Annotated in this window: 43 protein-coding genes and 2 pseudogenes (2 of these 45 running past the window's edge); 28 read left to right on the forward strand and 17 right to left on the reverse strand. The window is 56.6% G+C overall.

The features are described from left to right. Both tssK and tssJ read right to left on the reverse strand, forming a co-directional pair. Nucleotides 1–1,172, reverse strand: partial view of a type VI secretion system baseplate subunit TssK gene (tssK, locus tag GEV01_RS07230; protein ID WP_152802964.1) — the 5' portion only. It extends 172 nt beyond the left edge of the window; 1,172 of the gene's 1,344 nt are visible here — the first part of the coding sequence; its start codon is at nt 1,170–1,172; the stop codon falls past the left edge of the window. A 13-nt stretch (nt 1,173–1,185) separates the two neighbouring features. Next, nucleotides 1,186–1,761, reverse strand: coding sequence for a type VI secretion system lipoprotein TssJ (gene tssJ, locus GEV01_RS07235; protein WP_152802966.1), 576 nt, complete (start codon nt 1,759–1,761; stop codon nt 1,186–1,188). A gap of 208 nt (nt 1,762–1,969) precedes the next feature. Here tssJ and GEV01_RS07240 point away from each other — a divergent pair, with 208 nt between their 5' ends. The 9 genes from GEV01_RS07240 (at nt 1,970) to GEV01_RS07280 (ending at nt 11,662) form a co-directional block, all read left to right on the forward strand. Beyond that, the gene (locus GEV01_RS07240; RefSeq protein ID WP_235914273.1) at nt 1,970–2,533 is read left to right on the forward strand and encodes a hypothetical protein; all 564 of its coding nucleotides are present in this window, start codon (nt 1,970–1,972) and stop codon (nt 2,531–2,533) included. A gap of 38 nt (nt 2,534–2,571) precedes the next feature. Continuing rightward, entirely contained in the window at nt 2,572–3,072 is a 501-nt protein-coding gene (tssB, locus tag GEV01_RS07245) for a type VI secretion system contractile sheath small subunit (RefSeq protein WP_152802975.1), read from the forward strand. Between the two features lies 1 nt (nt 3,073). Next, nucleotides 3,074–4,561, forward strand: coding sequence for a type VI secretion system contractile sheath large subunit (tssC, locus tag GEV01_RS07250; RefSeq protein WP_152802983.1), 1,488 nt, complete (start codon nt 3,074–3,076; stop codon nt 4,559–4,561). 31 nt (nt 4,562–4,592) lie between these two features. Next, nucleotides 4,593–5,084: an Hcp family type VI secretion system effector gene (locus GEV01_RS07255; RefSeq protein WP_008450553.1), complete on the forward strand. Its 492-nt coding sequence runs from the start codon at nt 4,593–4,595 to the stop codon at nt 5,082–5,084. A gap of 99 nt (nt 5,085–5,183) precedes the next feature. Beyond that, nucleotides 5,184–5,657 (forward strand): type VI secretion system baseplate subunit TssE, encoded by a 474-nt coding sequence (tssE, locus tag GEV01_RS07260; RefSeq protein ID WP_152802992.1) that lies wholly within the window; start codon nt 5,184–5,186, stop codon nt 5,655–5,657. 2 nt (nt 5,658–5,659) lie between these two features. Further along, nucleotides 5,660–8,260 carry a type VI secretion system ATPase TssH gene (tssH, locus tag GEV01_RS07265; RefSeq protein ID WP_152803004.1) on the forward strand — a complete coding sequence of 867 codons (2,601 nt, stop codon included), beginning with the start codon at nt 5,660–5,662 and terminating at the stop codon, nt 8,258–8,260. A gap of 13 nt (nt 8,261–8,273) precedes the next feature. Continuing rightward, nucleotides 8,274–9,152: a type VI secretion system protein TssA gene (tssA, locus tag GEV01_RS07270; RefSeq protein ID WP_152803012.1), complete on the forward strand. Its 879-nt coding sequence runs from the start codon at nt 8,274–8,276 to the stop codon at nt 9,150–9,152. A 104-nt stretch (nt 9,153–9,256) separates the two neighbouring features. Next, on the forward strand, nt 9,257–10,966 hold the full coding sequence (locus GEV01_RS07275; protein ID WP_152803014.1) for a methyl-accepting chemotaxis protein: 1,710 nt from the start codon (nt 9,257–9,259) through the stop codon (nt 10,964–10,966). Between the two features lie 33 nt (nt 10,967–10,999). Beyond that, the gene (locus tag GEV01_RS07280) at nt 11,000–11,662 is read left to right on the forward strand and encodes a tRNA-uridine aminocarboxypropyltransferase (RefSeq protein WP_152803016.1); all 663 of its coding nucleotides are present in this window, start codon (nt 11,000–11,002) and stop codon (nt 11,660–11,662) included. Here GEV01_RS07280 and GEV01_RS07285 read toward each other — a convergent pair. Genes GEV01_RS07285 through GEV01_RS07295 form a run of 3 tightly spaced genes read right to left on the reverse strand, consistent with a single transcriptional unit; the run spans nt 11,645 to nt 16,984 of the window. Further along, the gene (locus tag GEV01_RS07285) at nt 11,645–14,533 is read right to left on the reverse strand and encodes an Hsp70 family protein (protein WP_152803018.1); all 2,889 of its coding nucleotides are present in this window, start codon (nt 14,531–14,533) and stop codon (nt 11,645–11,647) included. The genes GEV01_RS07280 and GEV01_RS07285 overlap by 18 nt on opposite strands. A gap of 16 nt (nt 14,534–14,549) precedes the next feature. Continuing rightward, on the reverse strand, nt 14,550–16,400 hold the full coding sequence (locus tag GEV01_RS07290; protein ID WP_152803020.1) for an Hsp70 family protein: 1,851 nt from the start codon (nt 16,398–16,400) through the stop codon (nt 14,550–14,552). After that, nucleotides 16,397–16,984: a DUF2760 domain-containing protein gene (locus GEV01_RS07295; RefSeq protein ID WP_152803023.1), complete on the reverse strand. Its 588-nt coding sequence runs from the start codon at nt 16,982–16,984 to the stop codon at nt 16,397–16,399. The genes GEV01_RS07290 and GEV01_RS07295 overlap by 4 nt, the downstream gene beginning before the upstream one ends. Before the next feature lie 228 nt (nt 16,985–17,212). Here GEV01_RS07295 and GEV01_RS07300 point away from each other — a divergent pair. The 6 genes and pseudogenes from GEV01_RS07300 to GEV01_RS07325 form a co-directional block, all read left to right on the forward strand. Further along, nucleotides 17,213–17,473: pseudogene (locus GEV01_RS07300) on the forward strand (PA0069 family radical SAM protein); the annotation flags it as partial. A gap of 245 nt (nt 17,474–17,718) precedes the next feature. Then, nucleotides 17,719–19,143: a gamma-mobile-trio recombinase GmtY gene (gene gmtY / locus GEV01_RS07305; RefSeq protein WP_152803025.1), complete on the forward strand. Its 1,425-nt coding sequence runs from the start codon at nt 17,719–17,721 to the stop codon at nt 19,141–19,143. Continuing rightward, entirely contained in the window at nt 19,143–22,289 is a 3,147-nt protein-coding gene (gmtZ, locus tag GEV01_RS07310) for a gamma-mobile-trio integrase GmtZ (RefSeq protein WP_152803027.1), read from the forward strand. The genes gmtY and gmtZ overlap by 1 nt, the downstream gene beginning before the upstream one ends. Further along, nucleotides 22,276–22,959 (forward strand): gamma-mobile-trio protein GmtX, encoded by a 684-nt coding sequence (gene gmtX, locus GEV01_RS07315; RefSeq protein ID WP_152803029.1) that lies wholly within the window; start codon nt 22,276–22,278, stop codon nt 22,957–22,959. Before gmtZ ends, gmtX begins: the two co-directional genes overlap by 14 nt. A 24-nt stretch (nt 22,960–22,983) precedes the next feature. Beyond that, complete coding sequence (locus GEV01_RS07320) at nt 22,984–23,739, forward strand: hypothetical protein (RefSeq protein ID WP_152803031.1); 756 nt, start codon at nt 22,984–22,986, stop codon at nt 23,737–23,739. Between the two features lie 100 nt (nt 23,740–23,839). Continuing rightward, complete coding sequence (locus tag GEV01_RS07325) at nt 23,840–27,826, forward strand: PIN domain-containing protein (protein ID WP_152803033.1); 3,987 nt, start codon at nt 23,840–23,842, stop codon at nt 27,824–27,826. A 144-nt stretch (nt 27,827–27,970) separates the two neighbouring features. On the opposite strand, the gene GEV01_RS07330 is transcribed toward GEV01_RS07325, so the two are convergent. Continuing rightward, nucleotides 27,971–28,210, reverse strand: a complete 240-nt coding sequence (locus GEV01_RS07330) for a helix-turn-helix domain-containing protein (RefSeq protein WP_152803035.1) — start codon at nt 28,208–28,210, stop codon at nt 27,971–27,973. 237 nt (nt 28,211–28,447) lie between these two features. On the opposite strand from GEV01_RS07330, the gene GEV01_RS07335 reads away from it, so the two are divergent. Both GEV01_RS07335 and GEV01_RS07340 read left to right on the forward strand, forming a co-directional pair. Continuing rightward, nucleotides 28,448–28,900, forward strand: a complete 453-nt coding sequence (locus GEV01_RS07335) for a hypothetical protein (protein ID WP_152803037.1) — start codon at nt 28,448–28,450, stop codon at nt 28,898–28,900. Next, nucleotides 28,897–29,106, forward strand: a complete 210-nt coding sequence (locus tag GEV01_RS07340; RefSeq protein ID WP_152803039.1) for a hypothetical protein — start codon at nt 28,897–28,899, stop codon at nt 29,104–29,106. The genes GEV01_RS07335 and GEV01_RS07340 overlap by 4 nt, the downstream gene beginning before the upstream one ends. A gap of 483 nt (nt 29,107–29,589) precedes the next feature. Here the strand turns inward: GEV01_RS07340 and GEV01_RS07345 are convergent, their stop codons facing one another. The 4 genes from GEV01_RS07345 to GEV01_RS07360 all read right to left on the reverse strand — a co-directional run bounded on the left by GEV01_RS07345 (nt 29,590) and on the right by GEV01_RS07360 (nt 33,851). Then, complete coding sequence (locus GEV01_RS07345) at nt 29,590–30,117, reverse strand: penicillin-insensitive murein endopeptidase (RefSeq protein WP_152803041.1); 528 nt, start codon at nt 30,115–30,117, stop codon at nt 29,590–29,592. An 11-nt stretch (nt 30,118–30,128) separates the two neighbouring features. Further along, nucleotides 30,129–30,620: an Hcp family type VI secretion system effector gene (locus tag GEV01_RS07350; protein ID WP_152803043.1), complete on the reverse strand. Its 492-nt coding sequence runs from the start codon at nt 30,618–30,620 to the stop codon at nt 30,129–30,131. 441 nt (nt 30,621–31,061) lie between these two features. Further along, nucleotides 31,062–32,141 (reverse strand): hypothetical protein, encoded by a 1,080-nt coding sequence (locus GEV01_RS07355; protein WP_152803996.1) that lies wholly within the window; start codon nt 32,139–32,141, stop codon nt 31,062–31,064. A gap of 279 nt (nt 32,142–32,420) precedes the next feature. Then, entirely contained in the window at nt 32,421–33,851 is a 1,431-nt protein-coding gene (locus tag GEV01_RS07360) for an amidohydrolase family protein (RefSeq protein WP_175022973.1), read from the reverse strand. Between the two features lie 333 nt (nt 33,852–34,184). On the opposite strand from GEV01_RS07360, the gene GEV01_RS07365 reads away from it, so the two are divergent. The 5 genes from GEV01_RS07365 to GEV01_RS07385 all read left to right on the forward strand — a co-directional run bounded on the left by GEV01_RS07365 (nt 34,185) and on the right by GEV01_RS07385 (nt 43,357). Further along, nucleotides 34,185–35,246: a hypothetical protein gene (locus GEV01_RS07365; RefSeq protein ID WP_152803048.1), complete on the forward strand. Its 1,062-nt coding sequence runs from the start codon at nt 34,185–34,187 to the stop codon at nt 35,244–35,246. Between the two features lie 503 nt (nt 35,247–35,749). Further along, nucleotides 35,750–36,574: a hypothetical protein gene (locus GEV01_RS07370; RefSeq protein WP_217428368.1), complete on the forward strand. Its 825-nt coding sequence runs from the start codon at nt 35,750–35,752 to the stop codon at nt 36,572–36,574. A 111-nt stretch (nt 36,575–36,685) separates the two neighbouring features. Further along, on the forward strand, nt 36,686–40,471 hold the full coding sequence (locus tag GEV01_RS07375) for a zinc chelation protein SecC (protein WP_152803052.1): 3,786 nt from the start codon (nt 36,686–36,688) through the stop codon (nt 40,469–40,471). Nucleotides 40,472–40,849: 378 nt separating this feature from the next. After that, nucleotides 40,850–42,208, forward strand: coding sequence for an AlbA family DNA-binding domain-containing protein (locus GEV01_RS07380; RefSeq protein ID WP_152803053.1), 1,359 nt, complete (start codon nt 40,850–40,852; stop codon nt 42,206–42,208). A 120-nt stretch (nt 42,209–42,328) separates the two neighbouring features. Then, complete coding sequence (locus GEV01_RS07385; protein WP_217428369.1) at nt 42,329–43,357, forward strand: AlbA family DNA-binding domain-containing protein; 1,029 nt, start codon at nt 42,329–42,331, stop codon at nt 43,355–43,357. Between the two features lie 253 nt (nt 43,358–43,610). Here the strand turns inward: GEV01_RS07385 and GEV01_RS07390 are convergent, their stop codons facing one another. From GEV01_RS07390 to GEV01_RS07400, 3 genes are all read right to left on the reverse strand, one after another. Continuing rightward, nucleotides 43,611–44,156 (reverse strand): hypothetical protein, encoded by a 546-nt coding sequence (locus tag GEV01_RS07390; protein ID WP_217428371.1) that lies wholly within the window; start codon nt 44,154–44,156, stop codon nt 43,611–43,613. Between the two features lie 509 nt (nt 44,157–44,665). Continuing rightward, complete coding sequence (locus GEV01_RS07395; RefSeq protein WP_152803057.1) at nt 44,666–47,080, reverse strand: hypothetical protein; 2,415 nt, start codon at nt 47,078–47,080, stop codon at nt 44,666–44,668. Beyond that, nucleotides 47,077–48,006, reverse strand: a complete 930-nt coding sequence (locus GEV01_RS07400; RefSeq protein ID WP_175022974.1) for a PIN domain-containing protein — start codon at nt 48,004–48,006, stop codon at nt 47,077–47,079. The genes GEV01_RS07395 and GEV01_RS07400 overlap by 4 nt, the downstream gene beginning before the upstream one ends. A gap of 179 nt (nt 48,007–48,185) precedes the next feature. Here GEV01_RS07400 and GEV01_RS07405 point away from each other — a divergent pair, with 179 nt between their 5' ends. Then, nucleotides 48,186–49,271, forward strand: a complete 1,086-nt coding sequence (locus tag GEV01_RS07405) for a PA0069 family radical SAM protein (RefSeq protein ID WP_152803059.1) — start codon at nt 48,186–48,188, stop codon at nt 49,269–49,271. A gap of 245 nt (nt 49,272–49,516) precedes the next feature. Next, a pseudogene (locus GEV01_RS07410) lies at nt 49,517–50,413 on the forward strand (PA0069 family radical SAM protein); the annotation flags it as partial. On the opposite strand, the gene GEV01_RS07415 reads toward GEV01_RS07410, so the two are convergent. Next, nucleotides 50,405–51,088 (reverse strand): O-methyltransferase, encoded by a 684-nt coding sequence (locus GEV01_RS07415; protein WP_152803061.1) that lies wholly within the window; start codon nt 51,086–51,088, stop codon nt 50,405–50,407. The pseudogene GEV01_RS07410 and the gene GEV01_RS07415 sit on opposite strands and share 9 nt — an antisense overlap. A gap of 79 nt (nt 51,089–51,167) precedes the next feature. Here GEV01_RS07415 and GEV01_RS07420 point away from each other — a divergent pair, with 79 nt between their 5' ends. Beyond that, nucleotides 51,168–51,794, forward strand: a complete 627-nt coding sequence (locus tag GEV01_RS07420; protein ID WP_152804002.1) for a TetR family transcriptional regulator — start codon at nt 51,168–51,170, stop codon at nt 51,792–51,794. 44 nt (nt 51,795–51,838) lie between these two features. On the opposite strand, the gene GEV01_RS07425 is transcribed toward GEV01_RS07420, so the two are convergent. The 3 genes from GEV01_RS07425 to GEV01_RS07435 form a co-directional block, all read right to left on the reverse strand. After that, nucleotides 51,839–54,061, reverse strand: coding sequence for an alpha-galactosidase (locus GEV01_RS07425; protein ID WP_152803063.1), 2,223 nt, complete (start codon nt 54,059–54,061; stop codon nt 51,839–51,841). 94 nt (nt 54,062–54,155) lie between these two features. Further along, nucleotides 54,156–54,722: a gamma-glutamylcyclotransferase gene (locus GEV01_RS07430; RefSeq protein WP_152803065.1), complete on the reverse strand. Its 567-nt coding sequence runs from the start codon at nt 54,720–54,722 to the stop codon at nt 54,156–54,158. An 18-nt stretch (nt 54,723–54,740) separates the two neighbouring features. After that, nucleotides 54,741–55,655 (reverse strand): LysR family transcriptional regulator, encoded by a 915-nt coding sequence (locus GEV01_RS07435; protein WP_152803067.1) that lies wholly within the window; start codon nt 55,653–55,655, stop codon nt 54,741–54,743. Between the two features lie 89 nt (nt 55,656–55,744). On the opposite strand from GEV01_RS07435, the gene GEV01_RS07440 reads away from it, so the two are divergent. The 3 genes in view from GEV01_RS07440 to GEV01_RS07450 are tightly spaced (at most 27 nt apart) and all read left to right on the forward strand, a layout consistent with a single transcriptional unit that may run on beyond the window. After that, nucleotides 55,745–56,281 (forward strand): VOC family protein, encoded by a 537-nt coding sequence (locus GEV01_RS07440; RefSeq protein ID WP_070268715.1) that lies wholly within the window; start codon nt 55,745–55,747, stop codon nt 56,279–56,281. Next, the gene (locus GEV01_RS07445; protein ID WP_152803069.1) at nt 56,278–57,300 is read left to right on the forward strand and encodes a fumarylacetoacetate hydrolase family protein; all 1,023 of its coding nucleotides are present in this window, start codon (nt 56,278–56,280) and stop codon (nt 57,298–57,300) included. Before GEV01_RS07440 ends, GEV01_RS07445 begins: the two co-directional genes overlap by 4 nt. A 27-nt stretch (nt 57,301–57,327) precedes the next feature. Continuing rightward, nucleotides 57,328–57,671, forward strand: the 5' end (the start) of a protein-coding gene (locus GEV01_RS07450) for an MFS transporter (protein WP_152803070.1). Its footprint extends 994 nt past the window's final position; 344 of the gene's 1,338 nt are visible here — the first part of the coding sequence; the start codon lies at nt 57,328–57,330; its stop codon lies off the right edge, out of view.

The following is a 57,671-nucleotide window of genomic DNA, read 5'->3' on the forward strand; positions in this document are numbered from 1 at the left end:
GTGATCTTCACGCCGGGCATGGCGGAGAGCACGCATTTTTCCACGTCGTCCGGTGCGCCGACCTTGACGCGCAGCGGCACGATGTCCACCAGCTCCAGCGCGGATAGTGACGCGCTGACTGCCAGATACAGCGTGGTCCGTTGATCGATCTTGCCGGAATCGAGCTTGCCCAGGTGGTAGCTGGGCTTCTCTTCGGACAGGGCGATTGAAAAGTACTTGGTCGAGATGACGGTATCGAGCAGATCGCGGATGATGTGGTCCAGGCTGGAGAAACAGTGTGCCAGGTCGTCGTGCTGGTAGCTGGGCAAGTGCATCAGCGAGTACTGTTTTGAGTAGGTCATCATTGCGCCGGCCAGCGTAAGCAGTGCTTCGAACAGCCGCTCCGGATGCAGCGCGGGATTGCGAACGTAGTGCATCAGCGCCGCAGCGGAGGTGCTGACCGTGTGCAGCAACCAGAAGGACGACACGTCGCCGGAGCGGAACTCGATCACGTTGCGGCTAGGCTCGCGCATATGCCCTTGCAGCGACTGCACTTTGGCCTGCAAGGCGTCCATCAGCCGGTCCAGCACTGCTTTCAAACCGGGGACGCTGGCGATCGATAGGCCCGGAGGAATGAACTCCGGGTCAGGTTCGAAGCCGCCTGTCACCACGCGCCGCAGCCGTATCACTGGTATGCAGTCGAACGCTCCCAATGGTTCCTGGTCCGATATCAGCCGCGCAGATTTTTTCAGGTAGCTCACTTCGGTGTCGGCTGCCTGCGTGTACAGGTCCGCCGTCTCGTGCGTGGATTCGCGGTAGCGCGCACCGGTCGCGTGCTCCGCCGTCGCCGCATTGCCGCCTGCCGGTGAAAGTGTGGGCAGCGCAGCGTAGAAAGTCAGTTCCTGCAAGGTCGGCGGCAGCGTGGACAGATCGATGGCGGTGGGCAGTGGGTCGCTGGCCGGCGCGTCGACGATTTCCCCGTCATGGAACATCACCGACAGCGATTGCAGACGCAGGCGGTCGGTCTTCAACGCATCCAGGTCCCACTCGATTTTGCGCACGCCCCACAGGTAGGGATGCAGCGCCTGGGCTGTCTGCTTTAGCCGCGCCTCGTGATATTGGTCCTGCTGCTGGAAGTGCTGCGGCCGCAGAAACAAACCCTCACCCCAAAGAACCTTGGACGGAATACTCATGCTGTCTCCAATACTATTGACAATGGACGGTGGTCAGCGGCTTGTCGGTGTCTCCGTATGCCGGCGAGCCGGCTCCTACGCTCATCGCGCAGGCGTACAGGCCGATGGTGATGCCGGATTTTTCCGCATCGCCGGCGGCGAACGCCAGCCGCCAGCGCTGTTCTGCGGGGGAGCGGAACAGCGCCACCACGCCGATGAAGTAGGCTTCGCGCCCGACCTTCTCGACGACTTCATAGCGCTGGCCGGGAATTAGCATCACTTCCTTGACCTCCAGCAGATCGTTACCTAGCAATTCGCGCTCCCCGTGCGCACTGAGGAAACCGTCGAAGGGCATCTGCTGGAACGCAGCCGTCTGCCGAAGTTTGTAGATACGCGTCGCGAGCGCGAGAGGCTGGGAACCCTTTCCGGCATTGAGGTTCTGGCTCGCGTGCAGGCGGATCTCTACATCGCGCGGTGGCTTCTGCGCATCCGGTAGCTCGGGCGGCTTTCGGATGCCGGCGATTTCCATTGCCGCACCAGCGATGGAGCCTGCCGCGCAGCCCTGTAACGCCAGCAGTGCCGCGATCACGATAGTCTTCTGCGCGTTCATATTTTCTCCAAGCGATTCAGCCATTAGAACGAAAGCCGCGCAGCAGAAATTTGAGGCGGCGCAAGCAAATCGGAAACGCAACAGCGGTTGAGTAAGCGCAATGGCGGGCTTGGGCATTCATGAATAATGAGTCCCTTCTTGTCCGCATATGCAAAAGGAGAAATTGATGATCACGCCAAGAACATGGTTGCCCTGTATGGCGGGCTTGATGCTGCTGTCAGGCTGCGCAACGGATGGCGACTCGGTCCGCGTCGACAAACTGCAAGCATCGACGCTGGAGAACGCGCTGGCGGAAGCCGATACCGCACTGGCCTCCGGCCACGCCGACAAGGCACAAAGTATTCTCAAGAATGCGGCGACCAGCTACCCGGCCGACAAGACGCCCTGGCTGCATATGGCGCAGATCAAGTTCGACCGCGCCAGCTACGGGGAGGCGATCCTCAATGCGCAAGAGGCGCTGCTGCGCGATCCCAACGACAAACTCGGTAACAGCATCGTCGCCGTCAGCGGCTTGCGGCTGTCGACCAAGGCGCTGGCGGACCTGAGCCAGCAAAATAATCTGAACGGATCGCTGCGTTCGGAAGCGCAAGACCTGGCCAAGCTGTTGCGCAGCAGCCTTGGTGAAGATGTACTGGTACCTACATCGAACACCACCGGGCGCAAGGCGGCGCCTCCCGCCGCCAGCAAGAAGACTGCCGCCGTCCCTGCTGCGACGCAACCGAAGGCCGGCACACAGTCCAACGGCAGCGATCCTTTTGGCGGATTGAAGTAATTCCGCAGTCCGCATTTTTCCCTTTTGATGGAGTGTGTATGGCTAACGGAGACAGTGTTCAAAAGCGCCTGACCAAAGTGCGGCCGCCGCGAGTGCAGATGACGTATGACGTGGAAATCGGCGACGCGATGGAGAACAAGGAGCTGCCGTTCGTCGTCGGCGTGATCGGCGATTTTGGCGGCAATTCGGACGTGGAGAAGAAGCGCCTCAAGGACCGCAAGTTCGTCAACATCGACAGCGGAAATTTTGATGAAGTGCTTGGTGGCGTGGAACCGGTGGCGCGTTTCCAGGTGCCCAATCAGCTCAGCGGCGACGACACCAGCTTCAATGTGGAGTTGCGTTTCAAGGCGATGTCGGATTTTCGTCCCGAGTCTATCGTGCAGCAGGTCGAGCCGCTCAGCAAGCTGCTGGAAGCTCGCAGCAAACTCGCCGACCTGCGCAACAAGCTGGCGGGTAACGACAAGCTCGAAGACATCCTGAGCGATGTACTGAGCAACACCGACAAGCTGGCCAGCTTGAAGTCCGCCAAGGGAGGCTGAGATGTCCGCACAAGCAAACCTGATACAGGAAGCCGCGCCTGCAGCGGAGGGCCTTAACCTGCTGGACCAGATCGTCGAGCAAAGCAAGGTCGCCAAGTCCAGCGTGGAGCACGAGCGCGCCAAGGACATCATCTCCGAGTTGGTCAGCCAGGTGCTGGAAGGGACGGTGGTGATGTCGAATAACCTGTCCGCCACGCTGGATGCGCGGGTGGCAGAACTGGACCGGCTGATTTCCAGTCAACTGAGCGCCATCATGCACGCTCCGGCTTTCCAGAAGCTGGAGCAAAGCTGGACCGGCCTGCATTACCTGGTCCGGAATTCCGCCACCGGCCAGGGCCTGAAGATCCGGATGCTCAACGCCACCAAGCGCGAACTGGTGAAGGACTTCCAGTCCGCGCTGGAGTTCGACCAGAGTTCGATGTTCAAGAAAGTCTACGAAGAGGAATTCGGCACCTTCGGTGGCGCTCCCTACGCGGCGCTGCTGGGCGACTTTGAAATCTCGCGCCAGCCGGAAGACATGTACTTCATCGAGCAGATGTCGCACGTCGCCGCCGCTTCGCATGCGCCGTTCATCGCGTCGGCCGCGCCGGAGCTGTTTGGCCTGGATAGCTACGGCGATCTGGCTAAGCCCCGCGACCTGTCCAAGGTGTTCGATACGGTGGAATACGCCAAGTGGAAGGCCTTCCGCGAATCCGAGGACTCGCGCTACGTCGGCCTGGCACTGCCGCGCTTTCTGGGCCGCCTGCCTTTCAATCCGGTCGATGGCACCACGGTCGAAGGCTTCAACTTCGTCGAGGAGGTGGATGGCACCGATCATCAGAAGTACCTGTGGTGTAACGCCGCCTATGCCTTCGGCGCCAAGCTGACCAAGGCCTTCGACGATTTCGGCTGGTGCGCTGCGATTCGCGGCGTTGAAGGCGGCGGCTTGGTGGACGATCTGCCCACCCACACCTTCAAGACCGATGAGGGCGAGGTCGCGCTCAAATGCCCGACCGAGGTCGCGATCACCGACCGCCGCGAGAAGGAGCTGAGCGATCTCGGTTTCATCTCACTGGTCCACTGCAAGAACACTGCCTACGCCGCCTTCTTCGGCGCGCAGTCGGCGCAAAAGGCCAAGAAGTACAGCTCGGAGGCGGCCAACGCCAACGCCGTGTTGTCGTCGCAGCTGCAATACATCTTCGCCGTCTCGCGCGTCGCGCACTACATGAAGGCCATGATGCGCGACAAAATCGGCAGCTTCGCGGCGGCGTCCAATGTCGAGGACTTCCTCAACCGCTGGCTGATGAAATACGTTCTGCTAGACGACAACGCCAGCCAGGAACAGAAGGCGCAGTTCCCGCTGCGCGAGGCATCGGTGCAGGTGCATGAGGTGGCGGGGCGGCCGGGCGTGTACCGCGCCGTGTCCTTCCTGCGGCCGCACTTCCAGCTGGACGAACTGTCCGTTTCCCTCCGACTGGTCGCGGAGCTGCCGCAATCGACCAACTACTGATGTTCACCATAACCTGAGACAGGAGCATGCAATGGCAATCGACGTTTATCTGTACATTGATGGTATCAAGGGCGAGTCCAACGACGATCGTCACAAGGACTGGATCGAGTGCAAATCGGTCAGCTTCGGCGTGGAGCAGCCGAAATCGGCGACCGCTTCCACCGGCGGCGGCCACACGGCGGAACGCTGCGAGCATCGCGACATCGTGATCTCCAAGCTGGCCGACCTGTCCACTCCGATCCTGTTGCAAACCTGCTCGGCGGGCCGCACCATCCCCAAGGCCAAGTTCGAGTTTATGCGTGCCGATGCGCAGGGCGAGCGCGTGAAGTACTTCGAGATCGAAGTCGAGAACGTCCTGATCGGCGCCGTATCCCCGGCCGTTGAGGAAGGCGACATCCTCACTGAAGACGTGGCGCTGAAATTCTCGAAGATCAAATGGAAGTACACCCAACAGAAAATCAGTGGCGGCGCCGGTGGTAACACCTCCGGCGGCTGGGACCTGGCCAGCAACCGCATCGTCTGAAACTGCTTCCCTTGCGCCCGTTGCGGACTGTGCGGCGATTCGTCTCGGTGCGTTTCTGGCCAGGCCGGTCTGGCCTGGCCTTCTTTTTGAAAGCATGCGATGAATGGCTTTACGCGCGGCCTGTTCGACCGCTTGCTGGACCCTCATGGCGACCATGTCCGCGCTACGCATGGCTTGTCGACGGAGCAGTGGAAAGACGCAGTGGCACGCGATCTTGAAGATCTGCTCAACACCCGCTGCGCGCTGTCCGAGGAAGCGCTGCAAGCCTTTCCCGAATGCGCCAGCTCCATCGTCAACTACGGATTGATCGATTTCGCCGGCATGTGCTTGAGCAGCAGCGAGGACCGGAGCCGCATCTGCGCCTGCCTGAAGGCCGCCATCGAACGCCACGAACCGCGCCTGCGCAATGTGCAGGCCCGCCTGGAGCGTGAGATCGGATCGATCAACCGGGTTAGCTTCGCCATCAGCGCCACGCTGGCCGGACTGCCGGTGCGCGAGGCGGTCAGCTTTGACGCCGTTCTGCAGCCTTCGTCGCTGCACTATTCGATCAACCGCAGTATCCGCGGAGCGTGAGCATGAACCTCAATCTGAAAACCTTGATCGGCAAACTGAATGACACCACCCGCCTGGCCGCCACGCGCGCCGCCAGCATCTGCGTGGCGTTGGGGCAGTACGAAGTGGAAGTGGAGCATCTGTTCCTCGCCTTGCTGGAGCAGGAGCGCTGTGACGTGGTGCTGATTGCCCTGCAGTGCGGCGTCAGTCCCGAGATGCTGGAGGCCGATCTGCACCACGAGGTTGGCCAGTTCAAGACCGGCAGCACACGCACGCCGGTCTTCTCGCGCCATCTTCCGCTGCTGCTGGAGCATGCGTGGTTGATTGCTTCGCTGGCGACGCCGCAGCCGGACCGCATCCGCAGCGCGCACCTGCTGGTCGCCTTGTTGACGGCGCCGGACCTGGCGCAATTGGCGCAGCGCGCCTCGCCGCTGTTCGGGCAGATTCCCATCGATGAGGTCAAGCACAAGCTGGAGAAATATACCCATGGCTCGCAGGAAGAAACGCCCGCAACCGACGCAGGCTCCGCCACCCCGCTTGCCGACATGGCGCCGCAAAGCGGCCCGCGCACGCCGGCGCTGGACCAGTACACCACCAGCCTGACGCAGTTGGCCCGCGACGGCAAGCTCGATCCCGTCATCGGCCGCGAGGCGGAGATACGTCAGGCGATCGACATCCTGATGCGCCGCCGCCAGAACAATCCCATCCTGACCGGCGAGGCAGGCGTCGGCAAGACCGCCGTGGTGGAAGGCCTGGCGTTGCGCATCGCGCAGGGGGATGTGCCGGACGTACTGAAAGGCGTAGAAATCCGCACGCTGGACATGGGCCTGTTGCAGGCCGGCGCCAGCGTCAAGGGCGAGTTCGAGAATCGGCTGAAGAACGTGATCGACGAAGTCAAACAAAGCCCGCACGCCATCATCCTGTTCATCGACGAGGCCCACACGATGATAGGCGCAGGCGGCCAGGCGGGCCAGAACGACGCCGCCAACCTGCTCAAGCCTGCGCTGGCGCGCGGCGAACTGCGCACCATTGCCGCCACCACCTGGAGCGAATACAAAAAGTACTTCGAGAAGGACGCAGCGTTGGCGCGGCGCTTCCAGGTCGTCAAGGTCGAGGAACCGAGCGAGGAAATCGCCAGCGCCATGCTGCGCGCCATGACGCCGCTGATGGAGCGCCACTTCGGCATCCACATCCGCGATGAAGCCGTGACCGAGGCGGTGCGGCTGTCGCACCGCTACATCAGCGGCCGGCAACTGCCGGACAAGGCGGTCAGCGTGCTTGATACAGCCTGCGCCCGCGTCGCGCTGGCGCAGAGCGGAACCCCGGCCCTGCTGGAGAATGCGGCCAAGGCCATGGAGCGCATGTGCGTTGAAATCGCTGCCCTGAAGCGCGAGGACGGCGGACGCGCCCACGCGCAACGGCTGGCGCACCTACAGGATGCACGCGGACTGCTGCATGCGGAGTATGCGCAGCACAATGAACGCTGGCAGCGCGAGCAATCCATTGTCGCCGCAATCGCGCGCCTGCGGACCTCGACGGACGGTGCTGCGGAGATCCGCGCGCTGCGCGAGGAACTGGCAGCGCTGCAGGGCGAAACGCCGCTGGTGCCGGTGGACGTGGACGCCGCCGCCGTCGCCGCCATCGTCTCCGGCTGGACCGGCATCCCGCTGGGGAAGATGGTCAAGGACGAGATCCGCACCGTGCTCAAACTGCAGGAGGCGCTGCAAGCGCGCATCCTCGGCCAGGACCTCGCCATCGCCGCCGTCGCCCAGCGCGTGCGCACCGCGCGTGCCAACCTGGATGACCCCAACAAACCGAAGGGCGTATTCCTGTTCGCCGGTCCATCCGGCGTCGGCAAGACCGAAACCGCGCTGGCCCTGGCGGACCTGCTGTACGGTGGCGAACGAAAACTCATCACCATCAACATGAGCGAGTATCAGGAAGCGCACAGCGTCTCAGGTTTGAAAGGTTCGCCGCCGGGTTACGTGGGTTACGGGCAGGGCGGCGTGCTGACCGAGGCGGTGCGCCGCAATCCGTACAGCGTGGTGCTGCTGGATGAAATCGAGAAGGCCCACCCTGATGTGGCCGAGCTGTTTTTCCAGGTTTTCGACAAGGGTGTGATGGACGACGCCGAGGGCCGCGAGATCGACTTCCGCAACACCATCATCATCGCCACCTCCAACGCCGGCTCGGCCGCCATCATGCAGGCTTGCCTGAACCGGGAGGCGCCGCCGGCCGGGGGCGACCTGGAAGCGCTGCTGCGGCCACATTTGTTCAAGCATTTCAAGCCGGCCTTCCTCGGCCGCCTGAAAGTGGTGCCGTACTATCCGATTCCCGACGTGGTGCTGGCGCAGATCGTCGCGCTCAAACTGGACCGCATCGGCCAGCGCATCCGCGATCACCACCATGCGGAGTTCAGCTACGACCAGGCCCTGATTGACGCCGTGCTGGCGCGCTGCACCGAAGTCGATTCCGGCGCTCGCAACGTCGACCATATCCTCAACGGCAGCCTGCTGCCGGAGATCGCCGAGGCGGTGCTGCAGCGGATGTCGGAAGGCGTGGCCATCACCCGCATCAAGGTCGGCGCCAGCAAGCAGGGTCAGTTCAAATACACCATCAAATAGTGCGGAGGCCTTCATGTTCAGCGTCGCCCAATTGCTGGAACCGATCAGCGCAGCGCATCCCTGCGGCGAGGATGTCGCCTTCAGTGCGGAGGTGGACCAGATCGCGCAAGCGCGCCAGTACGACGATCCCTCGCTCGACCAGGGCGAATGGGTGTCAGCCTTGAAGGAAGCCGACTGGGAGTTCGTCGGCGCGCGCTGCGCCGACATGATCGCCCATCGCAGCAAGGACATGCGGCTGGCCGTCTGGCTGGCCGAAGCCCACGCCAAAACGCGCGGCCTGCGCGGCCTGGGGGACGGCTACGCGGTGCTGGCCGAATTGTGCGACCGCTATTGGGACGGCATGTACCCGCAAGCCGACGACGGCGACTACGATCAGCGCATCGGCAATCTGTTCTGGCTCCTGGCCCGCACGCCGGCGCTGGTCAAGGATATGCCGTTGACGGAGGGATCAGCGCTGCTGCCGGACGCCGAATACTGCCTCGCCATGTTGGCCCGCCTGGAACGCATCGTCGACCAGCGGCTGGGTGCGGACGGCCCGGGCTTCAGCGTCGCCAGGGACGCGGTGCAGGCAGTCATCCGCAGCATCGGGCCCGTCGGCAGCATGGCGCCGCTGGCGGCCGGGCAGGGCGCCGCAAACGCAGCCGCAAACGGCACGCTGCCCACCCTGGCCGGTGGCCCGCCGCAGGACCGCCTCCAGGCGCTGGCGCAGCTGCGCGCCGTCGCCGAATTCTTCCGTCGCACGGAGCCGCACAGCCCCGTGGCCTACCTGGCCGACCGGGCCGCCAGCTGGGGCGACATGCCGCTGCACGTCTGGCTGCGCGCCGTCATCAAGGATCCAGCCGCCATCTCGGGCGTGGAGGAGCTGCTGGGCACTCCAACCCGGAACGAATAACGCCGTATTGCTATAAAAAAATATTTCCTTTAGAGCTATAGTTTCGCCTCAAATGGTGCTAGGATGGATTAGAGAGTTTCTTCACATCCGCTTTGAGGACAGCTATGAACAATCTGAAAATCGGCACACGCCTCGGTTTCGGTTTCTCACTCATCCTGCTGCTGCTGACCGCGATGACGATTATCGGCATCCTGCGGCTAAGCAGCGCGAGCTCGATGACCGACCACATGATCAACGTGAAGATCCGCGACGAGCGGCTGATTGCGGAGTGGGGCAAGATCATCGAAGTGAACGCCGCCCGCACCACCGGCGCATGGATGGTCGCCGATCCCGCCGACCAGAAGACGCTCGAAAGCATGATGGCCGAATCCTCCGGCCGCGCCACCAAGATCCAGGACCAGATCGGCGCCGACATCGAAGACGAGGAACTCAAGCCCCTGTTCCAGAAAGTGTTGGAGACCCGCAAGGCCTACACCGAGATCCGCAAGTCCGTCTTCGTAGCCAAGAACGCCGGCGATCTGGAAAAGGGCAAGAAGCTCTACGAGACCGACATGGCCCAGAGCCGCACCCTCTACCTCGACGCACTGAAAAAATTCGCCGACCGCCAGGGCGCCTTGCTCGATCAGGCGGCAGTCGATATCCAGCACCAGTACACCAGCGGCCGCACGCTGCTCATGCTGCTGGGCGTGGCCGCGATTATCCTTGGTATTACCGCCGCATGGTGGATCACGCGCACCATCACGCAGCCGATCAACGAAGCGGTGAAGGTGGCGGAGACGGTATCGTCGGGTGACCTGACCAGCGACATCCCGGTCGGCAGCAGCGATGAAACCGGCCAGCTGATGACCGCCCTGAAGAACATGAACACGAACCTGGTTAATATCGTAGGTCAAGTTCGCAGCGGGACGGATCTGATGGCCCACGCGTCCTCCGAGATCGCCGCCGGCAACCACGACCTGTCCTCGCGCACCGAGGAGCAAGCCAGTTCGCTGCAGGAGACCGCGTCCTCGATGGAGCAGCTGACGTCCACCGTGCGCTTCAACGCCGAGAATGCGCGCGAGGCCAACAAGCTGGCCGTCAACGCTTCGGAGATTGCCAGCCGTGGCGGCGCAGTGGTGGGCGAGGTGGTCCACACCATGGGTTCGATCAACGATTCCTCGCGCAAGATCGTCGACATCATCTCGGTCATCGACGGCATCGCCTTCCAGACCAACATCCTGGCACTGAATGCGGCGGTGGAAGCTGCGCGGGCGGGCGAGCAGGGACGGGGCTTTGCGGTGGTGGCATCCGAAGTGCGAAACCTGGCGCAGCGCTCGGCCGCCGCCGCCAAGGACATCAAAGGCTTGATCGACGATTCGGTGCAGAAGGTGGCGCTGGGTTCGGACTTGGTCGACAAGGCCGGTCAGACCATGAGCGAGATCGTCGACAGCATCGGCCGCGTGACGCAGATCATGAACCAGATCAGCAACGCCAGCGAAGAACAGAGCATCGGCATCGCCCAGGTGAACGACGCGATCACCCAGATGGACCAAGTGACGCAGCAGAACGCGGCGCTGGTCGAGCAAGCCGCAGCGGCGGCCGAATCGATGCAGGAGCAGTCGGCAAAGTTGGCCGACGTGGTCAGCGTGTTCAAGCTGGATGCTACGCAGATGGCGATGAAGGCGCCTGCCTTGTCGCCTGCGCGGCCACGCGCCGCGGCGCCTAAGACGCGTCCCGCGCCGACGGTGACAGCACCGGCCAGGAAAGCGTTGGCGGCTGCGCCCAAGCGCGCAACGGTCGCTTCCAACGAATCGGACGGCTGGGAAGAGTTCTAAGCGCAACGCAAGCCTTCGGTACAATGGCGGTCTATGATGACCGCCGCTTCATCCACTCCACCCATTCCACGTTCCACGCGCGCGCATTGCGCCGCGTGCCTGCGTCCACAGCAGACCTGCATCTGCCGCTGGGTCGCGGCGCTGCCGAACCAGGTGGAGGTGCTGATCCTTCAACACCCGATGGAAGTCAACAACGCCAAGGGCAGCGCGCGCCTGCTGCATCTGAGCCTGGCCCGCAGCCGATTGGAAGTAGGGGAGGCGTTCGCGCCGGAGCGTCTGCAGGAGCTGCTGTCGCCGGAGCGCCGCAGCGTGTTGTTGTATCCCGATACGGTTGAGGACAAGTCGCTGGGCCTGGCCGCAGCGCAGCCCTTCGATGCGGAGTGGCTGCAGGCGCCGCAGGATCTGCGGCTGGTGGTGCTGGATGGAACCTGGCGCAAAAGCCGCAAGATGCTGTATCTGAATCCGGCGCTGCAAAGCCTTCCGCGCCTGCCCTTGCGCGATACGCCGCCATCGCACTACCTGATCCGCAAGGCGCATCTGCCGGACCAGTTGTCCACGCTGGAGGCCACCGTCTACGCGCTGGCCCAGCTGGAAAACGATATAAATAAATTCAATCCACTGATCGATGCCTTCGACGGCTTCGTCGCGCAGCAGGCTGGCTACGTAGCGCGCCCGCCGTCAGGCGATCAGCTTTAGACCCGGCGGCAGGGCTTCGCCCAGCATGCGCTTCTCGTCGGCCTGATCGAGCTGCACCACCTCGCGCACCATTGCGCTCCAGTTGGCGGGGGCGCCAATGGCGGCAAGGCGGCGCAGGATGTCAGCCCGCAGCGCTTCGCCGATATCGCGCGAACGGTCGCCAGTCATGCGCGCCAGATGGGCGGCGGCGAAACCGGCCGGTTCCACCTTCTTCCAATCCAGCGACAGGATGACGTCCAGCCATTGCTCGACGACGGCCGTCTCCACCACGTCATGCGCACTACCGTGGAAAGGCTGGCGCGCGCCGACCCGGCTCAGGCCCCACAGGAAGCGTGCTTGCGCCGCTTCGGCCTTGCCTGCGGCATCGGCGCCGCTGCGTGTTTTGTTGACGGCGGCTTTGGCTGCGGCCTTGGTCGCGGCCTGCAACTGGCCCAGCATCCACGCGCCGATTTCGGCCTTGTAGTTGCCGGGGATGCGTTCCAGCGAAGCGCCCAGGCGCAGCATGTCTTCCTCGCTGCCGTTGACCAGCGTGTGCGGACGGCGTCCACGTTCCTGGTCGTCGGCCTGCACGTTGAAGGCGAAATCGTCCAGCACGCGCAGCTGCGCTTCCACACTCAGGCCGCCGGCAACGCGGCGCCACAGCGTCCACCATTCTGCGCAGACCTGGCTGTCCTTGTGGTGCTGGGCGCCGGTATCGAACAGCGCCCACAACTGCTCGATGCGCCACTCGTCCAGCGTATAGCCGAAGCCTGGGCGCAGGCAGTAGCCGCTCAGGTTCAACCACGCGCGCTCATGTTCGGACGAGCGGCGGCGGCCTTTGGCGCGCTGAATCAACGCGTCGAACAAGCGGCGCAGCAACGGCGTTGCCCAGCTTTCGCGGCTGCCCAGCAGATGTTCAAGTTGCGTGCGTAACTGCTTCACTTCCTTCACATCGACCTGCTGCGCGCGGCTGCCGAAGATGCGGTCTATTTTTCCGATGGCGGCGTCGAAGCCGGCGGGCATCGGCGCTTCCTGTGGCGCTGCGGTGTCGGTGTCGCCGTCGATGGCGGCGGCATCACCGCGCAGCTGGAACTCCAGCAGCCAGCGCTGCGCGCCTTCGATGGCGACGCAATGCACATCCAGCGTGCCGACTTCGCTTAGCGTGGCGGCCAGTTGTACAGGGATCTCCTTGCGCGCATCGGTGGCGCTGCTGTCGCGCAGGACGGTGGCGATAGGCGGTAGCTGGACGTATTCGTCGGGTTGCAGCTCGACCAGCTCGCCGGCTTGCGGCGCTGCCGCTTCGGCGATCGAGGAGGCCAGGTGGAAGCGCACCGGCCGTCCGACGCGCAGCGCGAAGGTGCGGTCGGCCAGCAGGATTTCGCGGTTCTCCACGCTGCCTCGCGGCAGGATGCAGATGGCGCGGCGCGGCTTGTCAGGGCGTGCTTCGTCGTCGAGCAGCAGGAAGTAGCTGCGCGGCGAGCCGCCGCCGATCACCGGCGCTTGCCCCGCCTGGCCCAGTGCGTAGGCGACGCCGCCGCGCGCTACCGCTACATCGGGATTGTCGTTATGCAGAACGTTCAGGGCTTGTCCGCGCCAGTTGGCCAGCGAGGCCTCAAGCCGGCTGGCCAGAGCGACCGCGCGGAACACGCCGCCGTTGAGCAGCAGCGTGTCGGGAATGGGGATAGTGGTGCTGTCGTCGGCCGTCATGCCCAGCGCCTCGCGTGCCGCTGCCGCGTGCTGGCGCAGGAAGCTGGCAAGGTGGCGCGTGATCGCCGCATCGCTGGCGTAGGGCAGGCCGAACTCCACAATCGCGCCACGGCCGCGTCGTGCGGCTTCCTGCGTTTCATTCAAGGGGAAGAAGCCGTCCACCACCAGCTCCGCGACTTCATCACGCGTCAGGTCGGCGGAGCGCGAGCCGCCGATCAGGCGCGAGCCGGATCCGAGCAGCGTGACGGTGGTGCGATCCGGCGCGTCGGCCGCCAGCAGCAGTTCCTTGGCGGCCCGGCAGCGCTCCGCCAGTTGCGACAAGCGGCTGGCCGACAAGCGCGTCGGCGCCGCGCTATCTCCGGCCGTCGACGCCATACGCGCCTCGACCAGATGGGCCAACGCCAGGTCCATATTGTCGCCGCCCAGTATCAGGTGGTTGCCCACGCCGATGCGGCTGATCTGCGGCTGGCCATCGGCCATGTCAACTTTGATTAAACTGAAATCGGTAGTCCCGCCGCCGACATCGCAGATGAGCACCAGGCGCGTATCCGTCAGGTCGGCGGCCAGCGTTGCGCGCTGGCGGTACAGCCAATCGTAGAAGGCCGCCTGCGGTTCCTCCAGCAAGCGCAGGCTGGCCAGGCCGGCCATGCGCGCCGCCTCCAGCGTCAGCGCACGCGCACCTTCGTCAAATGAAGCAGGTATCGTCAGCACCAGCTGCTGGTGCTCCAATGGATGCGCAGGGAAGCGCGCGTTCCACGCGGCGCGCACATGCGCCAGATATGAAGCGCTGGCCGCCACCGGCGACACCTTGGCCACATCGGCCTCCGCGCCCCACGGCAGTATCGGCGCGGTGCGGTCCACATGCGGATGCGACAGCCAGCTCTTGGCGCTGGAAACCAGGCGCCCCGGCACCTGCGCTCCCAGCTTGCGCGCCAAACTGCCGACAACCTCCTGCGACAGGCCCGCCACATCCGCAGCAGGCCAAGGCAGTTGCAGATCGCCGTCCGCCAGTTCGCCCTGCGCGGGGTGATAGCGCAGGGACGGCAGCAGAGCGCCCGCAGCTACTTCGCCGGGCGCCACCAGCTGCTCGATCTCGAACAGCCGTATCTGCGCGCTGCCCGGCTCCGCGTAAGCCAGCACCGTATTGGTGGTGCCAAGGTCGATGCTGACGACGTATTGACTCATGCTCAGGCAGCGATGCTTACGCTGCGCCGGTGCGCACGTCGAACTCCACCTTCCAGCGCTGGCCGTCGTTGGCCACTGCCAGCAGTTCCAGCGTGCCCGATTCGGTCGCCATCGCATGCAGGCGGACCTGCGCCACGTCACCGGCCAAGCGGCCTTCCGGCGACAGGGTCGCCTGGATCTCGTTCATCTCGATCAGCTCATCGGGACCCCAGAAATCCAGCAGGTCGCCGATCTGGTCCTGACGGCGCACTGACGAACCGAAGAAGCGGAACTGCACAGGCTCGCCGACCACCAGGCCGAATTCCTGATTCGGCAATTCGATCTCGCTGCCTTCTTCCATGCCGAACGGCGCCACGCACAGCGCCTGGATAGGCGGCTCCATGCCTGGAATCGCCGGCATCGACGATTCGATCGCCACGTAGTAGGCACGCGCCGTGCCGCCGCGAATGCGTACGCCGCTGCCGCGACGCACGTACGAGTAGTAAGCCGCGCCGCGCGCCACGGCCAGGTCCAGGTCCGCGCCGCCGAGCATGCGCGCAGGCTCGGAGCCTTCCATGTACAGCCAGTCGTTGAGGGCGCCCATGACGCGCTGCGCCAGCAGCTCCGACTTGAACACGCCACCGTTGAACAGCACCGCCGTCGGATGCAGGAAGGTGGCGTCGGCATTTTGCTTGCCGGCGTAGCCTTCCAGTTCGCTGGTCGCGCCGACCTGGCGTGCCAGGAAGGCCGCCAGATGGCGCGTGATGCCCGCGTCCTGCGCATACGGCAGGCCAAGCTGCGTAAGGCCTGCGCGCGTGCGCACCGCCGGACGTGCCGACGCATCCACCTGCGGGAAGAAGCCGTCGAGGATGAAGGTGGTGACTTCGTCGCGCGTCAGCTCGGTGCGGATCGAACCGCCGATCAGTTTCGAGCCACGGCTCGGCACCACGATAGGCCAGGTATCGACGCTGGCATCGGCCAGCAGTTTTTCCTTGGCGCTGCGGCAGCCGTAGGTCAGCGCGCGCATTTGCCATGCATCGAGCTGCGTGCCGTTGGCGGCCAGCTTGCGCGCCACCAGATGCGCAAGCGCCAGATCCATATTGTCGCCGCCGAGCAGAATGTGGTCGCCCACTGCGATGCGGTGCGGTTCCAGCACGCCGTCGCGTTCCAGCACGGCGATCAGCGAGAAGTCGCTGGTGCCGCCGCCTACGTCGACCACGAGGATGATGTCACCGGGCTTGACTTCCTTGCGCCAGCGGCCTTCGCTGCCCTGGATCCAGCTGTACAGGGCCGCTTGCGGCTCTTCCAGCAAGGTGAGGTTGGTGTAGCCGGCGGCGCGTGCCGCTTCGGCTGTCAGTTCGCGCGCGCCCGGGTCGAACGATGCGGGAATCGTCACCGTCACTGCCTGTTCGCCGAACGGCGCGTCAGGATAGGCTTGCTCCCATGCCTGGCGCAGATGCGTCAGATAGCGGGTCGATGCTTCCAGCGGCGAGACGCGCGTCACTTCTTCCGGCGCGTCGTTTGGCAGCAGGGCGGAACGGCGGTCGACGCCTGGATGGCTCAACCAGCTCTTGGCGCTAGAGACCAGGCGGATAGGAGTGGTGGCGCCACGGCTGCGCGCCATCTCGCCGGCCACGCCGGTTTGTTCCTGTTCGGATTGCGGCCATGGCAGGCTCAATTCGCCCGGCGCCAGTTCGTCCGCGTGCGGCAGGTAGAGGAAGGACGGCAGCAGCGGCAGGTCTTCCACCGTGCCCGGTGCGGTCAGCTGCGGAATGGCCAGCACGCCGTGCTGGGTTTTCTCGCCGTCGCTGGTGCCCAGGTCCACATAGGACAGCGCGCTGTGCGTGGTGCCAAGGTCGATGCCGATAGCGTAGCGTGGATCGCTCATAACTCCACCTCCGCCGGCGCCAGGATGGCCGCGTCGTGTGCTTCGGCCAGTTTAGGCAGGCGCACGTTGGACGCGCGCCAGCCGCGATGGCTCAAGGCGCCGCGGAATGGCGCGCTGCCGACCACGTTGCCGGTCAGGCGCACGGCGCTGACGTCGAAGCCTTCTTCTAGCACGATGCGGCTGCCTTCGGCCTCGCTGCGCACCGCTTCGATGGTGAAGTGCTCGCGCAGCACTTTGCTGCAGCCTTCATGCACCACGCGCGCGGCGGCGCCGATATCGGCGTCGGAATAGGCGCTCAGGTTTTCTTGCGTGAAGTCGATCAGGCGCGCTTCGCGCTGGAACAGGCCAAGCAGCTGCAAGGCGGCATCCGGCGTGGCGACGCGCAGAGGCGTCGGCGCAGGCGCTGGAGCTGGTGCAGGTGCTGGAGCCGGCGCGGCGACAGGTGCGGCCACCGGTTGCGGCGCGTCGTCGATGCGCGTCAGGCGCGCTGCGTATTCGGCGTCGGACAGGGCGCGGAAGAACGCGCCGATCGCGATGGAAATCCGGCTAAAAAAAGACGGCAATGGTTGAGTCGAGTTGTTCATGTGTGTGCTCGTATTGGGTGAGCCGGGATACCGCATCGGCGGCATCCTGGCGATGCGTGGGTGGGGGCGCGCGTGGCGCGGGGAAAGTCCTTCCCCCGGAAGCCCGCATGATACCAGCTTGACCACGTTGTTCCCAAGACAGCAAGCCCGCGAGATTGATATTTCGCTTGATATCGCCATTTTTAGCGCCTAGAATACTGTATATGTATACAGTGGTTTGGTGCCGCGATGTCCCACGATGAAAACAACCATGAACAAGTGATGCTGCCGCCGCCTTCGCTGAAGGCGCAAAAAGGCCGTGGCGCGGTGTCGAACCTCCAGGGCCGGTTCGAGGTCAACGCCCGCGTCGCCTACGACGACGGCTGGGAGCGCGAAGAGGAAGAAGCTTCCGCATTGAAGACCGTGGTCACGGACGAATACTGCAAATCCATCCTCAGCCGCAACGCCTCGCCGGACTTGCCGTTCAGCGTATCGCTGAATCCGTACAGAGTTATTACCCCTTCCTAGTCATCCATACTTCTCGCCTAAGATACCTTTTTTTTGGTTAAAACGATTGGCATGAGTGTGCAAACGGGAAACTGGCTCTTCCATATTACCCTGTCGTTGACATACAATGCGTGCCGAATTATGTACCGTAAGGTCATCGAGTTGCTCATTGATGAAATTGTTCGGTTCTACCTAGGTGGTTGGGTTATCGCATTCTGAGATTGCACCTAGGTGCTGAGGCAGTCGCGGTGGCAAAAACCGTAGTCTGTTTTTGTCTTTCAGGGGCATTCGTTGTGGCTTTTGTTGTCGTTAGAGGGCAAGTCGTTAGTGACAACACTGGCGCCTCAGTAGAATTGCCAATAATTCTCTCGAAGGATGGGCCAATCCTACCTTTGATCGATTACTGCCTTACAGTCCGGCGCAGCCTTGCATGGCGTTTAAAGTTCGTCAGAGCCGTGAAGCTGTTTCTTGAATATCTGGAAGTGAATGCCGTTGAAGGCGAAGAAGATTGGCGCTTATTTCGCAACTTTGCGAATGCCCTTAGTCTTGGAACAGCTGATACTTTGACCGGCATCGATCCCGGTGGGCTTTACTGGAAGCGGATGCGGCCTGAGGATAGTAATTACATCATCACCTTACTCTCGGATTTCTTTGAATGGTTGGGCAGGGGTGAGAATCCGCGCGCACTCAAATTTAATCCGCAATACGCTGGCAATCAATATGATCAGAAGATTGATCAGCAAGCATATTTATACCGCCGTAATAGTGCGTTCCTAGGGCACACTTGGTCCGGAATGCCATCTCGTCCTGGGCGAGTTGTCCGTCGAGAACGTGAGTCTAAAGTCCCAATGGCGGAACCGCCAGCATTCCCAGAAGACCGCATTGAAGAGCTGCTGTTTAAGGGCTTTAAGGTTGCCGGTAGTTATAACTGGCGTGATATGGCCATCACTTGTTTACTACTAGGCGGAGGCCTACGGGTAAGTGAGCCGTTTCACCTTTACGTATCCGACGTTCAACCCCAATGGGATGATCCAGCGGTCGCGTTTGTCGCGATTCATCACCCATCAGATGGGTTTGCCCCAAATGATTGGAGGGGCTCTAACGGAAAACGCGGAACTAGGTCCGAATATCTAGCCGCTGAGTTTGGTTTGCGACCTCGGCACATCATTGGTGGTAAGCAGCATTCGGGTTGGAAGAATCCGGCTTTGGATGACCGATGGTTCATGCAGGTCCACTGGTTCCCTAAAGAAAAATATGGGACTTTATTCCTCGACATTTGGAAGCGTTACCTCGAACAGCTGGTGCGCATTGAGCGATCTCATCCGTTTGCATGGGTAAATTTGAGCAGAGGAGATCCGGGGGGCATTTACACAATTTCTTCATATTGCAAGCATCTTCAACGCGCGGTCGAACGGATTGGTCTCGAATATGGGAAGCGATATGGAACAACCGCGCATGGCCCTCGGCACGCGTTCGGACGACGCGCTCGTCAGGGTGGCGTAGGAGAAGTCATCCTGCAGCATGCAATGCATCATTGCTCGCCAGAGAGCCAGAAGGTATATACACAGCCTGAACTGAGTGAGGTGACCTCTGCACTCGAACGTGCGGCTCAAAAGATAAGCACCAACCTTGCTCCCTTGTGTCCTTGGAGTGATCTCACAGAAGTAGTTTGATGACAAATTATACCAATCATAAAAACAATAAACCCTTGTCGCTTGAGATTAGGGCACAGATCGAAGCTAGCTTTCAAGCTGGCGTTCAGAAGACTCAGATCGCAAAGAATTTGGGGATTTCACATTCGGTTGTCCGTAAATATACGAAACCCCTGCCATTCGGTGTTCCGGAGGCCGTAAAGGATGAAGCACTTCGGCTAATTAAGGAAGGGCATACGAACTCTTCCATTGCTCGTTCTTTAGGTATCAGCAGAAGCTATGTACTAAAGCTGATGCCAAATCCTACGAAGAGGGCTGTGCCGCTATCGGCAGAAATTAAGCTTGAACTTGTGCGAAGGGCCGAGTCGGGAGAGACCGTTAACGCAATTGCTCGAGATCTTGGCATCGATGCAGGCAACGCCATGAAGATCGTTAAGAAACACCGCGCCAAGCTGAATGGGGTCGAAGAGCCAATCCCTCCGAGCGCTAAACGATATACTGCAGAGCAGCGTCTAACTATGGCGCAGATGCACAGCCAAGGCGTACCGCTGCAGGAAATCTGTGGCCTATTTGGTGCTACGGATACTGTCATTAGAAAGGCATACCAAAAAGCGCTTGATGCGGGAACGGTCGAGCCTCGTTTCGCCTTGTCGATGGAGGATGACCGTCAACTGCTGAAGATTAAGCGTGATTTTCCTCAACTGGAAGAATGGCGCGTCTATGCTGTCCAATGGTACGAACTCGTCGAGAGCAATTTTGCGATCGTATGCACGTCCATCAATCGGTTCCTGCGGTTTTTGATGCAACACCGGATTTCTCCGCGCCCTGCTGATTTTTTCTTACGACAAAACAGCAAACTTATTCCGAATTTTTTCGAGATAAGCTGTCCTAAGTCAGACCATGGTGCTGCGATGAATAACGCGTTAGCGGACTTTTTAGACTGGGTGTTGATTCAGCCTGAATTTGCTGACGACGATGAGGAACTGGGCGTAACAACTCTTCCAATTTTTCGAAATCCGATAGCCCGTGTGCGACGTAGTGACCATAGACCTCAGCGCGGGTCTGAATCCAACAAGCAGGTCATGCCCTATTGGATGATCCACGATTTGCGGCGCCGCATTGCACAAGGGCGCAACCTTCGCGACTGGACATGGGTGCAAGGGATCAGTGGAAAGATCACCGCCAGTGGCGACAAAGAATCTCGCAACTGGTTTCAGGTAGACGAAAGTCAAATCGACAAAGCGGACCCTGACTGCGTTTGGCGGGTACGGCAGAGGCTCGACAAAGGGCCAGTACTAGAAATGTGGAGTCCCGTTAGGTGGGTGGCGTGTTTGATTAAACTCCAAACGACCGCTCGCATGGGGCAGATACGGATGATTGACAGCGGAGAGGGCGATACTTTTAAAGTGGTTGATGGCACCGAGGTTAGCAACGATTCGCCTATCGCTAGTGGCTCACGCAGAAAGCCAAGGAGGCAAGGTGCTATCAGGCTTTCTAACGAGGGAACTGTCGTTCTATACTTTAATACAAACAAGACTGCGGATATAGGTCGTTCTTGGGATAAAAAAGGACAGGAGTGTGCTTGGCCTCACCTACCGGATTATCAAGATGATCCTTACTACTGGATTGAAAAACTACGCGCCTGGCAGGAGAAATATAATCCGCCAACGCGCTTATTGCCTTGGAAAGATGTACCTTCGGCACGGAGGCTGAAAGGCAAATCAGACTCAGTATGTACTACCTATCCCGACGTGGTTTTCCTGTTTCGAACACCGGAAACAAAGTCAGCAACTCAGTTCCCTGTTGCTGCGGGTGCTGTCGATAAAGCGTGGCAAGTTCTGATCGCAGGATACGAAAAAATTCTCTGCAACGAAGGTAAACGCAATCCCGACGGAAGTGCCATTGAGCTTGTTCGTGATGGTCGTGCAGAAACTACTATTCACGGGCTGCGGGTCAGTTTGATTACTCACCTCATTTTGGATGGGGAAATGGCTCCCGAACTTATGATGAAAATCGTCGGCCACGCACGCATTCTTATGACGCTCTACTACACTAAACCGGGTCTGCAACGCATCGAAGACGCTCTTGCCGACGCTGCGAAAAAGGTAGATGCCACTAAGGATGCAGCTCTCATTCGAGATTTGAAATCTTCGTCTGCTGAGCGGATGCGCAAGCACGTCATTTTCAATGCAAAGGAAATGATAGATGTTATTCCGCTTAACCCAAAAGATAGAAACCCACTCGGTTGGCTACCGATGCATGATGGACTTTGCCTCGCAGGTGGTAATGCCGGGCCTGTTGACGGCGATCCACGCTTCCCAGGTTGCCATAACGGAGCGTTGGAACTCATTCCAGGCCAAGGTCATCACGGGCCTGCGCCCGGAGGCGTTAGAAATTGCTGTCGCTGCCGTTGGAAGTGCGCGGGACGCGCGCACATACCTGGGCTGCAGGCAACCTTTAACAACCGGCAATTCCATCTTTATAAATCAAGCTCCGCCGCGATTGATGCAGAGCGTACGCGCAATGATCTCTTGATAGAAAAAGCGCGCATTGAAGCCGACGGTCATCCGTTCCTTAGGACGAGGGAGTTAGCTACTGCGGAGCGCTTGTACGAGGCGGCTATGCAAAAAATGCAGGAGCTAGCGCTCGATGTTTCAGCTGTTCACAGAATGATCGAAAGGATAAAGGCGCTGCCGGATACTGACGAAGGAACTCAAGCGCTTGCTGTACAAGGAGACCTTTTGACTGTTCAATGCGTTGTGGAGGAGACCGAGTCTGAGTTACTGGTGCTGTCTGAGGTCTGCGCGGGTGTCGAACTCTATCCAGACCTGTATCCGGGCTCAGCAATTTTTGAGTATGCTCAGTTGTTGGATATGGCATTCGAAAGGGAAGGAAAACCCTTCGTGTTAGCCAAGTTATCAGAGAAAGAGAAACTGTTATCTGCAAATGCAATCATGAGGGAACTCGAGCGCCAAGCCAATCCAGGAAACCGATTGCTAGGGCGTCGCAAGGTAGTAGAGATCATGGATCGGAAACAAAGTCTTCAAACGACACTTGGGATAAATCTGACTGATCTGACCGCGCTTGCCAACATGGGTAATGAAACAACGTCAAGCAAGCTTAAACCACTTGATCTAACAAAGAAAGCCCTGAATGTCGGCTCTTAACAATCACCCAGATGAAGTTTTAAAAAGGTTACTCGATAAACCCCTCCGCGCGGACAAGGCGGAAAAATTGCGAAGGCTTCATAGCTTATGTGGAAAGGAATTCGAGCGGCATAGCAGTGGAGCTCGAGATTTTAGCTTGGCCAACATGTCCAAAGTAGCTGAAAGCGCAGGTTTGTTTCGCGCAAGGACGATCTACAACGCCCAGTCAGTCGACTACGCGAATTTGGTGAAGGCATGGGAAGCCCACAATGGACCCACGAATACGCGCAAGAATAATAAGGTCGACGAACCTCTTAAGGATAAGTACGATTTCCTCGCCAAGATTGAAGATCAAGCTTTGCGTAGCTTATGCAGAATTGCGTTTTCCGAACGAGATAAGCTTAAAGCAGAGCTGAACCTGCTTAAGTCTCAGACGGTGGTGACTGTAGACATGCGTCCGATAGGCATGCATACATCCACAAGCTCTGTGACCGCTGACTCCAATGTTAAGGCGATTGAGCTCTCTGATAGCGAGCACAAAGCTTTGATCGCGGCCATCGATCCAACGTCTTTGGCGCGAAAAGGCTGGAGTATCGGGGAGGCTGGCGAAATAATTGATGAACGGCGGCGGTTTGTGTTTAACCCGGGCTTTGCTACTGGCATAGCTAAACTGCTGCCGAAAAAAGTATAACTAGATAAAGTTAACGGAGGGAGCATGGGCGAGAAAGTGGATGTAATTGACGTGTTTGAGAAACCATACGAGGTTTGGTCGCGTCGTAAAACGACTGTTGAGGAAGCACTGGAGCTCGTAAAAACACAAGGATTATCGATCCTTGAAGCGCTCGAGCCGAAGGACAAGCTCCTAGAGATCGTCGCGACCCATCACGAGGCTGCGCATCGCATGCTCCGAGTACGAGCAGATAACGGACTCGAATTCCATATCGATAGAGCACTCGACGAAAGTCCAGCGTTTCGACATCTGCAGGGACTCATGCCCCAAGATGTTCCCCAACCGCTTAGCGAATACCAATGCTCGTACCCGGAGTACGACAAGGAAATGGTCGACTCAGCCATCAATACGCACGGTGTCAAAGTGGCCCAAGGCCAGTTCTTGTTTCACGGAGGCGAATGGGGGGTGACCGGTGACACTTTGACGACGTCAAAACCGTTCTCGACTTCTTTCTGTCCTCAGGTGGCGTTGAGAAATGCTGAGTGGCGGGGAAAAGCCTTTGATGCTGGCCGAGTGGACCTGATGGTTGTCCGCGTAGCGCAGCCGGCCACAAACACTTATGTGTACAGCCGTGAAGGTGAGCACGGTAACGAGAAAGAGATCGTTTTCGCCAGCGGTGCAAAACTGGAACGCGTGCGAGAAACGTATGTAACTGACATTACCGCCTACAAAATGCACGCAAATCTGACGCAAGAAGAAAAGGTCGTGCCAGCCTACTTAGTTGAAGTGGAGATTAGCTGAAACTGTATTGTCCCGCTTTGTCGCAACCGATTTGCAAATTTTGGAATGAGAGTTGCCATTAGTGACATAATATTGCATACCCTCAGCCTTCACGTCGCCTTTGAGTAACTTCTACGCACACAGACTTCCGAAGCCTTCGAATGAAACTGATTTCGAAGCAATGTGTGCGCACGTGTATGGCGAAGTGCATGGCGACCTCAGCCCTAAACGAAATGGACGGCGTGGACAAAAGCAGTTCGGAGTTGACATTTTCGTCCGCACCGAGCGGGGGCTGATCGGCATCCAGTGCAAACGGTATAACGACGGGACCTTGACGCTGCGGGACATCGAGGACGAAATTCGAAAGGCGGATGCGGGTACCGTTCCTATCTCACGGTTGATAATCTCTACCACCGCCGCAAGTGACGCTAATTTGGTAGGCGCCGTCTTGACGCTTTCGGTCCAGCGCGAAAAAGCTGGGAAATTCGCAGTCGAGATTGATTTTTGGGAGGAAATTGAAGCCCATATAGAGCGACATTCCAAACTGCTCGCACGCTATAACCCTCACGCGCCTGAGAGCGCTCTTCGGCGCAATATTGAGGCGATCGACTCCCTGAACCAGACCGTGACGGACGGCTTTGGCCGTATTGAAAAGCATCTCGGTGACGCGGTTTTCGCGGGGGGCGGTGCTGATGTGCCCGCCGGCCTGCAGTCTTCCCTGGATAAGCTTGTTACTGGACAGATCGACGCCATCACTGAGCAAATAAAGGCGGCGCGGTATCGCGATGCAGAGCTCCAACTAACTGAGATCGGCAAGTCTTTCGGCACCTTTGACCAGCATCAAAAAGCGCGTTGGCATCTGTTGCGCAGCATATGCAGAGTGCATCTATTCCGAGGTGAGGGGGCAGCCGACGATCTGCTGACCGCCTTCAGTCTTTATCCAAACGACGAGAAGATTGCGGCTGCCGGTATCCGTGGTCTCCTTTTAAAGAACGACCCGGACGGTGCAGCGCAGGCTGGCCTGGAAGCGAAGAAGAAATTTCCGACCTCACCGACTGTGTGGGCTGCGACCGCGTTCGCTCTGATCGAATTGGGGCGGTCAATCCAAGATGAGGATGTTCCTCCGGAAATTGCAGACGACCCGGATGTGCTTATGGCTTTGTGTTCGGCCGCTCAGCGTGAATCGGACTACGCCAGGGCCTGGAAACATGGCCGGAAAATTTTGAATCATGCCGGAGCGCGTCAGCCTAATCGCTCTGCGGCACTCGCTGTCGCGGTAGCATGGGCTACGTCTGCGCCCACTCAACAAGCACTTGGAACCATTGATGAGCTGGCTCTGAGCGCCATTTCCGAAGCGGTTGCATGTTTTGAACCCAGGGCGGCAAGACTATGGAATAGCCAAAGCGTCATGGCACTGCCAGCTGATGTTTCAAACGTGTGCTATGCATATCTTTTATTGGATCGTTATGACGACGTGCTTACGCTTTGCGAAGAGGCGAAAGTACTTACGCCATTTCCGTCGCAAATGCTTGGCTTCAAGCTTGGCGCTCTGCATGCGTTGAATCGCAATGATGAATTTTTAGCGGTTGCGCGAACCCATGTTCCCGACCTCCAACCGGTTTCATTTTTGTTGGTTGCAGAGGCTGCGGCGTCAAACGGCGCAGTGGATATCGTTGACGCCCTGATCGACCGCACCGAGGCGATGCCTGAATCTGACGAAGTCGAACCGAGCACAATCCGTGCGTTGCGTTCTATCGCTCAGCTTCATTCGGGAGAGCGCGACACTGCGATTCAAGCGGCTTTGGCATTCGATGACCCGCTGGGAAAGCACAAGCGAGCGGCGCTGATCTACATACGCACGTTGATCAATGCCGGCGAGCTCGATCATGCGAGTGCGCGTCTCGATAGCCTGACAGCGAGGATATCGGAGGATGATTCACCCACGCTTCAACTGTTGTGCGCAGATTGCTTATTTTTTGTGAAGCTGTATGTTAAGGCGGCAGAAATTTATCAACGCTATTGCGTGCCAGGTCGTATTTCAGAAATCCAGCGGCGGCGGCTGCGCTGCTACGTTGAAGCTGGTTTGCGGGCAGAAGCTCGCCAGGTCCTTAAAGATCTTCCGCCCACATGGGTAGAGGACGATCACATTCGTGAAGCGGCGATTGAGCTTGCACAGAGTGCTGGTGACTGGGTACTACTGGTTGATATCGCCGAGGAGCAGCTAAGACGTAGACCTGATCATGCGGGAACTTGGGCGCTTGCTCTAATGTGCGAGCGTTATGGTTCGGCGAGCAAGCGATTTCATGAGCAACTAAGCGTTGTTCCAGAGCGCTTGTCTGGCTCGTTGTACCAGATCGGCTATGTAGCCTCGCTTGAGATTCAGCGTGGCGCACCGATTGACGGATTACGGCGGCTTTATCGTATGGTTCGAGCGTCGATGCAATCGGCCGAAGCAGCCGGTATTTACGTTAAGAAGTTTCTGGTCCATGGTGAGCTTGTAGCTGCGAGTTTCATTGATGAAAAACCTGGGCCTGGCAGCACATGGTTACTCAGTTCGGAAGATGGCTCAAGGATAACAGCTAGTGTTGATCCTTTGGGAATGGTTGACCTCCCGCAGCACCGCGGATACTACCCGCCGGACAGCACTTTGGGATTGGCACTAGTAGGTAAGAGAGTCGATGAAACGGTAGAGATCGAAGGCGCGTTTGGCCACCGGAGATCATTCAAGGTAGTAGGGGTAAGTTCCGTTTACCTTCATCTCTTGGAGGAGCTCCGCAGACTGCTGGATGAAACACCGGAAGGGTTGCCAGCTATTCAGAGCGCCAAAGTAGTTAAAGACAACGGCGAACTCGACCTTGAACTGATCAAGTCGATAATTGGCCCGGGGGGCAATCGAGGGCAACTGGTTTTCGACACCTACGCGACGGCGCTTGTTCCATTGGGAGCATGCGCAAAGCTGCTAAATACATCTACTCTTGAGCTGGTTCAGGGATGGCCTCGGGATGCGGCGCCGCTTCGTATGTGTGCAGGCAGTCCGGAAGAGATTGCGAAGGCATTTCAGCTCCTTGAAGGTGACGTGCCTGCAATTGTCATTGATTTGGCAACGCTAGCAGATTTGGTTTCCCTGGGCTGCGAAGCGGCACTAAGGGCTATTCCTGTTATTTACATCAGTACTGTGGCTGTTCAGATTCTTGATGGGTTGCGTAGTGACGCCGCTGATAGCCATAAGTTTGGGCGGGTCGGCGTGGTCGATGGCGAACTGCAGGTAGTGAAGTATCCGGATGATTATGGAGACAGGTGCCTCGCATTCTATAGTCGCGTACAGAGCGTCATTGATCAGTACTGTACGGTATGTCCAGCGTATGGAGTCAGCGATATGCCACCGGAGGTTGTCTCCATTAACGACCAGCTTGGAGAAGACGAATACGAAGTGCTGTTATTGGCAGCTGAAAAGCAGGCGGTATTGGCCTCGGTCGACTTGCATCTGCGTCAGCTGGCAGAGTCTGCTTTGGGGGGCCAAGGGGTTTGGCCGCAGGTGCTAATGGCATACGCCGCCAGCAAGGGGCTGCTGCCGGCCGTGACTTACCGATATGCCATGCAGCTCCTCTTTCGAAGTAACCGGACGCTGGTCGCGGTCGATGCTGCGGACTTGCTGTATATGTTCCAGCAAGGAGACCACGCGTTTCAATCCGGGATCGCAAAGATGGTGGAACTGTTCAGTACCAGGCCGTGCAATGTTGTGTATGCACTCGCTGTGGTCGAGGATGTGATTGCCGGGGTAGCTAAGGTTGCGAGCCGCCTTAAAGTGGTCTTGGAAATTGTGGAATATTTGTATGAACCGCTCTTTCGTCACCCCGACCAACCTGCTGATCTATATGATCGGGCCGTTGCTCGTGTGAGGTACTTAGCGCAAGCGTTCAGAAATCTGCCAGCTTGGATCTCATTTGGTGCCGCCCCTTTAGCCGACGCTAATGTCATTGGCTCTGTGGCACAGTTGCTGGTGGCGCGCGTCGATGCAGCGCGGGCTCGTGCCGCATCTGTACATGTACCCAGGACACTGCCGATCAAGGTGCTGTATGTGACGTCAAGGCCGTCGCTTTGGGGCTAGAGATAGGCCCATTTATGCGGTGAAAATATAGGTGTCCGCGCCTAGGTGGTGAAGTTCAGAAAAGACTGAAAGGTAAATGCCCACCAACTCTCCGCAAAGCCGGGTTAAGTCGCAGTCGCGCAAAATCGCTAAGAACGAAGCTGACTAGCTAAGTTTTGTTGGAAGAGACTCTTGGGCAAGATGCTGCTCTACTGCCTTCATCATCGCTGACGGATCGACCTGGAGAGCCGCGGCAAGCTTGAAAATGATCCTGATTGTAGGTTGATTGATACCTCGTTCGATCAGACTCACGAAGTTCCTTTCGACCCCAGCTTCAAGCGCAAGCTGCTCTTGAGACAGCCCCGCCTTTTTGCGAAAGCTGCGCAGCACTACACCAAAAGCCATCCCCGGATCTCCCAAAACACCTCCCAATATATTGGGAGTGATGTTCGTCTTCGGTTATTATTCCGTCTTCACAATATATTGGTAATTTCTGAAAACCAGCACAGGAATTGGTCAAAATGAAACATTTGATAAAACCGCATCGCCAGGTAACGGTCGCTGCGCTGTTGCTTTCAGCTTGCCATGGCGAATCAATAGCGACTGAGCGACGCCACCGAGAAATACAAGTGATATGAAGACATGCTGAGAACTATCGATAACCATGAAGTCGCCACATTCGCTTTGATCCACGGTAAAGGGGTAAAGATGTGGCGAGCAGTCAGCATTGAGCTGCGTATTCCCTATTTTTTTGTCTGCCATGCCATCAAGGAGGACGGAGTTTGGCTGCACGAAACCTGTCTGCTTTGGCGTGAAGCCGACGTCGTCGACTTCTGCAATGAGGTCCGTGTGGACGCAAATAGAAAAATCGTCCAGCTGTCGATGCTACTGCCGGCAAGCGAGGCTGGACGCTGGGATATAGAGGAGCTCAAGGAGATCTGGAGCGACAGCGACGATGAAAGTTTGCGTTCGACGATTTTCATCGCCCACGATGGACGCCATCTAAGCCATGACGGACGAAATACAGCGGCCGTCGTAACACCCTCCAAAGAGAAAATCTATTCAATGCCAACCGCAAACAGGAGCCCAATATGAAAACTATCATTCTCGCAATTCTTGCAGTCGTACTCGTTGGTTGCAGTAAGTCAGACGAAACAATCTCGGTTGGGTCAAAGGAGAACCGAGAGCCCGGTATGGCCGCCATCGCCCAACGCCAGAAAGAGCTGCTGGAATCCGACAGAAAATTATTTGAAACCGAAGCAAAATCGAAAAAGGCATCCTCCGCTCCACCCAGCAAGTAACGGGATATTCGACGCGGAAGTTACTGTAGGCAGCGACGGTAAGAGTCACCAGCTGATAGTGGCAGGTCAGGACCGCTTTCGCCTCCACATGGCTCCTTCAAGCGCCTCGTCAGCAAATGGACCCGTAGGTGCTTTTACCGGTTGGTACGTCTAATCCGAAATAGCAAATGTATCCGTCACGCTTGTCCCAAACGCAGGACAGGTCCCCCCTGTCTCTGATGCGGTGATCGGGAGCAGCTCCGCAGGTATTCTTGTTGTCTGGTCCGATCTGTTCGAATAGGTCCTTCGCTAGTGGGCCCTTGAACGTGAATGCTACCTTCCGGTCCGTCTTCGTCGGGGGGACTGTGTCACCCAGCTCGCCGCCGTATATCAGGTAGTCCCCCTTCAACGGTTTCTGTCCAGAGCCCTGAATTTCAGGCTTTTCGGCAGCGCGGGTCAGCACATACAGGGCTAGAGCCGCAATGATGAACACGAGGCGCGCGTTCACGACGCGTACTGCGGCCAAAGCTCCGCGTGGAAATGGTTGTTGTGGCCCACAAGGGACTTGACGCGGCCCCCACCTAACGCCCTTTGTACCCGCTCGTCATTGAAGTACACGATTTTGGTCCTCGGGTGCTCGACAAACAGGCGAATCAGCTTGATCGTGGCCTCAAGGTCGTACTCCTTTTCCCTGTAGCTGCAGCGTGCGGCTTGCCCTGTCATGTGGTCCGTGCGAACCGGCCGGCAGTCCATCTCGATGCCTTTCTGGTGCGATTTGTGGTTGTCGTAAGCGTGCCCGCCGTCGATGCTGATATTCCCGATCCCGAATTTCCGGTCGCATATGGCCTGCCATTCACGCTCGATCTGAAAAATCACTGTAAGCAAGTTGGGGTGCGCATACTGCGCCTGTTGGCCGGTACCTGGCACATCATGGAGGGTGCCGTAGACGTAATAGCCCGCGTCTTCGGGCGCCTGGGGCAGCATGAAGTAGCCGCGTGACTCCTTCGGTTGGATTGGAACGCCGGTCGACATGGCTGTTCCCCTTACACGCACTTGTTGCTGGCCAGGCACCAGCCGCCAGCGGTGTTTCCGCCGGCACCACCGGCGATCTTCTGTTGGGTGTATTTCCACTTCACCCTGGAGTAGCTCAGACCGATCTCGTCGTGCAGGATATTGCCGTCACCGAGTACTTGGTCCATGTTGGAGATGATCACGTTTTCCAGCTCGACCTCGTAATACTTCACGCGCTGGCCATCGCCGTCTGCTCGCAAAAACTCCAGCTTTGCCTTCGGAATAGTCCTGCCCATTGAGCAAGTCTGCATGAGGATCGGCGAGGCTAGGTCAGCCAGCTTTGTCAGTGAAATTGTCCGATGCTCGCAGCGCTCGGCTGTGTGGCCCCCACCAGTTGAAGCAGTAGCACTGCGAGGTTGAACGACGCCAAAATGGGCGCTGGAAATTTCGATCCAGCCCTGATGGTCCGAATCGGCCGACTCGCCCTTTATGCTATCGATTCTCAGGTATGCGTCCGTTGCCATGGTGCCTCCAAGTAAATTAAGGAATACACCTGACATTGTTACTTTAGCTTGGCCTCCTTGATTTGGCTGACGTCAAGCGCAATGCAATGATCTGGGAGAAGACGGACCTGGCAGAGCAGAGTCGCCTAACACACCAAGGGGGCAGGCGCCGGCTGGCAGCAAATGGACCTCGGTGATTTTGCTTCAGAAGGCCAATTTGCGGGGAGAACGCGATGCTCGCTCGATGGTGCTTTGGGTGTTCGGCAATGTTGCGCCGAAGGAATTATACGCCACACATAATTTCAACTAATTCCCCAGTGGAAATTTTTCATGCGTGGCACTCGGGTTTCGCGCACTCAGAATTTCAGCTCAAAATTGTCTATCGTTCTGTACGATGGAGAGCCACTGCAAAGCAGTAAATTGGGTTGGCAGGGGAGCCGGCTTTTAAGAATGTTCCCCTCTTTATTCCTCCAATATGAGTTCGGAGCGAAAGGCCTGTCCGATGTGCATCCGTGCTGAAAGGCCATCATTCTCGATCAAGCTTCTGCCAATGAGTTGCGCCCAAGATGAGTTTCGCACTTCGGCAGGTTCTTCAATGGGCCGCTGCTCAAGCGCTTCCAGTATGTCCCGGTTGACGCCCTGCTTGATGATTACCCTCCTTACTTGACGCTCGTTTACCCTGACGCCGCGAGGAAGCGTGAGCGAGACTGTTCTACCTTGGAACTGCCTACCGAACACTGCTTGGCGTTCAGCATTGTCCCGGAGTTCTCGCTTCGATCTCTCACTGCGACTGTCCAGCATTTGTTTAGTCTTTCGTGATACCTCACGTGTTGATCCAGGTTTTCGTCCGAAAGGCGATGCAATTGTTTCTGCGGTTACTTCAAACCCCGCCATGCGCAGCGCCCTAGACATGACGCCCCTATCTGCAGCCTCCTTAGCATCGGAAAGATCATTAGTGCCAATCTCAAATGCCTCGTCAGGTTCCGGATCAACAATCTTGAGAACGCTTCCTGTTCCGCCTTGAACCGTGATGTTCAGCCCGCACACAAGTCTTTGTCCAGTGTGACCGGCAGGGAATTTGATGGAGCACTTTTGAGCGATTCCGCCAGTCGGTGGTGGTCCTTTTGTGCCGAGCTGCCTCTCGCTGAATTCGGAACCCGATTGCGTACCTTTGCATTCAATGACGTGCCACCTTCCCGCAGTATCGCGAGCGACAAAGTCGGGCGTTTTGTTTGGCCCGCGCTTAGCAGTTCGCCGCTGGGCGGCGCCAACAGACGCTGCAACCCATTCCATGAAATATCTGCCATCAACAATCTGTTCCAGCGAAAGGTGCTCGCTTAGCCAAAGCATAGGAACGCCCATTCCGAAGTCGTCGCTCAGAATGGTTTTCTGGTGCGCGTCGAGTTCTGCGAAGCTATTAGTCAGACTCAAACTCTCGTCTTCTGATATGGCCGCGAGATATCTCACCCACGCCCAAAACTCACTAAGTGAGACCCCTGTTGACGAAGTGGGGGTCGTTAAGTACCCGATCATCATAAGCATGGCGGGAATGTTTAAGCCATAGGCACTGCGGCCACCGGCGAAGGATCTTGGGAATAACGGGCGGATACCTGGGCCTGGCCAAGTCGCTTTATCGATGTCTACGATGAGTGTCCGTTCCATCATATTTCTTTCGGTATCAATTTCTTCAGCTCGCGTGCCGAATCCGAGTACACGCCATACTTCCTACGTGATCTAAGCTGTACTATGTGTCGCTGACGATGAATTTCCAGGTCATTTTTTTATAGGCGTACTGCGTTAGCGCTCATCGTAATCCCTAATTTAAGTGAGCCAGGAAGGTAGCTTACCAAGGTGCTCGATCAAGTTGTTAAGGCGTGTCTTGTCATTCAATCCAAAGCATTCAATGGCATTTGTCCGAAAAACAGCCTGTCGATCAAGGTTTGAAAAAGCGAGGGCGCGCGCAAGTTCTGTCGGATAGTCTTGCCAACCATCCTCTTTTATCATCATGAACCAGTCCGAGCCATACATTACGTGTCGCCCGAAATCCGGGAATACATTCAGCGCGTCCTTTATGCGTTCCAGAGGCTCGCAGGTAGCATCTATACATGCACGTAGACCGGTCCAGTAGCCTAGGTCTCCATAAGTATTTGTACCCTTGGGCTGGCTCATTAGCTGTGCAAAATCACGGGTCCAAGACGTCGGATCTCCTTCGCTGCCATCACCGCCAAGATGGCCGAGATTTACTCGCATAGGTAGGCCTGGTGCCATGGCATCCGCGAGTGCTTGCCATCCTGCAGGACTGCTTGCATTGTCGGCTTCGTTGTCGTATCCCATACTGCGGTTTGCGTGCGCCATCACAGGCACCTTTTGCTCTGCACACCACTTGAACATTTTGAGCAACAGCCGGTCTAGTTCCGCTCCACTCCCATATGGCTGAAACCCCATTGGAGGATAAATCTTCACACCGATGAAACCGTGGTGATTCACTGCCTCCTGAACCAGCGCGAGTGATGCACCGGATTCTTTTAAGTCAGTCATCGGGTTGTAGGCTATCAGCGGCAACATGTAGCCGCCTGACATTTTAGAGATCAGCGCCATCAAGAGCATCTGATCGTGCGGGGTCGAGCGAGAGGCACAATACCTATAATCAAAATTGACCATGGCCCCAAATGCTGCGGCGATACCCATCGGTTCCCACGTACGCCGATACAGGTCCAGGTTCATCCAGCGATCCTGCAGCATGCACGCTACAAAGCGGATGATTCCGTCCGGTGTGCTTCCTGAAACGCCGCGCAGCTGGTCCCTGCCACCACGGACGCCTGGCGAATGCATCTCGTCCACGATTTTGTGCACGGTTGTACTGTTGAAGCGGCGCGGTATGAAGCGTGCCCCCCATTTTCTTTCAAGCGATACCTGTGCCTTGTCATATTCGATATCTACGCCACGACTAACGATTTCCTCCTGGAGACGCTTCTCGATCCGCTGCCGTTGTTGCGTCATCCTATTTTCTAGCGACTTCATGCTGCGGCCATCCGTTCGCGTGTTCGCGTCTATGAGTAACTCATATTCTTCTTTTGCGCTGCTAGCAATTTCGGTGACGGCCCGCACCACTGGTTCCATGGCGATGATGAATCCCTGCAGTTCGAGAGTGGAGTGACCGACGGAATGGGCTAAGTAGCCGGCGGCGTCTATATCGGAAGCGTTGAAAAAGTGAGCATGGACGTCGATAGCACGAGCGGGCAATACTTCCATGCCGCGCGTGAGCCCGCTTGTTACCAGCAAGGGTGGCACAGGACCATTGTAGGTTTCAATGTTATCGCGTCGTAGCTGTGGCGGGATGCAGCACCCGCCTAAACCAGATAAAGCCAGTCCACCTAGAAGTCCTATTGCGTTGCGCCGTCCGTTATCCATCGCAGCCCCTCATTGGAGTTCCGATTGGAAACAGTACCGATTTTCCCGACGAAAATTTCTATCCAATTGTCACCATGTCCGAAATACAACGACTGAAGGTCAAAAATGTTGTTCTTCAGTACGCGTTTAGCCCGCCTCTGGACTATGATGTGATTTCCACAAGGAAACTACATTATGGATATCTTTGCCTTATACCCAACAAGCCCAGGATATGACTTCATCACCGAAGATACCTATTTCCAAAAGACCCAGCGTCGTTTTCCTTGGGCTACGCACACTAAAAGTTTGCCGAAGAGCCCTCTATATCTCGCTACCTGCCCGGAATGTAAAAATGCGATAGAGATCCGTGAGTTAGATAGGGTGCGCGGCGAAAATGAGCGAGCTCCAATGGAGCCTTTTGGAAAGCACTATCAGCACAACGTGCCTGGGCTGGACATTATTTACGATCAAGCGAAATACGATAACTGCTCGCTGCGCGCGAAAGTTAGCCTGAGTTCCTCTGAGCCCCGCCTGAGCCAGGCATTCAATGATGAGGTGCTGAAGCTTCTGGTGAACGAAGCCGCAGTGGTTCGGGAAGTCTTGGCCACTACCGTTGGCATAGGTTTTGGCGACCGGCTTTTCGAATCTATGTTAAAGACCTTTATCGAACAAGGACGCTACAGGTGTAAGGGTGTTATGCCTTCAAATTTACCTTTCGCGCTGCTCTACTGGACCGAGAGTCAATGGATAACCGGACAGTACATTTCTTCAGAAAAGCATGTTGAGATGGAGTGTGCTATTGAAAATTCTCTGCACTTTTGCATGAGTGGACGCCAAATCAGTTCAAAGCATTGGCGTGATAAGCAGTCGGCGGCAGCACGTGACAAAACGCCACTCCCTTCAAGACCGGACTGGGGACCACATAGGCTTGCTTTCTTCATGGGAAAGAGAGTCGTTCGTGGGGATGAGCGAAAGGGGGAAAAGAACCATATGACGCTAACCCTAACAGAGCACACCAATAATAAGCCGACGGGAAACCCAATCTATAAAAAGAAAATTTCCTATTCAAATAATCACTTCCCTAACGCGATTCGTGCGTTTGAGCGCAGGATGAGCAAACCAGAAGAGGCGGCTGAGACTTTGGCAAAACGCATACGAGCGGGAAAACTTGCCTACTCTTACGCCAAGCATCTTCTTCCAGATACATGGCGCCCAAACTGGGAGGACGAAGAAGGCGCTCGTCTTGACGCAAGCTAATCTGGCAATGATCGGCACATGCGTTAGGGCCGTCTAATGCGGAATTTCTCGCGTGTCTCAACGCTGTTCTGAGCCGCTGCTGCCGGCAGAAGACATCAAGGGAGTGGCATCATCTCGGCGCTCAACTCGTGCGATCTTCACTTTAAATTAAGGCTGAAAATTAGATGGATAAGGTTATAAAACTGGGTCTTAACAAATATCCGACAATACCGCATACGCTCCGCTCTGCACCAAAGCTTAACCAGCCGGCCCAGGAAATATCGGTTGGCCTGGCCCAACTTTTTCATCACTATTACCTCGACACATATGGTCGCCGCCCCCCCAGCCCCGACCCGACACAATTCGAGCACGTTCGGTTCTTACTACCAACCTCAGACTTCCGTTTTCAGGGCGGAGGATTGGGCATATCTACAGCTGCTCGGCGAAGCCGATCATGCGAACTTGGGCAAGCATTTTGTCGCTGGTTCCTTCATGAACATTTAAATATTACATACTTTGCGCACATGGGAGATCTGCTCGACAGGCAGCTTCATCGTGCCTTCGGAGGCTGCTCCATTAGTCGCTCAAAAAGTGGCGACACGCCAGACTATTTCTGCGCTGAGAGTGTGGATCGTGTGTTTCTAGCGGAGGCCAAAGGTCGTTACACTTCAATCGGCTTCGCTACGAAGGAATTCGATGGCTGGCGAGAGCAGTTCAATCGAGTCCAAGTATTAGATGCGGCAGGGATCCCTCGTAGCGTAAAAGGACACGTCGTAGCAACACGATTTGCTACAGAAAGAGATAGCGCTGTAGTTCGAACGACATTGCTAGCTGAAGATCCACAGAGCCCGGGAGAGAGGCCCCTTGATGGTGAACTCGCGCGCGTGCTAGGTTCTGCGATCATCGGCTCTCACTACAGCCGAATTGCGGAAAAGCTAGACCAGCCACTCTTAGCAGCCGCACTGCGCAATGGCGTCACACTTCCTCCGGAAATCCTTGTGCCAGTCGTCGTTTGGGAATTGGCAATGCCCCCATTCAAGGGCCGACGGTTTGTAGGTGGCTACTTCAGCCCAGATGATACCCCCGCCTTCCGGGTAATGGACGGCAAAGTCGTCGCCAATCGCAATGACCCGCTCAGACTTGACCGCCCTAGAGCAACTTTCTTTGGCGTTGAGGAGAAGATCTTTCGTCAAATTGTCTCGGCATGTCGTTCGACAGGTCGATTCGACGAACAGTTAAATCAGCTTGAGAATATTGAGCCTATTTATAGCGGGATTAGCATGCTCCGTGATGGCTCCATTGTTGGTCCGGCGGAGTTCTTCTTACCCATTAGCACTGCCACACTTTGAGATTTTAGCTCCAAGCTTCTAGCGAGATATCGATGGAATTCGCCCCGTGCCTTCATCCGGTGAGAAGCAATTGTGCTACCTTGGCACATTGGACATTCATGTGGAGGCGCGATGGAATTAAACGATGACCCAGATTCTCTTCTCGAAGACTGGGGGACATTTGCAGCTGCAATGGCCGCGATGAGCTCATCGATGTCCGTCGGGGCCGTTGCGGATCAGGCACCGGAATTCATCGCCACTCTCAAGTCATATTGCCCCATAAAAGCAGCCGCAACCTTCGGCGCACTAACAACACAAAAGCGGTTGCAGGGCAACGCTCTACGTCTAGAGACCTTGGTTCATCTTTGTGTAGCCTGCTGCCAGGGGGAGCGCGCCCCAACGCAGCAACTTCTCGTGCAAGGATTCACTGCGATCGGCAGTGTATGTGGAGAACTTGAAGACGACCCGGAAGATGTTTTTTCTTCGCGTATTTATTCGAAGCGCGGGAACTATCAGGTTTTGGGTGGACTATGGGAAGGCGGCGCTTTCTATTTGCAGCGATTTGTAAATCTGGCTGACGGCTTGCCTGACGATCCACGGTTTCAATCCATTACCAATTCCATTCACGCCTTGCTCAGGCTCTCTGATGCGGTTTGTGAGCGCGCGAACTTACGCTGTAATGACCTCGGTGCAAATAGCCCCGAAGAGCACTTACCCAGCAGGTTCAAAGAGGAGTCCGCGCAGCTTAGAAAATTAGTCAGATTCACCAAGAACGACATAACTCAATTGGGGATCAGACTACCGGATCTCATCCCATTTGTGTTCGACCCGGACGATAGATATCAGTTGCGCCTTCAGGCAGTTTCACACTCAGATTTGGAAGCAAAACCGCTCGCCTTCGATGACGAGTACATTTACGTACTCATGCCGAACGCTATCTCGGCTACGATTCGGCGCTACTTCATTTTGGCACTGGGTACCGGTGAAAATCGGGGAATTTTTCTTCGTGCGCTTGCTCGCGAATATTCACAGATGTTCGAGTGCTCGCCCTTTCTTGGCAAGCGAGGTACGCGCGTGCCGTTTGCATTCACACATTCCGGTACCCTCTGCGCTATGTCCCAAGAGGTTGATGTAGGAAGGTACCTCAATGTTCTCTTCGTTCTTGATGACTTGGATGGATTTGAAGAGGATGGATTTGGTGGATTATTTGACGTAAAGGAAGGCATGCAAGAGCAGCTTAAAAAAGCAGTCGCCTCCATGCAATCCGACGCAGCCAAACGGCCTGGCTTTAAAGAAGGCATCACGCTAACCGTGATATGCGGAATCGGAAGGGGAACAGCCGTCGATGAGTTGGTTGAACCACAAGTGAATTGGCAGCAGCAGATCATTAGCGCAGCCGATTTACTTACTTTGAGCCGGTCCAAGTCAATGGAGCCGCTGAATCTATTCCGCCTATGCGATATGGAATCCGTACTAATGGAGAAACGGGTTTCGATTCAAAACATCAACGGTCTACTGAATCTTTTTGCATGGACTGAGTCCCTAAATGGCCACCTGGTTCCTCACGCGGAAATTCCAGACGACTGGAACTCCGATGAGCATCAACACTTTTTAACGATTACCCAAAATGCACTTGTGGATCTTAGGCATCAGGTCTCGAATTCAGTCGACGAACAGGTTCAGCAGTTCGTTGATGGCGCCTGGATGTATCTTATTAAAGAAAGCGCAAGCTACTTCGAAGAGGACAACGAGCGCCCAACTTATGTGCATCTTTCTGCCAAAGACAGATCGCGGCTCATAGGCTCGCGTATCACATTAAATCGGTGCTGGTGGTATGAAGTTGTGGCGCCGGTGGGCCAGCATAGCGCTCGCACTCTTGAAAACTGGAAGATGCTTGGTACCTGGATGGCGAGAGCCGCCGATGCGCTCGAGCGTGCCTTTGCGTCGCAGTTGGGAAGCGGTGCCATCCTCTGGCGATGTGAATTTCCAAGTCTACCTCTTGACGGAATCAATGGAAGTAGAGGTTCCGAAGCGGATCTTGAAGGAGCATTTGCCATATCGGTTGCCCGCGCATCGCGAACTATAAATGTCAAGGTGGGATCAGGCTTTTACCGCGCACTCTACCATCCGCACAATATCGCAGAGCGCGCATTAGTTCGAGCATTCGTCGCAGGTGCCGCAGAACTAACAAGTGTGCACTATCACGATTCAAAGATCGAAGAAGTTGTACGAGAAATCGTACCTAATCAGGATGCACGCTATAGCCACGTCTTTGCTGGCCGTGGCTTCCGTGACTACTTTCATTCGGAGATAAGCGAGAATCCGATCACGATCAATCGGTTCGATGATGCAGTACTCAGGCTGGGACTTGGCTGGACTGCACGCTCACCCAAAGATGGAGGACTGGTTTCCGGAAAACAGGAGTGTCTGGACTTTCTGCATTCGCTTGTCGGAAAGCTTCAGAAGGAAGTTGGAGAACGGTTGAGGCGCTTTGACAAAGCAGAGCTGATAAAACAGCTGATTCTTAATTATGAAGTAGCGAGTCTGTCGCGGGATCGATGGCATCGAACCGCAGCCGCCGTTCTTGCGTTACGAGATGATAAGGACGCAACGATTAAGGCGATGTCCGAGTATGAGTTCAAGCTTAACGGTACTCTCCAACCAACTCGGAATCTAGTCGAAGTCGCCCTATGCGAAGCCGGAACTGATGCCCAGCTTCAGCCTGGCGTGCGTGACATAGGGCTGCTCTTGGCTATGAGCGCCCAAATTTTCCACTTGGGTGGCTGGGCGGACTTAATTCATTGGGACCTACTTGAGCCAGAACTTAGAATCAGAGCACTTGGCGATGTACATGCAAACCACGACTTTATGGATACCGTGATGGACGGATTTGGACAGGCGACTAGTGAGCATCGCTTCAAATCCTCGGCAAGAAAGTATGAGAAATATCTCAAACATCCAGACGCTGTGGACGATTCAAGCACGATAGAAGGAATGAGAGAGTTTCTCAGCGCGTGGGAGAGCGACTTCGGCGCCCATCTTGATGAATTCAGGCGATTCATTGACAAGCTTGAAAATTATGGCGTTGAACAGAATGAGCCTGTGTTTTTCTTGAGGCGTTCTGATCTCGTCGCTCTAGCCGACACCCCAGTTGGTTCGTTGATCATAGATGCGCTTACTCTGGTACCACGACCGCAATGGAATGAGCTACCGTCTGGGTATTCATTTAAGGATATCGCCCCCTGGAAATTCCGCAGACGGCTAAGTGTTCTGCGACGCCCATTGCTGCAAATATCTGATGAATCTGATCCAGTGTTCGTGATCGCTCCGGGACTGGTTCGGGACGGCTTCCTGTCAACAGTCGGCAACTTCTATGACGGGGCATATCCGGATATTCATCTGGGGCCGGCGATGCGGCGCTACGCAGGTTATGCACGAAATCGAGATGGGAAGACGTTCAACAATCGCGTGTCGAGCCGAATGAAGGATTTCGGGTGGACTGTTCTCCCTGAGGCATTCGTAACGAAAATTCTTGGGAAGGCCTTTGATCGAAATTATGGCGACGTCGACGTACTGGCTTGGTCACACGAAGTAAATCGTGTACTGATCATGGAATGCAAGGATCTTCAGTTCCGCAAGACTTACGGCGAGATCGCTGAGCAGCTCTCGGATTACAGAGGTGAGGCATCCGCCGATGGAAAGACTCGAGACTCGCTCCGGAAGCACTTGGACAGGGTTGAAATCATTAGGACAAATCGAAAAAGCCTTTGCAGCTTCTTATCGATAAAGGAGGACGTCGCGATTGAGAGTCACCTGGTCTTCAGCCATCCTGTTCCAATGATGTACTCCGGCGGACCTGTTCGAGATCTAACGGAGACTCGGTCGTACGACCAACTATCTGAACTTAAGGTCAAATGATATATGAGTGTTATACCAGACCGTTGCTAGACGTCGCTCACAGCTCACCGTATCGACCTAGGAAACGGGAAGTGAGCTAGAAAAAAGTAAAGGAAGCAGCCTAGAATCAGGTAAGTATCCTCATCACTAACGCCAGCGATTCTCATGAGTTGCTGCCACTCAATCGCATTGAACGCCGATACTCAGAGTTGTGAGATTCCGCGTATTTTTCAGTTGAGCAAGATGCTATCCTCTAGGGAACCGACCGAGTCCAGCCATTGGCCGCCAATCAGACAAACGGGGCGTACTGAGCAATACTATGCTTGAGCTTGTTCTGTCTCATGTCGAAACGCCGCAATGCCAAATATTGGTCGGTATGTGATTTAATGACCTATTTCTATGCTTCTGACTTCAACTTCGATTCCCAGCCCTTTGCGCGTGTACTTCACCCTACATTTGGGACAGAAGATATTTCGCCGACGTATCGTGCAATCATCTCGAACAAGAAGTGGAAGGGTCGTAAATTGCTGTGTTGTCGAACCGGTTTTCGATTCTGAGCATCAATCGAAGGAAACCAAACAATTTGTTTATTCGGATGCTGTGCTGTACGAGGATTGGTTGAGTGGTAAAGAGTGCGACGAGTTCGTTTTTTCGCTTGCTAACACCCTCACCGAAGTGGCAAATGGAATTGAATTTTCTTCGGAGCGGCGCTCATGGGAACTTGCTCAACTTCCGTTTATGAATTCGTTTATGGAGCGAGCAGGATCTGTCGCTTCATTTGACATTCGCTCTGATTCTGGCACTCAGAGTCTCGCCCCCCTTATCGGATGGAACCTGGCGTTTTATCCTGACATCTTTGCCGCCGTACGCGAATGGATCAACCTCCGGGAGTATCACGGCGAAAACGATGGGCGCAATCAAAAGGTCATGTTCCTCATGCCCGAGAACAATGCCTTCATCGCTTCTGCAGAACAGAGCACGGAAGGGCGCCTAACGTTGAACGTGGCTGGGTCCCTAGTTGACGAACACAAGTTTGCAATTGTCGGCGCTGCGTCTACCGGCAGTCGTGTCACTCAGCTACGAGCTGAGATTTCTAACGGTCAGGCCAACGTTCCTGTCGCACGGGATACTGACAGCCTAGAGCTCTACCTTATTGACCAGAGTGGAGAAATTTTCGACTTCCACAAAGAAGGAAAGTTTGCGCGTTCCGGCCGACAGTTCTTGCGCTCACCCCACGCACCGGGCAATGATCGCGTGAAGGCCGCCATCGAGTTAGGCGAAGGCCCGCAGATCGAATTTAAGCCATTCGTCACGCCTGAACAGAGGCTCAATGAGAACAATAACAAGACTAAGCTCGCGGAAATCCTGAATACAGTCGCGGCGTTCTCAAACTCTGGAGGTGGTGCAATCTTTATCGGAGTGGATGACGACTGCCAAGTTGTCGGCATTGACGAGAAACTTCCCGCCTGGGGCAACGCTGGATTTAGTGAGCAGCTAGTTGACAAGTTCGTAGGTGCTTGGCGGAGCGCGATTAGAGATAAGATCGAAGGAGAACTGGCCTTCAAGGTTTCGGCTGTCGAAACCGAGGCGAAAACGGTGCTCGTCGTTGACGTAGCTCAGAGCGTGAGCCGTCCCGTAAATTTAAAGGACAACTCAACCATCTATGTGCGGCGTGGCGCTAGCAATGTAAAGCTTGCTCCGGCATTGTGGTCTGCGTTTCTTGGCTCAGAAGCGACAACGCGAGAGGTCCTCAACTAGTTTTACTATCATTGTGCGCCGAGCGATGGCGTTTTGCTGTTGTGGTCAGGTGTAAGTATGGGGGCAACTTCTTAATTCTGATTCCCTCACTGTGAGCAACGTTAAGTAAGGATTTTTAGTTTGACTATAGATTTTAAATGCTCTGCTAAAATCGTTGAGCTATTTCACGAAGGGACTTGTCTAATAGAAAGCCCTCGGAATCGCAAGCTACAATTAAGCGGCAACGACATTTTGCCAAAACTCAATGGTACAAAGGTTGAAGATATACCGAACGATATAAGCTTTTATATAGATGACCTTCAAAATATTTATCCCTCCTTATCAGCTATCTCTCTTGATAATTCGGAAGAAGGGATAACTATAATAATGATGACAAGCCACATAAATCTCGCTGCTTGGATAAGGCCATTTTCCTTTGACGAATACATTTCAAAAATGGGATCACTGATCGATGAAATAATATTGCCAATTGAGAAATATTATAAGCATGATTCTGTGAAGCTAATTAACCACACCATACTGGGGCTTAAGTTTCAAATAAAATCTGGAGATTTGGTTGATACAATTTCCAGTCATCTAAAAAATATTTCAGACGCTCAGCGTGAAGCCGAGAGATTACTTTACAAGCAGAACTTGCCGAGTCATATGTGCTTAGTTCGGGATATAAATTTTGTTGAAGGTGAGAGGTGCCGCTTAGAAGAAGACCTAACGGTAGAATTCAAGGAGGTTAAAGGTGGAAATCCAGTAAATTCAATTCAAAGCTTGGCGGATGAGTATGTTTTAGCTTTTTTTAATAGTGAGGGCGGAAGCGTTTTTTGGGGTGTTAATGATGATGGCATTGTCGCAAGCTTGAAATTGACATCAAAAATGAAAGACGAAATAAGGAAAGCTATCAATAATAAAATTAATGTGATTGAGCCACCTATAGATCCAACACAGATAGGGGTATTTTTTTACGAAGTTCCAAACACTGATAATGGCTACGTACTGGAAGTACGCGTTCCGAGGTCTGATTCGGAACGGCTGTATTTTAATTCCTCTGGTGAGACCTGGGTTAGGTTGAATGGGTGTAAAAAAAAGCTTCAGGGCTCTGCATTGCAGGACTATATTATCAAGCGGCATCAAAAAACTCGTGCAGACTCTCGATAAATTTTTAGAACCTTCTGTCAATTTCATCCGCGATCTTGTGACTTGGTCCCTGGACTCGGTTTTGGATTTTTCATGCTGCCGAAAGCTGCTGCTGCTGAGCGCCCGCAAAGGGGACTACCGCTTACCGGGCACAGTGCGTCTGAATGACGACGGGCAGTACTTACCCAAAGCAGCAGCCGTTGGGTGCATAGAGACTACCTACCAGAAGGAGTCGATCATTATTCACAAGTGCTTGATTCTGCATTTTCCAACATTACGACGGCCGCCTTGAGACGGCGTAATTGCAGTACCATCGTAGGAACTCTTCAATATCGTGGCTCATTCGAAGGACACTCACCGTGATAGGGGTGGACTTGGCAAGAGGCTTTTCAGGAGGAACTCCCTCTGCCCGGAGGATCAGTAGTTCCACTTCGAAATCGTTAGGAAGGGCGACGAATCTCATGTGCTTTGGCGCGGAATGGACGATGAAATCGTCCCGTACAGCCTTAAGCGGCATTTCGAACCAGTCTGTGCCATTTCTGATGCGTTCGGCGTAAGGCTCGTGATCGCCATATGGTGCTGTTAGCTTTTTGAAAAATTTCTTGTGGTCGTTAAACGATTTGAAGCTTGGCCGATTGCCGACTTGCAGAAAGTGGCTTGACAGGGATGCCACTCGGTCCAGCAGGATTCTTGCGTGGATCAGGCAGTTTATGATCTCCAGCTCTGTGTACGGGGCCACCTCGCGATACTTCTCCGCGATAGCTCTCTGGGATGGGGAGTATTTTTGGCGGTACTTGCGAGCGTATTGAGCTGAGCTCATGTAGCGAGTCACAATGGACATATTTGTAAGGAATCTACGGACCGAAAGGTAGTACAGGTTGTATGCATCCCGGTAGCGTGAGACGTCGGTGCTAACAACTGGATCCAAGTCAAATTCCATTGCAGTGAACCACGATTCGAGTGGATCCTGCTTTACCCGAGAAACCTCTCTACGCACATTGGGTCGTTTTCCCAGCGAGCGATGACCCAAGGGGAAATTCATATTTGATAGATCCTTTTGCCGCAATAATCATTAGAGTGTGTCGGTATAGCGGCCTTTACCATGAGGGTCGAAGGTTCTTTAACCCTGCTTATGCCTCTCTGCCCGCAGCCGGTAAACGGTCTCTCAAAACTCTGACTCATCTGATAGCTTGCGTCAGATCAAGTCTGGGCTAATACAGCAAAGGCGCCTGGCCCAAGCGTCCCTCTCCGTAGGTATCCACCGCGTAGATATTGAGGATTTGTAGAGCTTCGGACGGTCTGTATCAAACGGAGTCTAGCTGTTCCCGTTTATGTTTCATCTTTGTCGATGCCGAATCGATACTTGCGAAGCGCCAGTCCTTCATCAACACGTTGTCTTTCGTTCTCGATAAAGCGCCGAAGACCATCAGAAAGCCATTCGGCGAAAGCTCTCACGTGTTCATTTTCTTCGTTCAGCCAAGTAGAGAGTGCTTGCTGTTTACTTTCGAATGAATGGACCATACCGTATTCGCCATGTACAACACCAGTTGACTCTATGATCGCGGCAACTTCGTTCCAGACAGTTGAGTGTTCCGGAACAGTTTTAACGATGGCCTTGCAGACCTCATAGGTTGATAGCGACCCTTCATATGGTCGGAGGACGCCCATGACAAAGTCGATATCATCTTGACTACCAGCTCTCGTGTAATCGAGGAGCAATTCCTCAATTGGCGAGCCGAAGGCCGGAAATGCAGACTTGATGAGTCGCGCGCCACGATAGCTGAACATGTATCGAACTTCATCCTCAAAGTCTCGGCGTAGAGCAGCAAGTAGTTGACCTGGTTCTGCAGATAGAAGCCCATTCAGTTTATGGAGCTGATAGGGAATGGGCTCATACCGATCTTCACCAAAGTCGTCGGTCTCCTTCTTGCACTTTTCCAAGCCACGGGCATATTTAATTCGTTCGATAAAGAAGTCGATGACGCCTTTGAGATCCTGCTGCGCAATCTCGCTTAAAATCTCCTCGCCGTGGTAGTCCAAGTTTGGAAGGGGGATCAGCGACGTTAGCAGTTCCGTGCGATCATCAGTCGCCATCGCCCTTATTAACGCATTAAAGTCCTTCCTGAACCAGATCACACTGACCCAGCGTGCATCATTTTTCTTGGCCAATCCACGCAGGGCCTGCATAAATATCGGCATTGCGTCACTGGCTCCCTCAGAATACAGATTTGCCGCGACTCCCATAATCTGCATCAAAGTCTCACGATCATCGATTTCGCTGGCTCGAGTAAGAACTGCGATAAGTACATCCAACTTCGATACTCCGACGTTATAAAGTGACTTGGCAATAGTTGTTAGGTTCCTGCCGACAGAAATCCACTCACGCACAATGTCTTCAATTTCCGGTTGATGTGCATTGGCCCATAAGCCCCGAATCAACGGAATAAGGAAGTACGCCATGACCTCCTCATGGACGCTGATGAGATTGAGGGCGAGCTGAGGCTTCTCCTTGCCAATGGATTCTAGGAACTCGTAATAGACAGGGAACATTGCCATGTCATTTGAGCGGGTCTTAGAGAAATCAAGGATGCGATCTTTCCAGAGGTCGAAACTTGAATCGTCAATCTCGTCGAGATACCGGCGTGCTGCCTCCTTGCGCTTAGCATCGCTATAGTCCCAAGCTTTTTCAGAGCGGCTTAAGTCCTCCCAATTTCCAAAGATGCCCTCAAATCCAATGAGTTGCTTGTAGATCTGGTATTCCTTTTGTGCGGCTAGCGCATCACGTATTTGTAATGCCTTTTCCTTTATCGTTTGCGTAGCACCGTGGAAGTAGTCCCAGTAGGCCATGTGCTCGATAGATTGCACGAGAGGCAGTGCGTCCGTCGCTACTTGATCGCGCATGAATTCAAGCACTGCGATAGTATCGCGCTCGAACATTGCGAGTGTTTCGGCATCGGTGTCTGAGCGCTCCCGCCGGGTTGCTGAGTCAAGCGTGTGTAGTACTTGCTTTCGATGCTCGATTGATTTATCAAGCCCGTACATGCGCTTTGCCAGATTGATTGCGTCCGAACGCACTGCTGCGACGCCGCCATCGCTCGTCACAGATCCACGCCGAATCGTAATGGTCTGGTATGACCAAGATGTACCTTCAATAGTCGGCGACAAGACTTTGCTAAGAACACGGAGAATTACATTAGCATTGCGCAGCAGCGCATCATCCTTCAATTTTGAAAGATGAGTCACTAACCGAGTCTGAGGTTCTGCTCCACGTGGTGGCGTGCTAAAGAAAATGTCTAGGTGGTACGCCGCGAGCGACTCAAGAGACCTCTCTGCTTTTGCTCTTACTTCCTCCTCAGCGGATTGCGACATCTCGAGCAGGAAATCAATCACATCTTCCGTGTGTACATAACGTATTTTTTCGGCGACATCGATTGCTTCGCGTATCAGGCTTTCATGCGTCCAATAGCGAACTTGAGTTTCCGAAAGCGGCTTACCTTCTTCTGTTAGAATTCGATTCGATATCGTACGCACAAATGATGTCAATATAGGTAGCGTAGCCATATGGAAGCGCGGAACCAAAACCGTCAATATCTTTAGAGATTCCGACAGCGCATTGTATTCCGTGCTCTTCTGGAGCATTTCTGAGATACGCTTGAACTCGTCGCTAAGACGCGAATCAACTGCAGCAGACTTGATGTCCACCAGTTTAGAAAGGGCTGCAAGGCGAAGGTCGAGGTCGCTCATTTGAGAACCTTCAGCAATACGTCTATAACAACTTCTGTGCCGGCGGCTTCCTTAGCAAGGGCGCGGCTTGTAGGTAAGAGGTGCGATCCGGTATCAGTCAGCCGGCCTGACAACACGAGCGTTTGGGCTTCGTGCTCGACAATTGCTCGGTCGTACCCGGCAGCTTCGAGGGCGGCGAATAAGGCGTCTTTTGAAGGCGTGTTGAGCGCCTCTATGAGCCCCAGTATTAGAACGTCGATGTTTTTGAACGCAGCGCTGCGGAGTTGGTCGAGCGGCACGAGCGGCCCTTCGACAACCTGCTTCTGCATAGGGACTACCGCCGTAGCTTGTTCTATGTCGGCAAGCAGTGTCGCAACGTCCTTGTAGACCTTGAAGTCCTCCGCTTCAAACGCTGCCGCCAACTTATTGTCGGCAATCAGCGCGCAGCGGATGCCCTTCTTTGGTTTGATTTCAATCGCAGCTTCCAGAATCCATGAATCGGGAATGTCTTTACGTCGTTGTTCTCGGGGCTCGTTCGGGTTGAAAGGCGGTCGCACATCGAAAAATCGAGCCCATGCGTTGGCGGCCTGCTCCTCGGAGATATCGATCACCTCGATCTTGTTGTCCGTCACAAATCGATTGAAGACGTCTTGTGAATTTCGCGTGACCTCGTCTAGCCCCCCCAATTCCATAATAGGCTTGGGCAGGCCGTCCACGATCATCCCAAGCATGCCGCGTTGGAGCTTGGCAAACTTCGATTTCAGTTCGGCGACCGCATCTGCGTATGCTTTTAGGTGATGGGTACGCTCTTCCTCGAGGGCAATGTACGGGATGTGGATTTTTAGAGTTCCCTTCTGACACTCCCGCAGGAGAAGCTGAAAGTCCGGGTGCAGGAAGGGAGTCCTCCGCAACATGCTCGTGTCGATGACAAGGTCGAAGGTTTCCATGGCCGATGCTTAGCTAGCGAAATTCACATAATGATGTTGAAGATTATAGCAGTCGGTGCTGCCCTGGCTTGCATGAATAGCAAGCCAGCATGTGCTCCATCCTGTACCACAGATTCACTTTGCAGGGGATCACGTTGGCTGCTATGATGTACTGTATATTCATACAGTATCCGAAGAACATGTCACACGATCCACTTATCAACATTAAAGGCCGTGGTGCCTTATCTAACGGGCGAGCCCGATTCGAAGAGTGGGCCAGGGAGTCGGACCCAGAATATCAGAATCTTGACGAAAATGGCGCGTTGGTTGAAACAAAAATACGAACAACCATTTGGCTCCAAGAGGCGAAAAGTATAATTTCGAGAAACACGTCGCCTGATATACCGTTTGATTATTCTATTAATCCTTTTCAAGGTTGTGAGCATGGTTGCATTTACTGTTTTGCTAGACCTACACATGCCTATATTGGGCTTTCGCCTGGCTTAGACTTCGAATCAAAAGTTTTTGCCAAGGTAAACTCTGCTGATTTGTTGAGAAAAGAGTTGTCTTCGAAGAGTTATGTTCCAAAAGTGATTGTGCTCGGAGCTAATACTGACCCATATCAGCCTGCCGAGAAAGAGCTCCGAATTACACGAAGAATTCTGGAAACACTTGAAGAGTTTAATAATCCAGTCTCGATCACGACAAAATCTGGACTTGTCGTGCGAGACAGCGACATTTTAGAGCGGATGGCAGAAAAGGGCTTAGCTCGAGTATTTGTTTCTGTAACAAGTTTGAGAAACGAAATTTCACGCACACTGGAGCCGCGGGCGAGTGTGCCTAAGAGGCGACTTGATGCCGTAAAGAAGTTAAGCGATATTGGTATTCCTGTGGGAGTATTAATTGCTCCAGTTATTCCTGCCATTACCGACGAAGAGCTTGAAGCAATTGTCGCTGCTGCAGCGAACGCTGGCGCTACTACAGCAGCTTATATTCTCTTAAGACTCCCTTTGGAAGTCGCAGATCTTTTTAAAGAATGGCTTTCCATTCATTACCCTCAGAGAGCAAAGCATGTTCTTAGTATTTTGAGTCAAATGCGAGGTGGCAACCTTTACGATTCACGGTTTGGAAAGCGCATGAAGGGAACGGGAGTCTTTGCGGATCTACTACGAGACAGATTTCATTTGGCATGTAAAAAAAATTTCCTAAACTTAGAGCGAAAAGATCTCAGGTTGGATTTATTTTCCTTGCCGAACACCGGCAGCCAGCAGATGAGCTTATTTTAAAGCTCGGATTGGTCGTTACGTTGCTTGAGTACATTCAGAATCTGTGCGTCTGGAAGCGGACGCGACCGCCACTGCATTCAAGTTCTAAGCAAGCAGCGATGTACAAATTGGCATCCGTGACGACGATAGCTTTGCTGGCAATGCATGGGCGCGACGCGTATTGCCAGCAAGTGCTTCATTGCAGGCGTAGGGCAAGATTGGACGTATATGTACATAGTTATGTATTTGAGAGGGTTAGATGGGTTGGCTGCGAACACGGATGCATATACTGCTTTGCTCGGCCCACGCACAGTTACCTCGGCCTGTCGCCGGGCATGGATTTCGAGAGCAAGATATTCGCCAAGGTCAACGCGCCGGAAGTGCTGCGGCGTGAGCTGGCCAAGGCTGCCTACGAGCCGTCCGCGATTGCCCTCGGCGTCAACACGGACGCCTACCAGCCCTGCGAACGCGAACGCAAACTCACGCGCCGCGTGCTGGAGGTTTTACAAGAATGCCAGCACCCGGTAGGGCTGATCACCAAGTCCTCGCTGATCGAGCGCGATATCGACATCCTGTCGGCGATGGCGGCGCGGCAGCAGGCAGGCGTCGCCATCACTCTGACCACGCTGGACCCGGCCATCTCGCGCACGCTGGAACCGCGCGCCGCCGCGCCGGCCCGCCGACTGCGCACGATACGCACGTTGACGGACGCCGGCATTCCGGTCGCGGTCAGCATCGCGCCGATCATCCCCTTCATCACGGAGCCCGATCTGGAGCGCATCCTGGAAGCGGTCAAGGAAGCCGGCGCCGTCAGCGCCCACTACACCGTGCTGCGCCTGCCGTGGGAAGTGGCACCCTTGTTCCACCAATGGTTGCAGGCGCACTTTCCTGATCGCGCCAAGCGGGTGATGAACCGCGTGCGTGAAATGCGCGGCGGCAAAGACTACGACAGCGACTTCGGCGCCCGCATGAAAGGCGAGGGCGTCTGGGCCGAGCTGATACGCCAGCGCTTCAAGATCGCCACCGAACGCCTCGACCTGACCGGACGTGGCAGCCGCTTCCACAATATGGACGCATCGCAGTTCACGCGGCCGCTGGTGGTGCCGCCGCTGGGCGCGCGCGCCAAGGCGGCGGCCGCAGCAGGGCAGATGGATTTATTCTGACGCGCTCACTGCGCCGGTGTAGACAGAGAGTTCGACATCGTCCGCGAACGGCATCGACATGAAGCCCGACGCTGGCGCGCGCACCATCGCCACATAGTCCGGGTTGTAGTCGGCGTTGTCGGCGACGATGATCGCGCCCGGACGCAGCCTGCTTTGCACCAGCGCCAGGATCTCTGGATAGAGTGCCTTGGCGCCGTCGAGTAGCAACAGATCGATGCGCTCGGGCAGGTCGGAGGCCAGCGTTTCCAGCGCGTCGCCAGTGCGGATTTCGACCAGGTCGAGCAGGCCGCCGGCCATCAGGTTGTCACGCGCCCGCTCCACCTTGGACAGCTCGAACTCGGTGGTGATCAAGCGGCCGCCGCCGTTGTCGCGCAGGGCGGACGCCAGGTACAAAGTTGAGAGACCGAACGATGTGCCGAACTCGATGATATTGCGAGCGTTGCTGCTGCGCGCCAGCATGTAGAGCAGCGCGCCGGTCTCGCGTGACACCGGCAACGGCGCATCCTTCAGGCGATGGTAGAGATTGAGGTACTCGGTCTTGCTGCGCATCAGGCGTTCGCGCTCGTCCTTGGAAAGCTCGGCGACGGCCGGGATGTCGGCGATCCGCACGGCGGCGGTCTCTTCAAACAAGCGGTCGAGCAGGGAGGCAACAGGTTGGGAGGTCAGGGTAGTCATGCTGGATTCCTTTAGAAGTAAGAACGGATATAATATGAAGAATCCTTCATGTTTCCAATTCGCGTTCCTGATTCCCACCATGACAGACAGCCCCAAAGCCTCAATCTCCTCGCGCAGAAAGCCGAAACAGGCCCGCTCCGCCGACCTGGTTTCCGCGATTCTGGAGGCGGCTATTCAGGTTTTGGCGAAAGAGGGTGTGCGCCGCTTCACCACCACGCGGGTGGCGGAGCGGGCGGGCGTGAGTGTGGGATCGGTGTACCAGTACTTTCCGAACAAGGCGTCCATCCTGTTCAGGCTGCAAGCGGACGAGTGGCGGCAGACCACGGAAATGCTGGTCAACATCCTGCAGGACAAGCAGAAGCCGCCGCTGGAACGGCTGCGCCTGCTGGTCCATGTCTTCCTGCGCTCGGAGTGCGAGGAGGCCGAGATCCGCACCGCGCTCAATGACGCGGCGCCGTTCTACCGCGACACACCCGAAGCACATGAGACGCGCTCGACTGCCGACCGCATCATCGAGGCGTTCATGCGCGAAGCCCTGCCCATGGCGACGGACAAGGTACGAACCTTGGCCGGCGATCTGGTCATCACGACCTTCAGTTCAGTCGGCAAACAGTTCTCGGAAACGTCGCGCACGCAGGAGGAGATACACGCCTACTCGGAAGCCTTGGCCGATATGCTGTGCGCCTATCTCGCCAGTCTGAATTAGTCCGCAGGACAACTCGCCTATATTCCCTGCCGTGTCATGCTGCTTCAAACGCCATCGAGCACAAAGGCGGCAGCCTGGAAATCCCCTTCGAGCACGACATCGATCCCACGCCCCATCCAGTAAGCGCCGCTGGCGCGCTGCGGCGTCTGCGGCGTGGCGCTGCCGGAAATCGCCCGTAGCGCATAGTTCCGTTTCGGATCAAGCCCGCGCAGCTGGATGCTCGGCTGCGGATTGCGTCTGCCGCCGGAGTGCAGGAAGGCAAACAGCACGGCCTGTTTGCCGTCCTGTGCCACGGACAGCGTGGCCGAGCATGCCGCTCCGCGCTGCGGCGACACCAGACGGTACAGCTTCCCTTGCTGCACCGTCGATCGGACACTCTTGTATTCCGCGACCAGGTGCTTGGCCTTCGCAAAATCCTCGTCTTTCCAGTGATTCAGATTGGCGCCGATGCCCAGCGCGCCCTGCATCGATGACAGGAAGCGGTATTCCAGCGACGTGACGCGCTTGTTGAGGTAGTTCGGCGCATCGGTCACCCAGGCCATCATGATCCCTGGCGCATAGGCGTGGCTGAAGCCGTCCTGGATCAGCAGCCGATCGAACGGATCGGTGTTATCGGATGTCCACACCTGGTCGGTCAGCGCCATGATGCCGAGATCCACGCGGCCGCCACCGCTGGCGCAGGATTCGATCTCAAGCTTCGGGTGGCGCCGGCGCAGTTCGGCCAGCAGCTTGTACAGGTTTTCCACGTAGCTGACATACAGCCTCTGCTGCTCGCCAGGTGCCGCCTCCGGCCAGCCGGGTTCCGACCACGCACGGTTGTGGTCCCACTTGAGGAAGGCGATGTCATGCTCAACGAGGAGCTTGTCGAGCACCGTCAGCAGGTGCTCGTACACATCCTTGCGCGCCAGGTTCAGCACCAGCTGGTTGCGTGCCTCGCTGCGCGGCCGGCCCTTGAAGTTGATGCCCCAGTCCGGATGGGCTCGATACAGATCGCTGTCCGGATTGACCATTTCCGGCTCTACCCACAGCCCGAACTCCATGCCGAGCGCATTGACACGCCTGATCAGCGGCGCCAGCCCGGTCGGGAATTTTTGTCGGTTGACGAGCCAGTCGCCCAGGCCGGCCTTGTCGCTATTGCGCGCCCCAAACCAGCCATCATCGACCACGAAACGTTCCACGCCGATGCTTGCCGCTTTCTCGGCAAGCGCCACCTGTCCCGCTTCATCGACGGCGAACGTGGTGGCTTCCCACGAATTATAGAGAATGGGGCGCAGTCGCGGCTGCGGCGCACCAGGCAGGATGCGCTCGCGCTGGTAGCGGTGGAACATGCGGGATGCGCCGCCAAAGCCACTCTCCGAATATCCGGCGTGGAACACAGGCGACGCCAGGCTCTCACCCGGCTTCAGCCGATAGGCGAAGTCGAAAGGGTTGTAGCCGGCGGTCGTGCGGACGCTGCCTAGCGCATCCATGTCGACGTGGATGCGCCAGGAGCCGCTCCATCCCAGCGCACCGAACCACACGGGGCCGGACTCCTCTTCCGTGCCGGCATGACTGATCGCGATCCAGGGATTGGCCTGGTGCGAAGTGACGCCCTTGCGGCTTTCAATCACGATGGAGCCCGGCTCGATCGGGCGCGTCTGCAATGCGAATTCACCTCCCCAGCGTCCTGTCAGGTAGGAAAGGCGGTAATCGTCCCGGTATGGCAGGCTGATGCTCGCGGCCGCCAGCTGGTCGAGCTGGATCCAGCTGGCCGTGCGGTTTTCCGCCACGGCCGAGCGGACCAGGATGCCTGTCGCCGCATCCATTGCATACGTGAGGGTCACATAAACGGCGCGGCTGGCATCCTTCATCCGCACCACGATCCGGTCCTTGTCGAGCTGGTGACTCTCGTAGCGCAAGGCGAGGTCGCGCACGCCGTCCGGGAACGTCACCTTCAGGGCGGGTTCGACGGTCAGGCCACCGCCAAAGGACGGGAACTCAAACGGCGTGATCGTGACCGGCATTTCATTGGAGGAGTTTTCGGGCAGCGGCACGGGGGGCGGCAAGCTGTCCTCGCTCGACAAGGCGCTGCCCCAGTACATCGACTGCAACTGTCCTTCGCTATTGACGCCGAACGCGTAGGTGACGCCCGGTCCATCGAGCCGGAAGACCTTGGTGGTTTCGTCCACGGAAGGCCGGGCCATGACGGAGCCGTCGATGGCGATACCGGCGAGGCCGCCGAGAAGTTGCATGCAGAGGGTGCGGCGGCGCTGGTCGATATGAGCCATATGGTGTTGTCTCGCGATCGTTATCGTTATCGTTGCAGTGGATGTGGTTTCGACTGGATGGGGGCTTAGCCTGGCCGCCATCATATCAAGAACCTTAGTCTTTCAGCGCGGCCAGATGGCGCTCGATCTCGAACACGTGCTGATCGTGGCGGCCCAGCTCGCGCAAGGCGCTGGCCAGGTGATTGAGGTAATCGCTGTTCGGCCCGCTGGGTCCGGCTGAGCGGGCGATGTGGCGCGCAATCTCCTGCTCGGAGGCTGCGCCGAGGAAGGCCGTGTTGTCTGGCGTGGCGATGTAGACCAGGCCTTCCACGCTGTCGCCTTCCTCGAACGCGATGGCGATCGCCAGCCGCAGATAACCGTTCTTTTCGCGATGGTCCAGGTGGGCGAACACTTCCGGCGTGATCAGGTAGGCCATGCCGTGGCAGATGGCACCTGCCTCTTCGATGATGGTCACGACCCGCCCCGGCGCGTCCGGCGTGCCGCGATGGTCGTGCGAACCTTGCCAGAAGCGCCGCGTCCAGTTGGCGATGCTGGCCGGGCGGCGTTCAAGGTAGGGGAAGTCGGCCTTGTAAATCAGGGAACCGTAGCCGAACAGCCAGACGCTGTGGTGGCCGTCGAACTGGTCCATCTGCTGATTGATGGCGATGGTATCTGCTGTCATAGGTCAATTATAAAACGATCAGCCCTGCGGCACATTCCACTGATGGGCTGCGGCAAACTCCTGCAGGAAGGCGACGAAGCTCTCGGCCGCCGGCGACAGCGCCCGCGCATTGCGGGTGTAGACGAAGAAGCGCCGCGTCAGCGCCGGCGATTCCAGCGGACGCATCTGCAAGCCGTACAGTTGCACCATTTTTTCCGCGTACGGCAGGCAGACCGTGATGCCCAGCCGCGCATGCACCATGGCCAGCGCGGTGGTCATGAAGGTCACTTCGTTGTACGGGCTCAGCGATTGTTCGCGGAAGGATGCATGCATGTCGCGCAGCAGCCGCTCGGTGAACTGCCCTTGCAGCGAAATCAGCGGGAACTCGTTGACGTCGGCCCAGGTGATGCGCTCGCGCTGCTCCAGCGGATGGCCGGGCGGATACACCACCACGAAGGGCATCTCGAACAGCGGCTGGGCTTCGATCTCGGCCGTGGTGTCGCGATCAGGGCCGATGCCGAAGTCGGCCTCGCCGCTGAACACCCGTGCCGACACCATCTCCACCGGGCTGTCGGCCAGCCACACCTGCACGTCCGGATAGCGCGCCTTGTAGGCGGCGATCACCTCGGGTATCAGCGTGCAGGACAGCATCTGCGGCGCCGCCACCCGCACCGAACCCTGCTTGAGCGCCTTGCGGCTGGCGATGTCGGCCATGGCCCGGTCCAGGTCTTGCAGCATCTTTTCGAACAGCGGCGTCAGCTCGCGGCCGATCTCGGACAGCTGCGCTTTGCGCGTGGTACGCTCGACGACGCGCACCCCCAGCATCTGCTCCAGCTCCTTGATCTGTCCGCTGAGCGCGGATTGCGTCACATTGAGATGCTCGGCGGCCAGCGTAAAGCTGCCGGTTTTGGCGAGCGCCACCAGGGCGCGCATCTGGCGCAAACTAGGATTCATCGGAAAACCTGATAAGTGAGCTGAAAAATATCGTTTGTATGATATCTGAAATTCGCATTTAATGCGGAATGACCGAGTTGGAGACAAACATGAAAATCAAGCAAATACATCACGTGGCCTACCGCTGCATCGACGCCAAGCAGACCGTTGAGTGGTATGTCAAACACCTGAACATGGACTTCGTGCTGGCGATCGCCGAAGACGAAGTGCCGTCCACCAAAGCGCCGGACCCGTATATGCACGTGTTCCTGGACGCCGGCCACGGCAACGTGCTGGCCTTCTTCGAGCTGCCGACGCAGGCGCCGATGGACCGCGACCACAACACCCCGGCCTGGGTGCAGCACCTGGCGATGGAAGTCGAGACCATGGACGAACTGCTGGCCGCCAAGGAGCGCCTGGTCGCCGCCGGCATCAGTGTGATCGGCCCGATCAACCACACCATCTTCAAATCGATCTACTTCTTCGACCCGAACGGCCACCGCCTCGAACTGGCGGTCAACACCGGCACGCCGGAGATGATGCAGAAGCTCGACGCCGTCAAATGGGAGATGCTGGAAGAGTGGTCGCAGACCCGCAAGGCGCCCAAGCACGCCGCCTGGATGCACGCACCGGAGGTGAAAGCATGAAGCTCGCAACCCTGAAAGACGGCAGCCGCGATGGCCGCCTGGTGGTGGTCAGCCGCGACCTGTCGCGCTACCAGCACGTACCGAAAATCTCCGCCACGCTGCAGCACGCGCTGGACAACTGGGAGCTGGTGTCGCCGCGTCTGGAGCAGGTCTACGCCACGCTGAACGCCGGCGAAGCCGTCGATACCCATCCATTCGACCAGCAGTACTGCCACTCGCCGCTGCCGCGCGCCTATCAGTGGGCCGACGGTTCCGCCTACATCAACCACGTTGAGCTGGTGCGCAAGGCGCGCAACGCCGAAGTGCCGGCATCGTTCTACACCGACCCGCTGATGTACCAGGGCGGCTCGGACAGTTTCATCGGCCCGCGCGATCCTATCTTCGCGCTGTCGGAAGAGTGGGGCATCGACCTGGAGGCCGAAGTAGCCGTCATCACCGGCGACGTACGCATGGGCGCCAGCGCCGACGACTGCGCCAAGGCGATCCGCCTGGTCATGCTGGTCAACGACGTCTCGCTGCGCAACCTGATCCCGAACGAACTGGCCAAGGGCTTCGGCTTCTTCCAGTCCAAGGCCGCCAGCGCCTTCTCGCCGGTCGCCGTCACGCCGGACGAACTGGGCGCGCACTGGGCCGACACCAAGCTGCACCTGCCGCTGCTGGTCGATCTGAACAAGCAGCCCTTCGGAAAACCGAACGCCGGCGAAGACATGACCTTCAACTTTGCGCAACTGGTGGCGCACGCCGCCGCCACGCGTGAGCTGGCGGCCGGCACCATCATCGGTTCCGGCACGGTGTCGAACAAGCAGGGCAGCCTGCACGGATCGAGCATCGCCAACGGCGGCGTGGGCTACTGCTGCCTGGCCGAGGTGCGCATGTACGAGACCATCGAAAGCGGCAAGCCGCAGACCGGCTTCCTCAAATTCGGCGACAGCGTGCGCATCGAGATGCACGACGAGCATGGCGCCAGCATCTTCGGCGCCATCGAACAAACCGTCACGCACTACCAAGAGCGCAGCTAAAGCGCCGGCGAGGCAGGAGGAGACAAGATGGAACAACAAGTAGATATCCCCGCACTCATCGACAACAACAAGATCAGCGCCTTCCAGATCGGCGTCTATCTGCTGTGCGGCCTGTGCATCCTGATGGACGGCTTCGACGTGCAGGCGATGGGTTATGTGGCGCCGGCCATCATCCAGGAATGGCATGTCAGCAAAGCCAGCCTGGGGCCGGTGTTCGGCGCCGGGCTGCTTGGCATGCTGGTTGGTTCGCTGGTGTTCAGCGTGATGGCGGATAAGATCGGCCGTCGTCCGGTGCTGATCGGCGCGACCATGTTCTTCTCGGTCTGCATGCTGTTGACGCCTTCCTGCACCACGCTGGAACAGCTGCAATG

The sequence above is a fragment of the Rugamonas rivuli genome, from assembly GCF_009380165.1.
Lineage (GTDB): Bacteria > Pseudomonadota > Gammaproteobacteria > Burkholderiales > Burkholderiaceae_D > Rugamonas > Rugamonas rivuli.

Bases quoted from the DNA above. Each gene is read 5' to 3' on its own strand.
- tssJ (WP_152802966.1), bottom strand. From the start codon at position 1,761: ATGAACGCGCAGAAGACTATCGTGATCGCGGCACTGCTGGCGTTACAG.
- GEV01_RS07240 (WP_235914273.1), top strand. From the start codon at position 1,970: ATGCTGCTGTCAGGCTGCGCAACGGATGGCGACTCGGTCCGCGTCGAC.
- tssB (WP_152802975.1), top strand. From the start codon at position 2,572: ATGGCTAACGGAGACAGTGTTCAAAAGCGCCTGACCAAAGTGCGGCCG.
- tssC (WP_152802983.1), top strand. From the start codon at position 3,074: ATGTCCGCACAAGCAAACCTGATACAGGAAGCCGCGCCTGCAGCGGAG.
- GEV01_RS07255 (WP_008450553.1), top strand. From the start codon at position 4,593: ATGGCAATCGACGTTTATCTGTACATTGATGGTATCAAGGGCGAGTCC.
- tssE (WP_152802992.1), top strand. From the start codon at position 5,184: ATGAATGGCTTTACGCGCGGCCTGTTCGACCGCTTGCTGGACCCTCAT.
- tssH (WP_152803004.1), top strand. From the start codon at position 5,660: ATGAACCTCAATCTGAAAACCTTGATCGGCAAACTGAATGACACCACC.
- tssA (WP_152803012.1), top strand. From the start codon at position 8,274: ATGTTCAGCGTCGCCCAATTGCTGGAACCGATCAGCGCAGCGCATCCC.
- GEV01_RS07275 (WP_152803014.1), top strand. From the start codon at position 9,257: ATGAACAATCTGAAAATCGGCACACGCCTCGGTTTCGGTTTCTCACTC.
- GEV01_RS07280 (WP_152803016.1), top strand. From the start codon at position 11,000: ATGATGACCGCCGCTTCATCCACTCCACCCATTCCACGTTCCACGCGC.
- GEV01_RS07285 (WP_152803018.1), bottom strand. From the start codon at position 14,533: ATGAGTCAATACGTCGTCAGCATCGACCTTGGCACCACCAATACGGTG.
- GEV01_RS07290 (WP_152803020.1), bottom strand. From the start codon at position 16,400: ATGAGCGATCCACGCTACGCTATCGGCATCGACCTTGGCACCACGCAC.
- GEV01_RS07295 (WP_152803023.1), bottom strand. From the start codon at position 16,984: ATGAACAACTCGACTCAACCATTGCCGTCTTTTTTTAGCCGGATTTCC.
- gmtZ (WP_152803027.1), top strand. From the start codon at position 19,143: ATGACAAATTATACCAATCATAAAAACAATAAACCCTTGTCGCTTGAG.
- gmtX (WP_152803029.1), top strand. From the start codon at position 22,276: ATGTCGGCTCTTAACAATCACCCAGATGAAGTTTTAAAAAGGTTACTC.
- GEV01_RS07320 (WP_152803031.1), top strand. From the start codon at position 22,984: ATGGGCGAGAAAGTGGATGTAATTGACGTGTTTGAGAAACCATACGAG.
- GEV01_RS07330 (WP_152803035.1), bottom strand. From the start codon at position 28,210: ATGGCTTTTGGTGTAGTGCTGCGCAGCTTTCGCAAAAAGGCGGGGCTG.
- GEV01_RS07335 (WP_152803037.1), top strand. From the start codon at position 28,448: ATGCTGAGAACTATCGATAACCATGAAGTCGCCACATTCGCTTTGATC.
- GEV01_RS07340 (WP_152803039.1), top strand. From the start codon at position 28,897: ATGAAAACTATCATTCTCGCAATTCTTGCAGTCGTACTCGTTGGTTGC.
- GEV01_RS07345 (WP_152803041.1), bottom strand. From the start codon at position 30,117: ATGTCGACCGGCGTTCCAATCCAACCGAAGGAGTCACGCGGCTACTTC.
- GEV01_RS07350 (WP_152803043.1), bottom strand. From the start codon at position 30,620: ATGGCAACGGACGCATACCTGAGAATCGATAGCATAAAGGGCGAGTCG.
- GEV01_RS07355 (WP_152803996.1), bottom strand. From the start codon at position 32,141: ATGCTTATGATGATCGGGTACTTAACGACCCCCACTTCGTCAACAGGG.
- GEV01_RS07360 (WP_175022973.1), bottom strand. From the start codon at position 33,851: ATGGAAGTATTGCCCGCTCGTGCTATCGACGTCCATGCTCACTTTTTC.
- GEV01_RS07365 (WP_152803048.1), top strand. From the start codon at position 34,185: ATGGATATCTTTGCCTTATACCCAACAAGCCCAGGATATGACTTCATC.
- GEV01_RS07370 (WP_217428368.1), top strand. From the start codon at position 35,750: ATGGGAGATCTGCTCGACAGGCAGCTTCATCGTGCCTTCGGAGGCTGC.
- GEV01_RS07375 (WP_152803052.1), top strand. From the start codon at position 36,686: ATGGAATTAAACGATGACCCAGATTCTCTTCTCGAAGACTGGGGGACA.
- GEV01_RS07380 (WP_152803053.1), top strand. From the start codon at position 40,850: ATGCTTCTGACTTCAACTTCGATTCCCAGCCCTTTGCGCGTGTACTTC.
- GEV01_RS07390 (WP_217428371.1), bottom strand. From the start codon at position 44,156: ATGAGCTCAGCTCAATACGCTCGCAAGTACCGCCAAAAATACTCCCCA.
- GEV01_RS07395 (WP_152803057.1), bottom strand. From the start codon at position 47,080: ATGAGCGACCTCGACCTTCGCCTTGCAGCCCTTTCTAAACTGGTGGAC.
- GEV01_RS07400 (WP_175022974.1), bottom strand. From the start codon at position 48,006: ATGGAAACCTTCGACCTTGTCATCGACACGAGCATGTTGCGGAGGACT.
- GEV01_RS07405 (WP_152803059.1), top strand. From the start codon at position 48,186: ATGTCACACGATCCACTTATCAACATTAAAGGCCGTGGTGCCTTATCT.
- GEV01_RS07415 (WP_152803061.1), bottom strand. From the start codon at position 51,088: ATGACTACCCTGACCTCCCAACCTGTTGCCTCCCTGCTCGACCGCTTG.
- GEV01_RS07420 (WP_152804002.1), top strand. From the start codon at position 51,168: ATGACAGACAGCCCCAAAGCCTCAATCTCCTCGCGCAGAAAGCCGAAA.
- GEV01_RS07425 (WP_152803063.1), bottom strand. From the start codon at position 54,061: ATGGCTCATATCGACCAGCGCCGCCGCACCCTCTGCATGCAACTTCTC.
- GEV01_RS07430 (WP_152803065.1), bottom strand. From the start codon at position 54,722: ATGACAGCAGATACCATCGCCATCAATCAGCAGATGGACCAGTTCGAC.
- GEV01_RS07435 (WP_152803067.1), bottom strand. From the start codon at position 55,655: ATGAATCCTAGTTTGCGCCAGATGCGCGCCCTGGTGGCGCTCGCCAAA.
- GEV01_RS07440 (WP_070268715.1), top strand. From the start codon at position 55,745: ATGAAAATCAAGCAAATACATCACGTGGCCTACCGCTGCATCGACGCC.
- GEV01_RS07445 (WP_152803069.1), top strand. From the start codon at position 56,278: ATGAAGCTCGCAACCCTGAAAGACGGCAGCCGCGATGGCCGCCTGGTG.